Raw genomic sequence first — 57,671 nt, forward strand, 5'->3', positions numbered from 1 at the left:
GATTTTGGTTGACCACGTCATCTACAACTTGTTGTCCATTGAACGGTATACAATGTGACTTTATAGATTTTGCGTTGTCTCTGAACGCTTGTACAAACGCTGATGAAACACCAGGTAATAAAATGCCGAAGTCGATTCTTGTCACTTTGGCCTTACTGAACAATTGCATATACCGGTATTCACCACCAATCCGTTTTTGAACATGAATTAGCGCCTGCTTTATTTCATCCCGTGTTAGCTTATTTGGATTAAACGATAATCGTAGAGAATACTTACCGGACTCTTTTTCGTTCCCTTCTAAATATAAGAACAGGGACTTATAACTATCACCGTTGAACCGAAGTTCGAATCCGTGTGAATAAAATGGTTTGCCGTAAATAAGCCCAGAACCTCCACCATTGAGTTCGTAGGTCGAGGTAGGAAAAACTGTGAAGTCTGCTGGCTTTGCCGCTGTCCCTACTTTATAAATGCGAGGCCTATTTTTTGCACCAATAGGTTTGAGTAGTGAATCGATATCCTTTATTGAACACCTCACTGTCAGTGTGATTTGGTCGCAATCTAATCTCAAATATCGCTGCGGTTCATTACAATATATTCTCAGTAACTTGGCCTGGTATCGGCATAATGCTTTGTCTTGAAGCTTTGCTGTAACGTTATTAATTTGCTTAAAACCTGGTTCGGTATTAGCCAAATCAAGCAGTGCCAACAGCTGCGAATTGTGTTTGTCGTTAATAAGTTCATAGCGAGACTTATCAAAAGTGCTACGAATCCATGACTGTGTATTTTTGCGATCTGCCATAAAAACACTCTTTTAATACGTAGAAGTGTCTGCCTATACCGTATATTAATAGTGTGTATTAATAGATAGTTACAGTGGTATTACAGACATTAACAACTAAAAATGAAGGTGTTGAGTGTGCATTTTGTTGAACTAAAAATGCACCTCAAACAATTACTAAGGTTTATATCATTGGGCACCAGCTTCAGTGATATAAGGATTCACTTCCCACAAAGGTTTCTGTCTGCAATTTGTAGCCTTTCTAACCACTAATGCAGACTCTAAAACCATAATGGCTCGGTTCACTTCATCGGTGTTTGTGTTTAGCCCGCTCCAATTCTTTTGCGCTATGTCACGAGCCGAGAACTTGGACGGGAGTCGATCTATTCGTTTTAAAATCAGTATCGCATTAGCAGTATCAACATTTGTTCTAACATCGAAAACGTGGCGAGCATGAGATTCCAAGAATTTTGCAATTCTGACGGCTTTTTTAGCTGAGGTTTCGGAAACGCTTTTTATAGGGCCGACAACTTGTTTCGCATCGTCAAAACTTTCAACCACTTCAAAAAGCAGTGCAAGTTTAGGCACTAGCGTTCTATATTTTAATAGGTAGTTTTGATACACATTATGTACGTCTTTGTTACTCTTGAAGGAAGTAATCTCGCGGTACCACTGTTTATAAACACCCAATGCTCGGTCTGACAAGCAAACGCTGCGTTCTTTCAAGCCAAGATTTGGCTGGAAGCCGAAATCACATCGATTAATTGAACTAAAGAGACTCTGTACTTTCGAAATTAATGATACTTCCACTTCTCCGGAAGCAGATGAAACGTTGTCAGTAGTTTTCGGATGAAGAAGAATGTTAAAGCGCTGCCACAGTCCATCATTTTCCTCACTTCCCTTTAAGGTATTTCGAATATGCGGATAAATAACAGATGGTTGGGTGGTTGCAAAAATCGACAAGAGCATGTTACTGGCATACGTAGTGCCCGTGTTTAGCCTATCAATATCATGCTGACCAAACCCCGAATTACACTCCAGTAGGAATGAACGATATTCAAACCCCTTGGAGCCTCGAAGCTGATAAATAAATAGTTTTAGCTCCTCAAGGTCCATCAAAATCCCATTATGGTTTTCGCCTAGTATGTGTTGCAAGGCGGCATACGTTGCCTTGTTGGTTGTATAACGTACTAACGTCGGCTTTTGAGGCTGTCTTGAGTTTTCAGTTACTTCAGATGCTAGTAATTCCTCCATCTTTCTTTTTTCTATAGGGTCTAAGGTTTTATCGATAGCGGTAATGCGCTGTCTGATATGCTTTGAAACAGTCTTCTCACGCTCTTTTCTTATTTTTTTCAGCGCTTCATACCGTTCTATAGCATCTTCGTAGTCTGACAGGGCCTTATCATTCAGTGGGCAAAAAAACTCCCTCATTCGCAAATGCACAGGTGACTTTCCTGCTCCCGAGTCTCCTATTGATATAGCCCAAAAATTTGGCGCTATAACTAAATCACTATTTTTCTCAGGTTTTACGTGAATTTTATGACCTATGACAGAACCAATCATTGTCAAAAGCGGAGCAAAAGCAAATTCAGGAGGGCAACAATAGGCTTTGCTAAAGCTTCTTACAGTTTCTTGCATTAATGCAGGGAGAGAATCAATTGGTAAAGATTCTCTGGTCCCCTCATCCGCGTTTAATTTAGATGGTGACACCCATACTTTTAGCTCATTCTTAAGAACGAACTCTACTGGCGTAAGCGGCTGATATTTAAACCAAAGCATTTGCGCAAAAGCGTTTTGCTTCCAGTTCTTTGAGCCTGGAAGTCGAATGGGAAAATAGGATATGACTTTTGCGCTAGTGCAACCTTCTTTTTCTGCTTTTATGGCATCAGCTAACTTCACATGCTGTTCTTCGTCTTCTAGACAGACGAACCATATTACAATGTACTTTTTTTCTCCTATTTTTGTAATGACTGAGGCATGAGAGACACTTTTAAGAAATTTTTCTTCTTCCACATTAACAATCTCAAACGTACCTTGAATGCCCTTTAATTCCCTATTTTTGGGCCACACGTCATTTCTGATAAGGACATTTTTACGTTCGTTATTTTTAACTCTTAGCCAGTTTTTTCCTTCAGCTACGCTCTTGAATGTTTTTCTTGATGTATTTTCCCCATTAAATACACCATATATTAAGTCTTCATACACCATTCCAGTTATTTCAATCAGCTCGTCAACATCCTTAATACGATTGAATTGTAGTTTTCTTAACGTAGAAATACATGCTTTTATTTTCATTGGCTATACTCCAAAAAATTACTTTGATGACCATTCGATGTGTTAAATCAAAACCTATTTTCCGGATGTGTAGCAGCAGTGTCCTCAGTGAAAAAGACCTATTAAACACCTCATAAATAAAGCAAAAATAACTTCTGAATATCAAGCACTTAAATAGGAAAGGCAGAGCTTTTTTTTCGTTGTCGTCAGACATGTTTAGAAGCGTGATAGTTAACATCAATACTAAGGTGAAATTTATCTCTTTAAGCTATTGTTCTTATTACCAAAAAAAACTGATAGGCTAAAAAAATTAAAATAAAAAACTTTCCAATAGTTCGGAGTTGAGTAATTGTGAAATTAGGAACGGAAGAAAGCCGAATCAGACTGGTGCCAGACAACGCTAAACGTGAGGCGTTAGAACAAGCGACAGGGCTAGGTCGTAGTGGCGATGTAAATATTGAATTAAGTAGAATGAAATCCCCGCAGCAAGCTTTCGACCTTTACTTAAAAAATTTAGTCAGAAATCCGAGACTTGATGCTGACGATATTCGGCTCGGCTTTTTACTGTTTGATTTACTTGAGCACAACTTAGGAAGCCAAAGCTTTCTTCTCATACCAATGTCTGACTTCCATATGTCACAAATTGGAGAAAATGGGGTGCTCTACTTTCACGGCACTCGCAACTGTGAGTTTGGATATGACTTTTTGGAAAAGCAAAGTCTGTTAGACATTGCTAATAAATGTCGGCTGGATATAGATACATCACATCTTATTAGTTTGCTCAATAGACTACACAGTTTCTTCTACATAACTTGTACAGAATTATGTGAAGAGAACCTTGCTGTAAATAGGATAGGGTTTGAATATAGATATCAGGAAGTTTTATTGTCTGAAGACGCAAAGATGGTACACATCCGTCTCAATGAGCGGTTCAACAAAATAGATCTCACTAAGCGCTGGGGGAAATCAACAAAATAACTATTTTTTACTGGGACAAAACAGCCATACAAATAACTAATATCGCCTGATATTATCTTCTTCGCTTTCTAAGCACTTCCATTCAAATTCAATACTTTTAACTACAACTTCGGAGCATTTTATGAATGCAGCTTGCCCCTATGCGCTGTATTTAGGTCGACTTGCGCCTAATAGTCAGCGCTCAATTGCTTCACAACTAAATAGCATTGCAGACATGATGGGTTGGACTGATGTAGAGCGAACAGATAAATATCATCAAATCGATTTTCAACAAGCTACCTATATAAAAACGAAGCTTATTACTCAGGGTTGGTCAGCTAGATCTATCAACAGAGCAATGATAGCAATTAGAAGTATCGTAAAAATAGCTGTACTGTCCGGGCTCGTTCCAGAAATGCAGTCAATTCAGCTTCGGGCTATCAGCAAAGTGAATCACGGCAAACACAATGGAAAGCCTCTCTCAACTGCGCAGGTCAATAAGCTACTGATAAAGTTACAACGCGATACATCTATTCTCGGCATTCGAAACTACGCATTAATTTCAACTCTTTTAGGCACAGGGTTACGACGAAGTGAACTAGTAGCCCTCTTGGTAGAAGACTTTATCGAAGGTACTGCTCTGATCGTCAGAAAAGGAAAAGGTAACAAGAGCCGAACTGTTCATCTGCCAGCATGGACGCAACTTGCGCTGAATCAATGGCTAGCACTTCGAAGTAAGAGCAACGGCCACTTGTTTGTTCGTGTCGCAAAAGGTGGAAATATTAAACACAACACCGCGTTGTCATCGTGCTCTATCTATTCACTCACTAAAAAGTCGCTAGCATCAATTGGCATAGAAGGAGTCTCGCCGCATGACCTTCGACGAACGTTTATCACACGATTACTTGAACAAAATGTAGATATAAACACTGTGCGCCAAATGGCAGGACATGAGGATATCAGTACAACCATCATGTACGACAAGCGAAATGAAAAAGTGATGCAAGAAGCTGCATCTCTACTTTCCTATCAATAATGGGGCGCTAGCATGTCTTATAAAGTACTCAATAAGTCGAGTGAGCTTAATTACCTTGCATGTGAATGGGGCAAGCGATTACTCAACTATCTGCCTTCAATCGATACCGATATACTCAGTAAAAGTCTTGCCAGTAATTTGCGTGGTAGCAAGGTATCTACCCAATCGTTTTTCATAGGTAGAAGCAAAAACGTCAATTACAAAGCTTGCCTCACTATTACTGATACTCAGCCTCAGGTAACGAAAACCTTTTTAGCTAATTGTCGCTATATCAGAACCGTGATGGACTTGCCTAAGCAAACCGAGTTACTGATTCAGTTCGCCTTGCTCTCACAGGTTAACAAGTGGATTAGAGCGCTTTCTTCTGAGGTGCACATGCAAACAAGCCACCTTTCGTTAAACGAAATCCTCAAAGACATTTCAGGCATCAGTGACGAACTATTTTCTCACGCAACTGCGCAGCTCAATCATTATGGTTTTCTGCCTGATACAGACTTTTTGTCCTTCGAGTATGGTGCAATGCCAAAAGCACTTGTTCGAACGCTGTTAAGTGAAACAATTACCTCAAGGGAAACACTTATAGCACCGTTGCTGCATCCTTCGCCCGATGCAAGCTTCACATTAGATGATTTTCCTCACGTGAATACTGCGCTTTTGTCGCAATATCTCACTGCTGCTAGTAAGTCTAGACAGTCTGGAGCAAGCATTTTGCTCTATGGAGCTTCAGGAACAGGTAAAACAGAGTTATCGAGGACACTTGCCAAATACTGCGATAGAACACTTTACGAAATTCGTTCTACTGCACTTGCTAGCAATTTCTCTGAAGATGAGTTCAATAGCCGCTTTCCAAACAAAGAAAGGCTTCGTTATTTAGCGTTACTTCAATCATTGCTGACGTATAAGGCAGACGCTATGTTACTGGTAGATGAATGCGAGAGTTTATTCGATTGTGCTGACAGCCAATACAGTAAAGAACATCTACAGCGATTCATTGAGCAAAACGAAATTCCCTGTATTTGGATTACAAATCATATCCAATATCTTGAGCCAAGCTTTATCAGGCGATTCAAGCTCGTATTAGATGTTCCTACGTTAAGACCAGAAGAAATCGAACAGATAACGCGGCCTTACTATCACGGCTTAAGCGTTTCTTCGTCAGCACGAAAAGTTATTAGTCAAACAGAGAACATTACGCCAGCAATTGTTGCTAACGCAACGCATGTCGCTCACGCTATTAATGCTAAACGTGGTCGCGCAGAAGCTGTAATCGGTCAAGTTGTCGAAGCGTCACTTAGAGCAACGGAGCAATGGCAAAATAAACTTGAGTACAAAAGTGAGCTACCTTTCGATACGAGCTACTTAAATATTAAGCAGTCAAAGGAGTATCTCAGCGAAATAGCGTTTGCACTTAAGCACAACCAACCGGCGAGAACATTAATCTCAGGTCCTCCAGGAACAGGCAAAACCGCTTTCGCGCACTATTTAACAGAGCTACACGGTAGGAAGCTACTGCGTGTTAAATGCTCTGATATTTTAAGTAAATGGGTGGGTGAAAGTGAGCAAAAGGTGGCTGAACTATTTCAACGCGCTCATGATGAAGAGCAAGTCATATTGCTTGATGAAGTGGATAGCTTACTAAGCTCACGTGAAGCGCTCACTGCTCATCACGAACATCAGCTGGTTAATGAGTTCTTAACGCAAATAGAGTGTTTCACACAGCCTTTATTCGCTGCTACTAACTTTTCCGACAAGCTTGATAAAGCCGTGTTACGTCGGTTCGATTTCAAACTAGACTGCCAATACCTTACGTCTACTCAAGTAGTAGAGTTGTACAAAAAACTCACTAAAGTTAGAACGCTCAAGGAAGCTGAGACACAAAAGCTATCTTCACTGCGCAACCTTACACCCGGTGATTTCGCTCTATTGGCTCGTCGAAAGAAGTTTCAACCCAAAATTCAAATTCGTGACTTTGCCATCACCCTGTTGGCAGACGAAAACCTGCGTAAGCAGAAACACACACCAATGGGCTTTATTCGCCCTTAACATTTAAAGGTAAACATTATGACTACATCTGTATTGAGTTCGCTCAAGGTTATCGCTCGTCCTGAAATCAAGCAGAAGCCACCGGTATTGAACAAGCGTATGAAGCTAATCAACCGACTTGAACAGCAAAAAAAGCTCGCCACTTGTATGCTTGAAGGCACACCATTCGTGGCATACAAAGAAAAAACCGTCAAAGATCCAGAAACAGGAGAGCGAATTAAAAAGCGTTGGCAGGCCACCGTTCGTCCTTGGTACTACGACACCGATAACCACTATTTCCTTGAGGTTAAAGTGGGCATAAGAGCAATCGAGTTACAAAAGGGGAAACCAGCCATAGATGTTGGCGATAAAGAAAAGCTTCCCGAGGTCATCGACATCTTGATAAGCGCGGTAGAAAAAGGAGAGCTTGATGAGTTCTTAATATCGCCGCCAAAGACTGTCGCAAAGGGGAAGACTCCGGCCAACGCAAAGTTAGCAAAATCGTAGTTAGCCCCCTGCTTCACTCATCAGTTATCGTCATTAGCGCTTGATTGCGCGAACAACGACAGCGAACCAAGAATCGAGTGCTGTCTATCTTACAAAAGTAAGTCGCACTTACGTAGCACTAGCGTTTCAGAAGCATAACTAATAACGCTACTGAAAGCGACGTAGAAGACATTGCAAACTGTTAGTCAGTGACTTTACTTAGTTGCTTGAAAGCGTCGTACAGACGCGCTAGGCAGCACTCACATTCATAGATTCCAATTAGAAGATTTTTTTATTATGCATATTCATTATGAAGGACTCGCTTTGCCTGTCTCAAAGCGATTTGCACAAGCACTTGTCGATTTACTTGTGCAGCATAGCGTGTCACAAACAAGCGTGACAATTAACTTCAGAGATCCTAACTATTCAGCTGAAAGTGGTGGTTTTCACCCTGTAGAGATTCGCTTGGAGAAACGCAACAACGCATGGCACTTTTGCTATGTCACCGATTTTACCCATATAGGAAACAGCCTCTATGCAGAGCTAGCAAAAGACCTCGACTTTGATTTCGATGCAGGTGTTTTTCAAAACCTGTTCGGTGTGTTTCCTATTGAGCAAGCAACCGATATGTATCAAATATGGGAAGGTAACTTCTTGCATTACTGGCTGGAATTAGATGTTTTCTCGATATCGGTATCCGAGTAGCTACAAAACATAAAAGTGTAAACACATTGGGAAAGCTGACAAACCAAAGGAGGTAATCATGTCGAGATGCTTTTCCAACTACAACATCACTAGCAGGTATGCCGCTTATGTAGTCTTTAAAGGTCGAACGCCGGGAGTTTACAAATCATGGAAAGAAACTAAAGCCTTAGTGAATGGCTACTCAGGAAGCCGTTACCAAGGTTTCGCGTCTATCGAAGAAGCAAAACGCGCCTACAGACGCTTTTTAGACGACGGCAAAATAGTGCTCAAGGCAAAACGCAAAACCAAGCAAAAGAAACCTCTAAAGCCGAATATGGATAACGTTGATCTTCCTCCTTGGGAATTAGATTAGGCTAAGTGGTCGCGAAGATAGGACGGTACAAGATAATTTGTGTCGTCCCTTTTCCTTTCTGTCTCGTCATTTCGAAGACGGTAGGCAGACTAGAAACAATATCGGTCACTTTTGCTGCACCATAAGTTCTTGGGTCAAAATCAGGTTTAGCACGCTTTAGAAAATTACCGACTGGACTTACATTCACCCAACCATCATCATTCTGATATAACTCCCAAGCTTTAAGCATTGCTGGTATTAGCTCTTCTGCACCATTACCAGTGCTACTTTGCTCCTGTTTAGGTTTACCTGATTTAGAAACCTGACCTGCCTCTAGGTTTTCGGTGAATATAAAGTCATCACAGGCGTTGCGAAATGACACCGGCGTTTTCTTCTCACCTACGCCAAACACAAATTTCTCTGACTCTCTCAAACGTGACGCTAGCTTAGTAAAGTCGCTATCACTGGATACTAAAGCAAATGCGTCTATTTTTTCAGAATAGAGTAAATCCATCGCATCAATAATCATCGACGCATCTGTTGCGTTTTTACCCGTTGTATAAGCAAATTGCTGAATCGGCTGTATGGCTAATTCATTAAGAGGCGTCTTCCAGTTCTTCAACGCATCAATAGACCAGTCTCCGTAGGCACGCTTGATGAGTACATGGCCGTGTGCTGATATCTCATCCAAAATGGCAGAAAGTTTCGACAGCTGAGCGTTATCAGCATCAATTAGTACCGCTACTTTTTTGTGAACATCCAAGTCTTTCATCTATTTTTTCCTTAAAAATACTTATTCTGTGTAACGACATTTAGGAAAGGCAGAACAACCTAGAAAAGTATTGCCTGCATGAGCTCCTCGCTTTGCTTGCCGCTCCACAAGCTCACTTCCGCACCTAGGGCAAGCGGTTTTTTTTATCTCCTCTACTTTTGGCTCCGCTTGCACATCATGGATAAGTGAAAGCAGCTCGTCTCCGTCAATGAGTACAACGGGCTTATCAGAGGCAAAATCTATAGCTTGCTGGGTGAATTTACCCGAACAAATTACAACAACCTTGGCTGCGTTGCTGGCAGTGAGCACGCCAAACATCTCGCGTACCACACTGACACCAACTTTTTGCGCTTTCCATTGTTTGCACTGAACGAATATAAGCTCTTCGCCTTTTCTCAGTTCTAGGTCAATCCCACCGTCAGCACCAAAACCACCTTCGGTTACTCGATAACCTTGTCTTCGATAGGCTTCTGCCACTAGCTCCTCAAAATTGCGCCAATGCAATTGCCGAATGGTCTCAATACTCTTTTGAGCATCTAATTGCTTGGCTTTGCGACGCGAATTAAAAAACGAAAAAGGCGCAATGAGTAATATGAAAATTGCAAAATAAGGCGCAGGAATAGCGAGAGCCTTAAATATCATGTTGATAAGCTGGTTATCAGTTTCAACACAAGGCAGCAAATGGCCCATCAATAAATAGGTAATTGCCGATGTTATAACTGAAACCCACCATGGCGCTTGGAAAAGAAGGTCAGCAAAAGATGTGTTTTTTCTAGGCATAATTGAACATCCTTGTTAAATATCAAAAATATATTAACTCAGGCAATATCTTGATTGGGTATTAATTTCAATCGTGTAGTATCGTCTAACAATAGACGGTAGGTTTTTGAGAAATAGGAGAGGTAAACATGGACGTGTTTATCGGCATTGATGTCGCTTGTGCGAAAGATAAGTATTTACCGCTGGTGATTTGCACCAGACAAAATGGACAATTATTGCCGTTTCCATTAGCTAATTACCAAATAAAACCACCTAGAGGGTTGGGAAACGCTCTAACACTGCACGAAAAAGTAAATCAAGCATTTGCAAACGATGTCGCGCGCTACATTGAAACGGTATGCGTCACCTATCAGTTGAACCCTGTTCGTATTGGCATTGACTCACCACTTAGACCAAGAGATAACCGGCTTAAACGCAGGCTCGCGGAACAGGCACTCGATAAAGCAGGCATCAGCTGTTACACCACTCCTTCTACAGCCGATTTCGAAGCCATCAAGGCGAAAGGTATTGCTCACCTACAATCAGATAAACCAATACAAAACCTTCCACATGCCCACCAAATTTTTATGCTGTTAGGTTTCGCTTTGAATAAGCGACTGAGTAAAATCGCCGAATGCATAGAGGTATATCCACACGCTACAGCTAAAAAACTAGGTGTCGCTGACACCCACAAAAGCAAAGGAAATCAGGCTGAACTACAACTGTTTGCTATTTCCCATCATACTGGTTGGCCTAAAACTAACGATGATTGGCCGCAAGTAGGCAATATGTGCCTTGGCACCATGCATGATAAAGTGGACGCATACAGTGCTGCATGGGTAGCAAGCTTGCCTGAACAGGAATGCATCTGTTTTGGCGACCGAGAGAAAGGCGATGCTATCTGGATACCTAAAGTTAAGCCGTTAAGCAGTACAAAGGCAGGGCCACCGACAAAGCCTAAACCCACAAAAAAGAAAAAGCAGCCTGTTTCCAATGAAGGTTATAAGCGTTCTTGTCCTGCCTGTTATCAACATGAATTTAAACGATGGCCGTTAGGATGGGATGCGCATGCAGCGCATCGCTGCACTGGGCTCACAGAGGTCGAGCCTGAGGCAAGAAAAAAAGAGTTCAAGTGCCGTTTCATGAGCTGTTAAAATTGTATTTTCTATACAACCGTCTCAAAATAAAAAACACTAGACTAAAGTATAGAAGTGGTAAAATATTTAAGAAGTTAATGGGTTTATGATTAGTTAATAGCTGACGAAATATTTTAATATAAATATGCAGAGATTTATTAAATGGTAATATTTCACCAAACGATATACGGTATATTAGCTCACTATCCAAAGGAAAATACTAAGCTATTTCAAAAAGAAGTATTTTAATAAGTCGGAGATATAGCTTCGTGGTATTTGAAGTATTCTAGGCATGAAATGGAGAATTTAAGGAAAGAGATTGTCATATAGTCACGATCAAATTCACACCTGCTTTGCATCCGGAACATCGTACGTATTTGCAGTAATTTCGCTTAGTAATCTGTGATCTAATAGTACTTGTATAATAGTTTTAACTGTTGCTTCGCAAGGCACTATCCGATTTGAATCGCTCTCAAAATTCAACCCCCAATTTCTGGCTGAGTTAACAGATTTCAAATTAGATATGAAATTGGGCCTGGAATAGATATTTTTCTGTTCAACTAGTGCCATCCGTCTTAGTTGCATAGAGTTGGTGCCAACATACTCTATTATTGGGCCCATATCTGAAAACAAGCTACTGAATTGGGGTGACGCTTGCAGAGTCGAAAATGCTTGTTTAAATGACTCGCTATGTCCCATCGCAGACTCAAACCCTCTTTTATTTGAAATAAAGGTAGTCTCATTAATTACATAAAAATCAAAAGATTTCTCAATAGAAAAGCTTCGGTCTTGAATACCTGACAACTCTCCATTCTTAAACACCATGTTTACAAATTTATTTGAGTAAGCCGTCTTCCATGTTGACGTAGATCGTTTAACAGCATATACGGTCTCGCCGTCGAAAGTAAATTTAACTACATATCCCTTTGCTCCGACTAGGTCTTTTTTATCCGTTACCCTATGTTCGGCGGCAACCTGATCCACGAGAGTTTGAAGGGTAGGAAAATCTGTATCGCTCTTGTTGATTGTTAAGCAGCTATTTTCATTAGTCTGGGATATATAAGAATATGTATCGAATTCAGTTATACGCGAAACATTAGCTTGAACGATATTTTTAAGCTGCTGATTTAAGTTATCGTCCATTTGTACGTAAAATGCCCTAAATCGCTTATCTGTAGTGCTATCTTTAAATACCCAAAGTTGCACTGTAGAGTTAGAAAAATCAAAATTAGTTAGACTATCAAAATCAGCACTCATCGTTGCTCCTTGCAATATAAAAGTCTTGTACACTCTGAACTTTATATGTACCTGGCTTTAGCGGTCCTTTCACAAGTATCCTCACATCGCGGTCATGGTCATCAATTTTTATCGAAGCCTCATGCAGTTTCCACCCAAACATTAATAATAATGGATTCATTATTATTTGCCCTGATTTATAGGTAATTGCAAACATCCAAATCAAGAAAACTGCGAAGCCTAGCAATTTCTCTGGTTCATCATAACTAATCCCCATAAATGACACTACATAAGGAAATACATAGTTAATTATGTCATTCGGAATGCTCTTTGACTTTGTAACGGTTGCAGTAAATGGATAATCAATTTTAATTAGAGACTTGTCCGATAAATATACCGCGAGTAGAGTTATAATTAAGAAACTAGAAGCTAAATGTGGATTTGAAAATGGATCAAAGACACAGTTTGCAATGCTATCGAATCCACAAATATCCTGTTGCCACCAAGATATGTCTATATCCTGTACAGCGAGGATTAGCGCAAGTGGGAGGTATGAACCCAGAAAAATGATAAATGCAGATAATATTCTAAATTGCATGCTAGTAGCACATCCTTATGCGCTCCGAGTTTGATCTACCAAATATTTAGTCTCGCCAAATAACATAATTAGAGTCCCTAAAAAAACGCTATGCTACAATAGTTAACATTGGCATTACTCGACCTAACAAATCATTCGGCAACCTATTTAAAATTCCTTCAACTGCTGATCTTTCGTTCAATGCTGATAGCTCAGACGCTAACTCTTTAATGAAATTGTCCATGCATTCTATTCTGTCCCATTGCTTTTTATATTGTGAATTATCGACCTTCTGCTCTACTTTTATCAACCTCTTATCCAAGCTATAACTGTAACGCATTTTAATAATTGACTTATCGTTCCCGTCGTATTCATAAAATGTCATCAGCAGGAATAGGCACGTAGCATTTTTTCGTATTTCAAATGAACCGTAATTCTCATTGAATGCAGCTTCTACTAATTCATTTGGTTGGACGCCAAAAGTTAAGTGAAGATCTGAGATTTTATTTAACAAACCTTGAATTCTTTTGTTACTCTTTATCATTGTATCATCTTCCTGAGTTCTTCAATAATTTCAGGTATAGCATCTATTGACTGAGATAGACCTTTATTATCTCGTTGGTTGACGGAACCAAATCGCTTTTGCAGTTTAGAGTTAATATATCTAACTAACACACCGTCATTGGGATCAGTTGCCTTTAAGTAAGGAAGTACACCCATAAACGATGGAGCCAATTCTGCTGATTTCTCGTCTAACCTCAAATCACTTAATAAATCTGCCACGGAATCTTGAGCATTTTTGGTTAATAACTCTCTAAGTTTCTTTCTTGCTAAATCTGGACGTTTTTCAATGAGGTTCGGATCGATTTCCCTTGCTGCTTTGCTTGTTTCATTTTTTATAAGTGTAGACTTAATTAACTCTAAGTCTTCCTCATTAATGCTTGAGCTTCCCTTAATTGACTCCAATTTTTCGTCGACCAGCCTTTGAATTTCAGCTCGTTTATTTTTGAAAATTTCATTAAAGTCAATATCGTCAAGGTATGATTCGTTTCCACTAATAAATGATTCACCTGAAAACACATCTGATAATGTTGAGTCTCGCTCTACGTATTCTCTGTCAGAAATTGCATACTCTCGCGTCCGTTGATGTCTTGCTCGATCGGTCTCTCTTTGAAAAGACTGCCACATCTCGTCTAAGCCAGTTTCTTTGTGATAAATAACCAAACCATTATTGTCTACTTCAAATGCTGTAGTTAAATCATCTGGTATTGCTCTCAATATTCTCCCAACCACTTGGGCAAAAGCGTTTAAACTTCTATATGGCCTAAATAAGGCCAAAATTGAAAGATAATGATGATCATATCCTTCCATTAGCATGTTGACTGAAATAACAACATCACAATCATTGTTGTCAATCACTGAAAAGGATAGACTTATATCCTCTTTTGACATTTGGCTATGAACGATAACGCCGATCAAACCTTCCTCTCGATACCAATCCAAAAGATCGTTTGCATGAGATATACTGCAACCCACTGCTAGTATTTTATGCGGTACATTTGGAGAAGATGTTCTTAGTTCAGCTAGCTTTTCAGCGCTATGCTTAATAACTTCTAAGGAACAATCCTTTGACAACGCAACGCTCTTCTCTATCCATTCCTTTTCCTTAAACGCCAGTATTTCATCTTTAGTAAATTTACGACCCGGTGCATCAGGCATGGAAAAATACAATTCGGTCGCATTGACAGACTCTTTTCGCAACCATTTAACATATTTATCTCTCATTACTTCAGATAAATAAGTCTCGTGAATTTTGACGCCGGGCACCTCTTGGTTATCCCCGCGAAATGGGGTTCCAGTTAAATGTAAAACTTTCGCTTTATTAAAATACTCCAAAGTCGTCTTCCAACTATTAGCCGGTGCATGATGTGCCTCGTCAACGATAATCAAATCAAAAAAGTCGGGGTCCACACGATTGATTAGAGCATTAGGATTATCACCTGTAAGTCGATGAATGTTAGAATAAATAATATTGCTAGTTTCTAAGTGTTCCATCGATATTGAAGAACTGTATTCACTTAACGATGGTAGGTCCATTGGGTCAAAAATTATGTCAAAGTTAACCCAGAAATTGTCTTCTAGAATCTCTTGTGCTTTTTGAATGCTCTGTTTGGTGACCAGACCTGGAGTAATAATTAAAACGCGTCCCTCACTCACCCCAAACGGAGCAATCGATATTAATCCAGTCTTACCTGTTCCTGTGGGTAAAACGACTAATGCTTCTTTGTTTTCTGGGGTAGAGAAAAACTCCTGAATACGAAGATAAGCTTGTAACTGTGGTGCTCTAAGCTTCTTATTTCCGACGATATTGGCTGCGGTTTCTTTGAAATACGACATAAATTCCCTTTTGACTAAAAAATGCATAATCCTAATTGGATTAAACTACTCCAAAAAAGAAAAAATTTAAACTTGTAAGGTTCTAGTGTAAAAATTTAAATGGTAGAACTACAAAAAAACCCCGACCATCTCTGATCAGGGTTTTTATAGAAGTGGTGCCTCGACCCGGGATCGAACCAGGGACACGCGGATTTTCAATCCGCTGCTCTACCAACTGAGCTATCGAGGCACATAAACTGTGCTATGTAAGCTTTAAAAAAACTTTGCAAAACTTTGCAAGCTTTACCGAAGTGCTTACTAACTTTAAAACTATTGCTCTAAAAGCTTTTCTGGTAAATCTGATTGGAAGTGCTTGCACTTTTCAATCCGCTGCTCTACCAACTGAGCTATCGAGGCAAAATCTTTTAGCGTTTGGGCGTTTGCTGCCTGTCTCGCTGTGGGTGCGTATTAAACGGATTTCCGGCTAACAAGTCAACCGTTTTTGTCGGTTTTTTTTCGGTTTTGTTACCGTTTGCACATTGTTTATGCAAAATACGCTTTTTTGGTTACTTTTCAGGCGGAACATAGCCTTCAATCGTAGGCTCTACGCCATCGAACAAGTAAGCCGACATACTTTGCTCTAAAAACTGTCTGGCGGTCGGTTCCATCATATTTAACTTATTTTCGTTAATTAGCATGGTTTGTTTCTTTTGCCAGTCGGCCCATGCTTCTTTCGAAATGTTGTCGTAAATACGTTTTCCTAGCTCACCGGGGTAAAGCTGAAAATCTAAACCGTCGGCTTCTTTTTGTAAACGCTGGCAAAATACCACTCTACTCATTGTATGTCCTTAACCTATTCGATGCGCTAAAGCACATGCACTAATTGTTGAATGATTTTCTTAGTCGGAGCAGCTAAACCTACCTCAATAGGTTCGTTAAACATAAACCACTGGGCTTTTTGTTCTGCCACCTGCTTTCTGGGTACAGAGTTTACCACGGCAAACACCGGTGTTATATCCAAATGAAAATGGCTAAAGGTATGCCTAAACGCCGTTTGGGTTTCAAATGAACTGGCTTCAATACCTCGTTTGGCAAGTTCTGCTTCTGCACTTTCTATGTCTTGGGCTTCAATGAAACCATATAAACCGCCCCACAAGCCGCTAGAAGGCCGCTGCTCTAAATAAACCTGCTGTTGGAACAACGGCACTATAAGTAGCGTACTTCGCTCTGGAATCGCTTTTTTGGGCTTTTTACCGGGAAATTCTGTTTGTGCCCCTTGGGCATAGGCTAAGCAATCATGTTGTAACGGGCATTCATCACACTTTGGCTTACTGCGGGTACATACCATAGCCCCCAAATCCATCATCACCTGAGTGTAGTTGGCACTGCGTTTTTCAGGCGTATTCTTTTCTGCCACTTCCCACAACGCATTTTCTACCGCTTTTTGGCCAGGCCAGCCGCCAATAGCATAGTAGCGAGCAAGCACGCGTTTTACGTTGCCATCTAATATAGGGTGGCGCTGATTTCGTGAAATAGACAATACCGCGCCAGCAGTAGAGCGCCCTATTCCCGGTAAGGCAATAACATCGTCTATATTGTCAGGAAACGTACCGCCATGATCTTCTACTATTTGCTTCGCCGCTTTATGTAAGTTTCTAGCGCGGGCGTAGTAACCTAAACCCGTCCAATGATGCAGTACGTCATCTTGCGCTGCATTGGCAAGCTCTACCACGCTGGGGAAAGATTGCATAAACCGCTCAAAATACGGAATGACGGTGGTGACTTGCGTTTGCTGTAGCATAATCTCAGATACCCACACTTTGTACGGGGTAATATCTTGTTGCCATGGCAGATGCTTGCGGCCATGAATGTCGTACCAAGCAAGTACTCGCTCAGCAAAAGTATTTGGGGTAACCGTATTTGTCATAAAAACTGCGCAGTGAATGACCGTTAGCTACATTTAATAGCCATTAGGTTTTATTGATAAATGGCCTGCTATGTTAGCATGTGAAGGTATAAATGTATTTTAGGAGTCTTTGTGACCACCAGCGCCCCTGTTCTATTTTTACCCGGAACCTTATGCGATGAACGTGTTTGGTTGCCCGTTTGGCAACGCATGAAAATTTCCCAACGTCGCTATGTCCCCTTACAGTGGGCGGCGACTAAAGACGACATGCTAGCGCTTACTTCCGATCGCGTTATTCAAGATGAAAAAGTCCATCTGGTTGGCTTTTCCATGGGTGGCTACGTTGCCGCGCTATGGGCATCGCAGAATATGGAGCACGTGGCGTCTATTACGCTTATTGGATACGATGCTAAAGGCTTATCGAAAGAAGAAATAGCAAGGCGCAAGCAGCTGGTCACTATGCTAAACAGTGGCGACTTTAAGCCAGAAAACCCAGCTTATTTCACGCGTTTTGTGCATCCAACTCATCAGGAAAGCCCTGATGTAATGGGCGTTGTACAATCTATGGCAGAAGATTTAGGTAAAAATACTTTGCTGGCTCACACACAGGCCACATCGCCAAGGGAAGACTTTGTAAAAGCACTGGCGAAATCGAAAGTGCCCGTCAATATTATTGCAGCTGCTGACGATGAAGTTGTATCGCTTGCTTCGCTACAAACTGTGGCAGATAACATTGCCACAGCGAACATGTACAAGGTTGAAAATGCAGGTCATATGATGCTGCTGGAACAACCCGAAAAGCTTGCTACACTGCTTAGCAATTGTATAGATGTATAAAAAAACCGCATTTTATGCGCACTTTATTAAATATAGCGTTGCATAACATGCCGCTAACTGGATAATGCGCCACCAGTAAATTGGGGCAAGAAAGGTATTGCAAATGAGGCAATTCAAAAGCCAGGCCGAGGCTGAAGCCGCTGGTGTTCACGTAAGTAAAGTTAAAAGCTTTGTAAAGCGCGAAGGCCGCTTAACAAAAGCGCAAACCCGTGCCATTGAAGAATTTTGGCCAACCATGGGTATCGACTACCAAAATGCCGAACTGAATTTATCAGTGCTATTTGGCAGAACCGCGCCTGTTGTCATTGAAATTGGCTTTGGTATGGGCAAATCCTTGGTAGAGATGGCAGCAGCTGCCCCTGAGAAAAATTTTATTGGCATTGAAGTGCATCGCCCAGGCGTTGGTGCTTGTTTAGCTGAAGCTGGCGAACAGGGTTTAACCAACTTGCGTGTGATGGATCATGATGCGGTTGAAGTGCTTAAGAATATGATCCCAGATGGTGGATTATCTCGGCTTCAATTGTTCTTCCCCGATCCTTGGCATAAAAAGCGTCATCATAAGCGCCGTATTGTTCAACCCGAATTTGCTGCCCTTGTGCTAACCAAATTACAAAAAGGTGGCTGTTTCCATATGGCTACCGACTGGGAACCTTACGCAGAACACATGGCCGAAGTAATGAATTCAACTTCAGGCTATGCAAATACTGCACAAGAAGGTACCTATGTGCCTCGCCCTGAATACCGACCTATCACTAAATTTGAAACCCGTGGCCAAAAGCTAGGTCATGGTGTTTGGGATCTTATTTACGAGCGAGCGCAGTAATGATTTTAACGCCCCAAAGCCAACTATTAGAACGCAATATCAACATTTTCGAGCAAGGCGAATGGTTGTTTATCAATCCTTCAGATGCCTACTTCCTTGATGCCCTTAAGCATAAAAATGTAACGGTAATGCACCAATACTTCGACATATTTTCTGAATGTGTTCGTGTGATATCTTCATCCAGCTTTGATAGCCGAGATATTACTAAAGAGGGCTTTGAGGTAGTGCAAAAAGTGGGGGCGCACACTCATCACTTTACGCCATTTATGTGTAATGAACATACCCACACTGACGTGCTCATTTTTCTGCCTAAAGCGAAATCTCATTTCCAAATGTTATTGCGTATGGCAGCAGGTATGGTGGGTCAAAATGGCCGTATCCATGTAGTGGGCGAAAATAAGGGCGGTATAAAAAGCGCGGCTAAACTCATGCAACCTTACGGGGTTACGCATAAAGTGGACTCTGCCCGTCACTGCAGTTTAATTACCACCATTGTTGAACAGCCTCACTTAGCATTTGAACCAGAAGCTTGGCTTGAAACCGACACTTATGAGATTGGCAATACTAGCTGGCCAGTGTGCTCTTTACCGGGCGTATTTAGCCATGGCGAACTCGACAAGGGCACTAAACTACTACTAGAAAAACATACCTCGGGTATGAGCGGCAACGTATTAGATTTTGCTTGTGGTGCTGGGGTAATTGCTAGTTACTTAATGCTGACCTACCCTCACCTAAAAATGCAGCTGTCTGATATTAGCGCGATTGCCATTTATGCCAGCGCGATGACATTAGCGGCCAATGGTCAATCAGCCACCTTGCATGCTGCGAATGGTTTGTATGGCATCGAGGGTAAAGTACAGCATATTGTCACCAACCCACCATTTCATACAGGGCTTAAAACCGACTACACCATTACTAAGCGATTTATTGAAGATGCTCGTAAAATGCTAAGTCAAAACGGCACTTTGCAAATGGTTGCCAATCGTTTTCTGCCCTACCCGGGGCTATTATCTGAACACTTTCCACGCGTGTTAACCACTGCACAAACCACACAATTTTCGTTATATCAGGCTGCATAGTAATAGCACTTTTGCTAGAGCCTGTGCTAACGTAAATAGATTCCCCCTATATTCGATATATGGGGCTGAAGATATGACAGCCCTAATTCGCGCAACAGCTATAGAGCCCACTCAGAGGCCATAGGCGCGTTCATATAATACGAGGCGTTCGTGTGAAAATTGTATTCGCTATCTCTGAAGTAGAAGAACTGGTAAAAACAGGTGGCTTAGCAGATGTAGGCAAAGCACTTCCACTTGCATTAAAAGACGCAGGAGAAGACGTAGTTATTGTTATGCCTTACTACAAGGTATTGGCAGACTCGTTAGATTTACCCTCGGCATGTGAAACACAAACGCTGTTCACCGAGTACAAAGTATATAATTTCGAAGTGCGTGTTATGGACTGGCATGGCATACCCGTATATTTTGTCGATTACCCTGAATACTTTATGCGTGAAGGCTTGTATTCCAACGCATACGAAGCCTATGAAGATAATGGCGAGCGCTTTTGTTTCTTTAGTGGCGCAGTATTGGCTACCCTTCAAGCTATCAATTATTCGCCAGACGTTATCCATTGCCACGATTGGCATACGGCCATGCTGCCTTACCTGACTGCTTACGATAACACAGGCTTTTTTGATAAAACCCGTACCGTGTTCACTATTCACAATGCCGCGTTTCAAGGGGTAAACCTACTAGAAAAAGTACCGTTTCTACGCCACCACCCCGGCATACTGGCACAGGTTCATGGCGGTTATATCAATATGCTGCAATCGGGGATCGAGTTTGCGACAAAAGTAACTACGGTAAGCCCCCATTACGCGCAAGAGCTGTTAACCGACCTAGGCAGCCATGGCTTACACGAGCGTTTGGTTAGACGCAAAACCGACCTTTCTGGCATATTAAACGGGTGCGACTATACGCAGTGGAACCCCGCTACAGATTCGTTTTTGCCAGAACATTATGACGTAGACAACTTACTGCCTAAACAAACCTGTAAGCACGCCCTACAAGAAAAGTCCGGCTTGCCGATGAATGTAAGCATTCCACTTATTGGTATGGTGTGTCGTCTTACCGAGCAGAAAGGGTTTGGCTATATTCTGCCTATTCTTGATGAACTGGTTCAGCATAATGTGCAAATCGTTATAGTAGGTACTGGCGATCCTAAAATGTGTATGGATTTAGGTGAATTTGCACAAAATCACCCTTCTCAGTTCGCTTTTATTAATGGGTTTAGCTCAGAGCACGCTCACCTAGTTGAGGCCGGCGCTGACTTTTTCTTAATGCCATCGCAGTTTGAACCTTGTGGGCTGAATCAAATGTACAGTTTGGCCTACGGCACCATTCCTATCGTGCGAGCGGTAGGTGGCTTAAAAGACACTGTGGTGGACAACCGCCATAGCGAAGACGCTACCGGCTTTGTTTTTGAACAACCACGCCCTGAAGCCCTGCTTGCCTGTATTCGTCGCGCTTTACTGTTTTATTACGAGCATCCAGTGAAGTTCAGAGAAATGCAGCAAAGAGGCATGAAGACCCGCTTTACGTGGGAACGTGCAGCGGGTGAATATATAAAACTTTACGAATCTATGTTCGTTTAAGTATTTGCCCTTTAGTGGCTTGTATGGCGTTTCTTTCTTTTTGTTAAAGAATGCGCCACTATTATTGAGCGTTCATTGAATTAGAAAATCTGATAATCAGCATGACAGATCGGGCTATAAAACTTTCTATACGAAGTTTATTTTTGTGGGTGGTAATGACCATCGCCGCAATTTCGCTGGTAAGTACTTCCGGTTTGTCCATCTACACCCAAATAAATGCTTATCGATACGAATTGGATAACCGCGCGAATCTACTATCTAAGATGACCGCCAATGCGGTTGCCAGCCCGCTAAGAAATTCTAGCCAAGCATTGGTGGAAGAGTCTTTGCAATTCTTAGATGCTGCTGACAAAGTGTTAAACGTTCATATCTATAAAACCTTACCGGATGACTCTAACACCTTAAGCGCCGTTGAACGTTTTGCTTCATACAACAAAGGCGGCCAGTTACTTATTCCTGGAAAGCAAAAACAGCTAGTCAATCTAGATCAAACTCCCTTACTTACTGAAGATAATGATTATCTAGAAAGTAGTCGGGAAATTTTTGACCAAGAGACCAATGAAGTTTTGGGATGGGTTTATCTTCGCATGTCTGCAGACGGGTTTAGCCAGCACGTTATTAAAACGGTTCTGGTTAACCTTGGGATTATGCTTTTCTTACTCGTATTCAGCTTTTTGCTAGCATTGCGTTTTCAGCGCCGTGCCACCGCGCCTATTGAAAAGCTTTCTTTTTTCTTACAACGCACTTCTAGGCAGCGGGACTATTCAGCACGCGCAGAACCGTCGAATATTAAAGAAATAGACGTGCTGTCTGATGATGTGAATATTATGCTATCTCGTATACAAGAATACATGCACAAACAGCGTCAGGCTGAAGAGCAGCACAGAAAGCTGAATGCCAGCTTAGAAGAAATGGTAAGCCAACGCACTAATGCATTGAAAGACGCGAACCAAGAATTAATTCAAACGCTTGAAAAGCTACATGAATTTCAACGTCAAATTGTACAAAATGAAAAAATGGCGTCGTTGGGTGACATGGTTGCCGGGGTTGCCCACGAAGTTAACACCCCCATCGGTTTAGGGGTTACAGCCTCTACGATGATGCTCGACCGACTTGCGGTTATTGAAAGGGATTTTGAGAACAAAACCTTAAAAGCCAGTGCCATGAAACGCTTCATGGATGAAAGTCATGAAAATTTAAACATCATTTATCGCAATTTGAACCGCGCAGCCGAGCTAATTTCCAGTTTTAAACAGGTTGCAGTGGATCAATCGAGCGAAAGTAGCCGAACTTTTTGCTTTGCACAGCTAGTTAATGAGATACTACTGTCGTTACAGCCTCGCTTAAAAAAATTACAACACAACATCAACGTAGATTGCGACCCTACCTTATGCGTTGAAACGAAGGCTGGTCCTATTAATCAAATCATTATTAACCTTATTATGAATTCGGTTATTCATGGGTTTGAGAACATAGAAAAAGGCCAGATTGATATCTGTGCTGAATTAATTACAACAAACAAGCTAAAGTTAGTGTATCGGGATAACGGCATCGGGATCCCATCAGATATTCGTAAACGTATTTTCGACCCTTTCGTAACCACAAAACGTGGACAAGGGGGGTCTGGATTAGGCATGCACTTAGTGTACAATTTAGTCACTCAAGCGCTCAATGGCTCTATCTCAATTACCAGTGAAGTTGGTAGTGGTGTAGAATTTGTTATTGTTTTTCCTGTTTCCAGTGCGAAAACGTCATAATACCTGTATAACTATTGAACTTTGCTTGAAATTTGTTGGCTAACCCCAATACCTTGAATTTAGTAATATTCGATAGTAACTTGCATATAAGTAAACGAATATTAAAATTTAATCAGTAATTGCTTAAACCGATTTTATAAAGAGTGTAAAACACCATGCAGACGCCAAATGTGTTAATTGTTGAAGATGAAGTGGTAACACGTACCACGCTAAAGAGTTTATTCGAAGCAGAAGGGTACAATGTATTTGAAGCTGAAAATGGTGATCAAATGCATGACTTCTTTGAAAATCACGCAATTAATTTGGTTATTATGGATATTAATCTGCCAGGTAAAAATGGCCTAATTTTGGCGCGTGAAGTACGCGACCGTAAAAATGTAGGTCTTATTTTCCTTACTGGCCGTGATAACGATGTTGATCGTATCTTAGGTCTGGAAATTGGCGCAGATGACTATCTAACCAAGCCTTTTAATCCTCGTGAACTGACTATTCGTGCGCGTAACTTATTATCTCGCACAACAAACTCTGCAGAAGACGATGATTTACCAAGCCGTGTAAACTTCAATGGCTGGATTTTGGATGGCGACAGCCGTTCACTTATTTCACCAACAGGTAAAGAATTCCGTTTACCACGCAGTGAATTCCGTGCACTACACTTATTCCTTAGCAACCCAGGTAAAATTCTTACCCGTGAACAGCTAATTATGGAAATGACAGGTCGTGAACTTCGCCCTAACGACCGTACAGTAGATGTAACTATCCGCCGTATTCGTAAGCACTTCGAATCAGATCCTTCTGATGAAGAATTGATTGTAACCATTCACGGTGAAGGTTACCGCTTCTGTGGCTCTGTCGACGGCTAATTAGCCCAAGTAGAGACACCAACGGTAATTACCGTTGTAAGTAATAGCCTGATTAAATACCAAAAAGCCGCTCAATAGAGCGGCTTTTTTACGTCCAAGATCGATAATGTAAGTTTTGAACGCACTTAAGCTTAGCTAGCGTGCGATGCTCTTATGAGCATGCAGTAAAAGATAAAAAATACCGATAGGCTTTTTTCTCTAACAAAAAGGCTTTGTGCGTACTTGGGCTCCACGAGTCATCGCCGCCTACCCCCATGTGAGCATGGTCGATGTACACGTAAGTACTGTCGGCAGTAGTTAAGTCGCAGGTGTGCTTAGCTTCATCAAGCTGCTTTTGCCCGTACGGGCTTACAGCAAAGTGAAAATCACCCGCTACTTTTACAGCGTTAATACTAAGCTCTCGACAATCACTACGAAGCCCATTGTCGGTAGGAAAGATGTAAGGTGTATGCATACTTGCAATACTTTCACTGTAACTACCAAACCTTGCTGCTGCTAGTCGGTCGGGATAATTTTCAAATGGCCCTAACCCCTTCCACTGAATATTAGCTTCAGACTGACTTGAATGAGGTACTGCCCACTGTAAACCGATACGCGGCATAGGTGGCAACGTATCGGCTAACTTAACCTGAACATCTAATGCTAATGTACCTGTTGCATCTACGCGGTAACACCAACTTGTAGCAGCGACTAGCGCATTGTTGTGATGGTAGTTAAACAGTGCCGTAACACGCACATCTTGTGTGCTTTCAATCACATCTACACCTGCACAGCTGCGTTGCCACTGGCCTATTCCTGCGCGGCGCCAGCGAGACTCCCATGCATTTGGATCGGGGTTATCCACTTCACTTACGCCAATATCATTATCTAACGGTGCCCTGAAGAAGTTATCTTCAAGTGGTGCACTAAGCTGCTCTTCGCCATTGGCTAACCAAGAAGTAAGTAACCCGGTGTTAGCATTAATAGCAAAACTAGTATTCGCGACTTGGATATTCACGTTAGATTCGCTGCGCTCTACCGTGACTCTATCTTGAGCTTTGTTCTCGCCTTTATTTTCAGCATTGGTAGCGCTTGCTGATGTCAATACAGATAAACCTGCGGTATTGGCAATCTCGAACTGCTCTGTATCTAATACATGCCCAGCATTCGCCCAGTCACAATCATTTTTAAGCACCACATCAATATTAAGGTGGTACGTCGCATCAGGCACAAACTCTATTTTAGGGGTTATCACAAGTGTTTGTGACGACTGGGGGCTAATACTTAACGTTTCAGTGCCGTTGGCAACGCACTCGCCGTTTTTAAGCCATTGCCATTGCAGAACTTCGTTATCGGTTGAGCGGAATACATAGTCGCTTGCGATGGTTAACTGATAACTGCCAGCTTGTTCGTTCTGTAAAGATTTAAGCGTGAATGCTAAATGCTGTTGGCAGTATTTCGCTTCAAATAAAGCAGGGTGCGGCGTGCGATCAGGAAACAGCAAACCATTAATACAGAACTGACGGTCGTTATCGGTATCATCAAAGTCGCCTCCGTAGGCCCAATAGGCCTCACCGCTGTCTGTATGCTTCACTAAGCCTTGATCGACCCAATCCCAAATGAAGCCACCTTGCAAACGTGGATAGTCTTTAAATGCCTGCCAGTAGTCCGCAAAGCTTCCTAAACTGTTCCCCATGGCATGAGCGTACTCACACAAAATAACAGGGCGGGTTTCACCCGGTAGTGATAACCATTTTTTAATCGCCCATTTAGGTACGGCATCATCAAGTACATCGGTATCTACCCGGGCATACATAGGCGCGATAATATCGGTTGCGGTAGTATTCGCACCACCGCCTTCGTATTGCACAGGTCGTGAAGGGTCAAAGGCTTTAGACCAACCGTACATAGCATCTTGGTTTGGTCCATGACCACATTCATTACCTAATGACCAAATAATAATAGACGCGTGGTTTTTGTCCCGCTCTACCATTTGCGTATAACGGGCTAAATAAGCTCCTGCCCACACCGCATCTCTCGATAAACGCCCCATCGGGAACATACCGTGGGTTTCAATATTGGCTTCATCTACTAAGTACAATCCATATTCATCACACAGTTCGTACCAACGAGGATGATTGGGATAGTGGGCGGTGCGTACCGCATTGAAGTTGTTTTGCTTTAAAAGCTTAATATCTTCAATCATGTCGGCTTCATTTACCGCATGACCTTTGCTTTCATGATGCTCGTGTCTATTTACACCACGAATAAGAATAGGCTTTCCGTTCACGCACAACTGGCCATCAAGCATATCTACCTGACGAAAACCTATGTTGTAGCCTTCGGCAACAACCACCTCACCTGCGTCGTTAAACAAAGTGACAACTAGGCGATACAAATAAGGAGTCTCGGCCGTCCATTTATTTGGTTCCGTAACCGCTAGCGATTGAAAAATCACATCATCCCACCCGCCTTTCTCATCTATACGGCGGTTGTTGGTGCCTGACACTGCTTGTTCGGTAACGGCGGTTTCACCATCAAACAACTGAATGCCCACGGTATAGCTTGCTGGTGCACTAATCGCGGTACGTACTTCTAAGCTGCCATCCCGATAACACGCATCTAGTTTTGGTGTGGCAAATACATCTTGAATATGATGCTGAGGTTTCGTTACCAATACCACATCGCGGAATATACCGCTTAACCACCACATGTCTTGATCTTCTAAATAGCTTCCATCAGACCAGCGAATAACCATTACCGCTAAGCGATTTTCACCCACCTTTAAAAAAGGCGTTAAATTGAATTCGGCCGGTAAACGGCTATCTTGCGAATACCCCACATATTCGCCGTTGCACCAAAGATGAAAGGCACTATTACCCCCTTCAAACACTATATGATTACGCAGCTGTACTGCCTCTTCGCTTACCGTAAACGTTTTGCGATAGCAGCCTGTGGGGTTATCGCTAGGTACTTCTGGCGGGTTTACCGGAAAAGGATATTTAACATTGCAGTAAATAGGCTTATCAAACCCCTGCATTTGCCAGTTTGAAGGCACGATAATAGGCTGCCAGTTTGCAACTTCAGGCAGTGCGTCAGACAATACCTCGCTCAATAAGTCTTCTGTAACGGCCTCAGGTTGGGGATATAATCTAAAATCCCACTCGCCATTCAAACTTTGTTTTTGCGCATTAGCGTTATGTTTAGCATCTTCTTGAGTTAAAAAACCGTTTAATGGACTATGTCCATTCACGCGATTTCTTTGGAATACGACAGGGTTTTGCCAATCTTTTTGCGCAACAACTTGAGCAACATTTGCCATTACTGGCTCCTTTTACGATAAGGTTTTTTAATAACAGGTGAAATATAGCGGAAACACGCGCAATCCTTTATGCTTGTTTCTCTCTTTAATTTATCCAAAACTCTCATTTTACAATTATGCAACCTACTAGCTTAGCTTCTTCTGGCTCCCAAAATATGTATGCGCAGAGAGCCTTTCGCGATATCGTGAATATTGGGCCACACTGCCTTGAACGCTTTATAGACAGTACAAATGCGCCAGAAATTAAAGCGCTAGACATTGAGTTGGCGGGTTGCTCGAATTTATCGGGTACTTATCAAGTAGGCCGAGTTACCCCTCCTAACCACACTATTTTTTATTCATTAAAAGGCAGCGGTAAAATACTCACCCCGTCTGGCGAGTACGCTCTACCAGCTTCAAGTGTGATTATTTTGCCAGCGCACCAAAGTTTTGAAGTACAAATTAATCAATTTGATGAAACCAGCGCAACGCCGGATGCAACTGAAGTAACGAAAAGCGAAGCCAGTGAAGTACAAGATAAAATTAACGCTGGGAAAGCGCCGCGAGCTCAAATTGAGCAAAGTTCAGAGCCAGCGCCGGCTGCGGATCAAGAGTTGCGTGCCGAGCAAGCGCCGCGAGCGGATCAAGAGCAGTGGGACATTATTTGGCTTAATTTATCTGACTGCCCTCGATGGCAGCATTTTTTTGATGTAGAACACCCTGTTCAACACAACATTGAATTGTCAGGGCTGCATCACGCGATGGAATTACTGTATTTAGAAACCAACAGTCAACATCGCCAAGCGGTGATTCCAATTATTCAGCAATATTTGCAGCATATTGCCACCCCGGTGAAAAGCACGCATCAAGTACGATTATCGGCCCTATTTGCTGCGGTAGAAAAGCAATTGCAGTTCAATTGGGATATAGACGCCTTGGTAGACAAAGTACACTACTCGGCCCCTCACCTACATAGGCTATGCCTTGCACAGTTTGGTCGAAGTCCCATGCAGCATGTTATTTATCTGCGCATGGTAAGGGCTAAAAATTTACTGATAAGCACGCAATGGCCCATTGCTTATATTGCCAACTATGTGGGCTACAGCAATGTGTTTACGTTTTCGAAGCGGTTTAAAAAATCACAAGGCATGCCGCCCAGCGAATTTCGCCAGCGGCAGTCTTTACATTAAGCAAGTTCGTTCAAACGCGCTAGATAAACCGAGAGGGTTTGAACGACTTAAATCCAAACAGAGAAACTAGCTTCCTGCTATTTTCATCTGATTAATAAGAATAGAACCGGTATGCACACTACCGCGCAAATCTTTGTCTTTCCCAATTGCTACAATGCCTGCGAACATATCTTGTAAGCAGCCTGCAATGGTGACTTCATGGACTGGGTATTGAATAACACCATTTTCTACCCAGAACCCAGCTGCACCGCGAGAATAATCGCCGGTCACTGTGTTCACGCCCTGACCCATAAGCTCGGTAACGTATAAGCCAGTGCCCATTTCTTTTAGCAAGTCGCTGTCGCTATGACCTGTGTCGCCCACTAACCAGTTGTGTATGCCACCTGCGTGACCATTGGTTTGAGTGTTTAGCTTACGAGCCGAATAGGTGGTGTAAAGATAAGTAGAAAGCTTTCCGCCATCAACTATTGTCATGTCTTTACAAGCAACGCCTTCGTTGTCGAAGCTAGAACTCGCTAAGCCCGACTTTATAAATGGGCGTTCTTCAATGTTTAGCCATTCAGGAAAAATTTGTTTACCTAAGCTATCTAACAAAAACGATGAACGACGATACAAACTACCACCGCTAATAGCCCCCACATAATGCCCGAATAAACTAGACGCTATGTCTTTGTGCAACAGAATAGGCACCTGAGCCGTATTAATCTTACGAGCCCCCAAACGCTCTACAGTGGCTTTTGCCGCTTCTTGCCCAATAAATACTGCAGATTGCAACAAAGGCGCCTGACGGTCTACTGTGTACGCGTAATCGCGCTGCATATCACCGTCTTGCGAACCAATCACCATACAGCTTAAGCTGTAACGGCTACTTGGATACCCAGCATTAATACCGTGGGTATTACCGTAAACACGCATACCAAGGTTAGCGTTATACGATGCACCGTCTGAATTTGTAATGCGAGGGTCGTAACCTAATGCCGCAGATTCCGCTTCAATCGTGGTGGCAATGGCTTTCTCGGTATCAAGCTCTTGCGGGTGATATAAATCTAAATCGGGGAATTCTGTGGCCATAAGTTCAGCATCGGCAAGACCAGTACAAGGATCTTCACTGGTGTACTTCGCAATATCTACGGCTTTTTCCACGGCCCGGGTAAGGGCTTCTTTGCTTAAGTCAGCCGTTGATGCGCTGCCTTTTCGCTTACCTACGTAAACACTAATTCCCAAGCCGCCATCGTTGGTAAACTCTACGTTTTCAACTTCTTGCATACGTGAAGATACCGCAATACCTTCCACTTTTGACATGCTTGCTTCTGCTTGGGTTGCCCCATTTTTTAGGGCTAATTTCAGTACATCATCAACGACATTCTGAATTTCTGATAACTGTTGCTCAATTTGCATAGTAAGTTTCGCTGTCTAAATCCGACTGTGATAGTTACAATTTAGCTAAAGTGTAACACTTATGAGTTTGAAATGAGCGATCAGAAATCTAAATCACGACAACAATCTAAGTTAGAAAGCGCCGAGCCTGAAGAAGAGCTCATTAGTAAAAGCGAACTAAAGCGCCAATCTAAAGACTTACAAAAGCTGGGGCAAACCGTAGTAAACCTTACTCCTGCTCACTACGCCACCATTCCGCTTGATGAAGAATTGAAAGATGCGTTAGATATTGCCCGTGTCATCAATAAGAAAAAAGACGGCTACAGAAGGCAACTTCAGTTCATTGGTAAGCTGCTTAGACAAAGGGATAATACCCCTATTGAAGTCGCCTTGGCTAAAATAACCCATCAACATCAAGCAAATAACGCTGCGTTTCATGAATTAGAACGTGCTCGCGAAGATGTGATCACCCGTGGTGACGACGCTATTCAGGGGCTTATTGAACAATACCCTGAGCTAGATAGACAAAAATTAAGGCAGTTCCATCGCCAAGTGAAAAAAGAGCAAGAAAAGAATGCTCCTCCTAAAGCTTACAGGGAGTTATTCCAATATTTAAAAGACGTTACTCAAAAAGAGTAGCAACATAAGGAGAGGTATATGGGGCGGCTTTTAGCGGCATGTGCTTTCGTTTGGGTATTATCAGGATGTAACGGTACCTCGGGGGCAAACGGCGACGACCCCTTTGGCAGTTCGGATAGCGACGATAGTACCACCTCTCCAGTCGTAGCACTTTCTCTTGAGATTGGCGATGCTAACTGTAATACGGTAAATCAGGCTAGTTTCGATATTGGTGATACTGCCTGCATCACCGCTACCATTACCGAAGATGGTGCCGCGTTAGCCGGGGAAATAGTCAGTTTCACAAGCGGTATAGGCACACTCTCTGTTAGCGATAAGCTCACTGACAGTAACGGTGAAGCCATTGTGTATTTAGACTCAGATAGCGCTATCGCTGGTGCTAGCACGATAACCGCGACATACGACAGCACATCGTCAGAAGCAAATATTGAGTTTTTAATTGCCGACACCGATACCGTATTTTTACCCACCCTTTTACTCACCTTAAGTGACAGTGCAGGCAATCAAGTCAGTAGAATTACCGCTGATGAAACCGGCACCCTTAGCGCGTCGCTGGTAAATATCGATGACACCCCAATTACAGATGCCATTGTTAGCTTCCAGGTATCTCGCGGCTCGGTAAGCATAGATGATGCGCTAACTACTAGTGACGGCCTTGCCAATAGTCAGTTACTCCCTACCGACGATGACCTAGGTGCTGGCACCGCCACTGTGTCATACGTTTATAATGAGCAAACCCTAACCGCTACACTCAATTATGAAATTCAGTCTTCTGCGGTAACCGATGAGGTTATTCAAATTGGTACGTTTGATAACGGCGAATTTGTCGCTGGTTTATTAGGGGTAGACGGTTACACCACGGACGAAGACGTTGTCATCGCCGCTGGCGCAACCCTGGGTGTTAACGTAGCACTGGTTAATTCTGAAGGCGAAACTTATGCCACCAGCATTCCTGTTACCTTTAGTTCGGTTTGTGTGGCGAACGATAGTGCCGATATTGATGAAACCGTATTTACCGCAAGCGGACAAGCTCGCTCTACATTTCAAGACAACAGCTGCGCGGGAAATACCGGCTTCGACGACGAAATAAGTGCAACGGTTACTATCAATAGCAGTACGTTAAGTGTGTCCCGCTCTATAGAAATTCTGCCTGAAACCGCAGGTAGCATCGCCTTTATCGATGCGTCTCCGTCATCGATTGTAATCAGTGGTACGGGCGGTCAAGATGCAAGCTCAGTATCAAGAGTAACTTTTCAAGTTAATAGTGCGCTGGGTAACCCGCTTGCTCAACAAGAAGTGGCGTTTAGCTTAAACAGTAATATTGGTGGCCTGGCGCTTTCCCCTGACACTGCACTGACTAACTCTGAAGGCCAAGTCAGCACTTTTGTGACAGCAGGTAGCGTACCTACTGCCGTTCGCGTTACTGCTGTTACTGAAATTGATGATACTAGCATTCAGTCTCAGTCTGACTTGCTTAGCGTGAACACTGGGTTGCCAGATCAAAACAGTATTAGTTTGTCGCCATCGAGTTTGAACCCTGAAGCGCACACCATTAATGGCAACGAACTGACCATTACCGCTAGCGCGGCTGATGCTTTTAACAATCCAGTGCCAGACGGCACCACGCTAAACTTCACCACCGAAGGCGGGTTAATTGAACCAAGCTGTACCACCCAAAGCGGCAGTTGCAGTGTGACTTGGACAAGTGCCGAGCCAAGAGTAGCCGATCACCGAATTACGGTCATGGTGACAGCGGTAGGCCATGAAACCTTAATAGATGCTAATGGCAATAACCTATACGACGATGCTGATGGCGGCGCAATTACCGGCAGCACGGGTAACGGACTTTCCATTTTGCTTCCTGATACCACCGGCTTTATCGATTACCCTGAAGCATGGAGAGACGATAACGAAAACGGTAGCTATGACGCCACAGAGCCCTTTTTCGATTACGACAGTTCAGGTGACTTTACCCTGGCCAATGGACTATTTGATGGCCCGCAGTGCGATGCCACAAGCTGCGGAAATAGCGCGCTGCATGTGAGGCGTGCCATGGTGATTATTATGTCATCGTCATCTGCATTACTCACGTTTAACAGCAGTACCGATGCGCTAGCGAACAATACTAATCCGCCAGGGTTAACGCCTGTGTTGAGTATACCAAGAGGAAGCAATGCGTTGCTATCGTTAGCGTATTCAGATACCGCCAATCAGCCACTAGCGGAAGATACCGAAATTAGCATTACAAGCTCTGAAGGAGGTATTTCAGGTTCACTTGAAGCCACAGTCCCTTCTAGCAACGCGGCAGGTAACAGACAACTATCCTTCGTACTGACTAATCTATTAGATGAGTCGGAAGCCAGCACCAGTGCGATTGTAAGTGCGCTAGTGACCTCTCCCAGTGGGGTTACTACCAGTCTTGATATGGTAGTCACTTTAGAATAGAAGGCTCTTTCGCAGCTAACATGCTGCACTGACCGTATATAGACAGTCATAAATATTGCAATAAAAAAAGGCGCCAACCGGCGCCTTTTTCGAATTCTCACACTAGCGTAACGCGTAATTTACGCCGTTCCGCCCACAGTAAGCTCGTCTATTTTCAATGTAGGTTGGCCTACGCCAACAGGCACGCTTTGGCCGTCTTTACCACACACGCCAACGCCGTTGTCTAATGCCACATCGTTGCCAATCATGGAAATCTTCTGCATAACTTCAGGGCCATTTCCAATCAAAGTAGCGCCTTTAACTGGTGCGGTAATTTTACCATTCTCAATGAGATATGCTTCTGCACTAGAAAATACGAATTTACCTGATGTGATATCAACCTGCCCACCCGCAAAGTTAGGCGCGTAAATACCTTTTTCGATAGAGGCGATAATCTCTTTCGGATCGTACTGCCCTTCTAGCATGTAGGTATTGGTCATGCGCGGCATAGGTAAATGCGCATAAGACTCGCGACGACCGTTTCCAGTTGGCGCAACACCCATTAGCTTAGCGTTATGCTTATCTTGCATGTAGCCTTTTAGAATGCCATCTTCAATAAGTACATTGTGCTGTGTTGGTGTACCTTCGTCATCAACCGACAACGAGCCACGACGATCAGCTAATGTGCCATCGTCTACTACTGTTACACCCTTTGCAGCTACTCGCTGACCAATCTTCCCGCTAAAGGTAGATGCACCTTTACGGTTAAAGTCGCCTTCAAGACCATGACCCACCGCTTCGTGTAACAATACACCAGGCCAGCCATTACCCAATACTACCGGCATAGCACCCGCTGGTGATGCCACCGCTTGCATGTTAACCCGGGCCATATGCAGGGCGTCGTCGGCTAATTGCTCATAGTAGGGGCGACCGTCTTTATCTGACTCGAAAAAGGAATAGGCGTATCTACCGCCAGCACCCGCGCTGCCACGCTCACGACGATCACCGTCTTCAAGCAACACAGAACAATTAAGGCGAACCAAGGGGCGGATATCGGTGGCAAATGTACCATCACTGGCAGCCACTAAAATTTCTTCGTATACACCACTAATGCTCACTACAACCTGATTGGCTGATGGCTCTTGCTGCCTAACATACGCGTCCACGGCTTTTAGCAAAGAGATTTTCTCTGCATCTTGCATGGCGAGAATAGGGTTTTTCTCACCGTAGCGCGCTTGATAGTCGCTACGCCCTAACGATGATACTTTTTGCGAACCGCCATCCGGGGCAATACTGCGCGCAGCGTTGCACGCCTTTACCAAGGCATCTTCGCTGATTTCATCTGAATAGGCGAAACCGGTTTTTTCACCGCTGATGGCGCGAACGCCAACACCACGTTCAATGTTATAGCTACCTTCTTTTATAATGCCATCTTCGAGCACCCAACTTTCGTGTTGGCTCGACTGAAAATAAAGATCAGCATAATCGGTATCGTGACGATGGATACCCGAAAGGGCTTTTTCTAGCGACGCTACATCTAGTCCAGAGTCAGACAGTAAATGGCGTTCAACAGATTTAGACAAAGTGACTCCTGAATCGGTTATGTTCGGCAACCGGCATATTTTGTTTAATGGCTTGTCGCGTTTCAATATTAACACTGGTTTGAATGACACCAATATTTTGAGGTAGCTCGCTCAAGGTTTCACCCCACGGCGAAACCACTAGGCTGTGACCAAAGGTTTCACGGCCATTTTGGTGCTCACCGGTTTGATTAGCGGCTACTACATAGCATTGTTTCTCAATGGCTCGCGCTTTCACTAACGTGTGCCAGTGCGCTTCACCTGTTCTTTGCGTAAAGGCAGCAGGCAACACTAAAATATCGATATCCCCCATGGCGGTAAACAAGCCTGGAAAGCGCACATCATAACATACCGCTAGCCCAATGTTGCCAATTGGGGTTTTTACCGTAACAACTTCACTGCCTGGGTTTGTAAACTTAGATTCTTTGTAGCTGCCCGTATTGTCATCAACCGACACATCAAAAAGGTGAATTTTACGATAGTCGGCCAATACTGTGCCGTCTGGGCCAAACAATAAACACGCTGCTGAAAACTTTGACGCATCATTGGTAGCCATAGGAAATGTGCCCGAAACAATGTAGCACTCATGGGCTTTGGCTAGCGCCGATAAACGTTGCTGAATCAGCCCTTCATCTTTGACTTCGGCGGCATTGAGTAGCTCGCCATCTTTGGTACCAAAACAGGCAAAGCATTCTGGCAATACCACCAAGCTGTCTTTTGGGACTTGTTCGTTGGCAAGCGCCTGCTCTACATGATTCAAATTGTCTTCTACACTGGGTGTAGATGTCATTTGAACTGCAACTAGATTAACCATCGATAACCTCCATTTTTACTCTGCGTAAATCATCTTCGGTAAGCGGCCGATCTAATGGCGAAGTGCTTTCTGGCGACACATTCGCCGGTAAGCTTATATCTTTACTATGTCGTTCTACTTCTTCGAACTGCGGATTAGTAATGGTACCAGAAACCTTATAGTTCACGTTCGAGATAACTTTAGCAGATGTTAACACTTGATCTAACGCCAGCGCAGCCAATGCGGTTGGAGGCGTAGCTAAAAAGTACACTAAAAAGGGCAAGTTGCCCGTTACATTAGGGGCAAAGGTTATATTGTAATTAAGGCCACCGGTATTTAAATTGGTATACCCTTTAATTTCAATCTCACCTGCACCGCCGTCTATTTCAGTATCGTCGGTAAAGGCGGTACCGTCCGCAATTTGTAGGCTTCCACCCATTTTGTCGTAGAAGAAACCCGTGGCAAATACATCTCTAAAATCTAGGCTTAACTTACGTACTAATGAGTTTAGGCTGAATAATGTGAATATGCGCGACCCTTTATCACTGACCTCAGTGAGATAACCATCAGTGAGGGCCCAATCTACGTCACCACTTAGTTTGTCTAACGAAAAGTCGAATGGAGCGGAAGGCCAACCCAAATCAAATTTAACATCGGCTTCAGAGTCTTTAATACCCGACGTTATTCCTCGTTGCTTTAACATTTGGCCTACATCAGGGGAAGAAAGCGTGCCGTTTAAACGGGTGGTGATGTCGCCGTTTTCATGCTGCCAGTATCCGGTTGCAGTTACATCGGCACTGGAAGAGCGCGTGAGTAATTGTCTTATTTGCAATCCTTGGTCTGTTTTCGCTACATCAAGGGTGACTTCGCCTAAATCGAGACCATGAACACTACACACATTGCAATAAAAGTAGATAGGTGGTACATCTAGCGGGTCAACCTCCACGACTTCAGCTTGCTGCTTAGCAATTTCGATTTCTTCTACCGGTGTCTCGTTTAATTCAGTTTCAGTCGCAGGTTTATCCAGTACTAAGTAATCAGCATTAATATCGATACCTTGGTTATTAATATCGTTATTCACCCTAATAGTTGCTCGCGCTTTTGCCGCATCCACCTGTAGCAGCCAATCTTTGTCTTGTTCTCGAGCGGTTAAAGACACGTTATTCAGTGAGTGCCCCCACCCTGTTAAGGTATCTGCAGTCACAAATATGCGTGATGGCACCCCGAAGATGTTTTGCTTTTGGGCACGGTTTTGTGTGGATAACGTATCGCTATTGATATTCTTATTTGTTATGGCGCTGGTGTTTGTATTAACGGTTAAGCTCGTACTAGCATCGTCCATTTTGCTCGGCATAATCAGCGTCTGCAAGGTAGTGAACCATTCAACAATGTCGGCCTGCTCTAAGTTCGCGGCAATACTAAACCCGGTACCTCTATCACCCACATCTGCGTCGCCTAAGGAAAGAAGTGCTCGAGAAAATTGCATTTCTTTATGGGGCAATACGCCGTCGAAATGAATGTTGTCACCGAGCCTTGCCTCTATATTCGACGCTTGTAGATTACCCTCACTGTTAATTTGTAGTGGCAGACTGGTGCCTTGAACAGTTGCAAACGGCGCTGGCAACAAGCTTTGGGTTGCCGTTAAATCGGCGTTAATTTGGGCATTATAGGAAAAGTCACTATTAGATAAGCTCAAATTAACATCGGCCTGCCAATGGGTTTCACCGTCTAGGTAATCAATAAGGTCGGTTTTCACATACTTCACTAGCGGGTGAACATGCCATAACCCTTTAAGGTTCACATTAACGTCGTAGCTATCGTTCTGACGCCCCTGGATTGACATTTCCACAGGCTGGCCCAATAAACTCGCAGTTAACCCGTTAGCGTCAATTTCTGCGTTGTCGAAGGTAAGCGTTCCGTTAGCATCATCGAACTGCATACGTGTGCTAGTAATATACACATCATTGTTGTTTAACTGAGCTTCGCCTTGAACACGTATATCTTTGCCTTTAAGCGGTATATCTAATGTTAAGCTTGCGGATAATGGTCCTGAAACTTGCACATCTTTATCGAGCACTTTGCCTAGCGAGCTGGCAATTGAAGACTGTTTCATTAACGAGGTTAACTTTTCCCCTGTTCCAGAGCCGTCTGCTTTAATCGTTAACATTGAAGATGGGTGTAGACGTGGAATTTCTGCCGACATAGCCGCCACATCTATACCTGCTAACGTTCCTTTGTCACTTTCCATGACTAAGCCGGCATTTTCAAAACGTACCGACAAATCAAGTTCATTTAACGCAGGCCATTTTGATGAAAACACAAAGTCGCTATCTTCAATATCGACATAAGCTTGAAAAATGCCGCTGTTGTCGTTAAACGGATAGTTTTTAGGATTACCGTGCCACAATACTTGCGCTTTGCTTATGCTACCTTCGCCAGCGAAGGCACGGGTAAGAAATTTATCGGTATTCACGCCCATCAACGAGGCAGGAAAGAAGTTATTTACGGCGTTTAACGCCAGAGGCTCAATATTGGCAAATATGTCTAGGTTGCCCGTGGTTAAATTGGCACGAAATGCGGGCTCTAACACTAACTGTTCACTGTCGAACACGAGCTCTTTGCCCGTCATCACCCATTGCTTTTCGTCACCTACCGCTAGGGTATGAAAGTACAGGTTGGCGTTGAAGGCATTGATATCCAGATTTTGCTTAATAATATTGTCAGCAGATAAGGTACTGTTTTCACTTTTTAAGTAAACAGCGCCAGACTCTTTATACCAATAAATGTCGGCATCTAGCGAGGTAAGACCTGGGGTTTTGCCGGCTTGCTCCCATGACAAATCAAGAATTTTTGCGGTTAATTCCGGGCGGCGATTTCTAAATTGAAGTTCCAACGTGGCAAGTTGCCCTGTGGGATTTAACGCGCGAATTTCCTCTTCGCTGGTGTCATCCATAAACAAGGGTAGAAGCATCAGAAATGGATTTATCTGAACCGGTTTTACAATGCTGACGACTGCGTCGCCTGCATTTGTTACTTTACCTACGAAATCAGCTTCTATGGTTTCGTTGCCAGAGTCTATCACCAATTGATCTACCCTAACGCTCCACCCATCTTGCGTGGGTGCTGCTTCAATACTGCCACCACGAATACCTGTGACTAGGGTTGAGTATTCTTCTCCGCCCCATTCCAATAAACTTTCTTCAAACTGGGCTTGAACACCCGTAATGCCATTACTTTGTACATCGGCCCATATTTCGAAACTGGCTCGGCTTTCAGTTAAGGGACGTTTGGTTTTGATTAAGTCGCTCACCCAAGGTGAAATATCTAAATCTTCAGCGCGGGCATAAAACACCCCTTCAAAGGCATCTTTGTTGCCAGTCACATCAATAATGAAAGAAGCAGAATTCGACGATACATCGGCCACCTTCATTTGCCCTAAGCCTTGGTGACGTTTACCGCTGTTGTTCCAGGTTAACTGGTCGATGATGAAAGATTGAGTCTCGCCATTTTTAGAGAGAAGCACTTCCCCTTCTTCAAGAGAGAAGCTTTGAAGTTGTTCTAGAAATAAGCTTTTTAATGCATCAACAACAGGAAAGTTGTTATCGCCTGCACGCTCGAACCTATCGGCATCAACATCGAGCTTAAGGCCGCGAAGTTCAAAACGTGTAGAGGAGATCATTTGTCGTCTCAAAGACTGCCAAAAATCTAATTCAACATAGACTTGACGAATATTGAGTCCGACAGGAGACGCATCACTTTGCGCCATGGAGACCGAATTCAAGACAATACTCGGCCCAGAGCGTTGCCATACTGCATGCACGCTGTTAATAGTAAGATTTACGCCATAGCGCTGGCTGATATAGTCTTCCAGCAGATGCTTGTTGTGTTCAATATGCGGCAGCGCATAGCGAGCGGCGCTGATTAACAGCGCGAATAGAACAAGCAGGATGGCAAGCAGCAACCATATTTTTTTAACTAAATAGGCTGCTACCGACGTTAAATTTGTCACACTTCGCCTTCGTATAGTTAATGCATTACATCATGACGACGTCGTACTTATCCTGGTTGTACAAGGTTTCGGTTTGTACTTTAATTTGCTTCGATACAAACACTTCCAGCTCTGCAAGCATATGCGATTCTTCGCCCATTAATGCTTCAACCACTTTTGGCGAAGCATAAACAACAAATTTATCGGCATCATATGCGCGGTTTACCCGAACGATTTCACGCATAATTTCAAAGCAGATGGTTTCAACGGTTTTCACCGTACCTCGGCCCTTACATACGGGGCATTCGCCACACAGTATGTGCTCAATACTTTCACGGGTGCGCTTGCGGGTCATTTCTATGAGCCCTAGCGACGTAAACCCGTGAATATTAATCTTGGCCCTGTCCTTACTTGTCGCCACTTCTAGACTATGTAAGACACGTCTTTTGTGGTCTGGTTCAATCATATCGATAAAGTCGATTAAGATCATACCGCCTAAATTACGTAACCGAAGCTGCCTAGCAATGGCTTGTGTCGCCTCGGTGTTAGTATTAAAGATAGTTTCTTCTAGGTTACGGTGCCCAACAAATGCGCCGGTATTTATATCAATGGTGGTCATGGCTTCGGTTTGATCGATAATCAAATAGCCGCCTGATTTCAAATCGACCCTACGTTCAAGCGCTCGCTGGGTTTCATTTTCAACATCGTGCAAGTCGAATATGGGCCTGTCGCCCGTGTAATATTCCAACTTGCCGTTCATTTCGGGCACGTATTCTTTCGTGAACTGGAACAGCTCCTGAAAAGACAACTTAGAGTCTATTCGAATTCTGTCTAACTCGGTGCCGACAAAATCACGAAGCACACGGCGCGCCAGCGGTAAATCTTCATACAACACATTAGACTTACGCTTTTTCATCCGCGATTGAATTTTGTCCCAAAGTCGGCGTAAAAAGGCAGCATCTTGCTGTAATTCGGCTTTACCTACCCCTTCAGCTGCGGTACGTAAAATAAAACCACCGTTTTCATCGCAGAATTCCTGCACTAGCGTTTTTAAACGCTCTCGCTCGGCTTCTTCTTCAATACGCTGAGATACGCCAACATGGGTAACACTTGGCATAAACACCAAATAGCGACTTGGAATAGTAATATCGGTAGTAAGGCGGGCGCCTTTGGTGCCAATAGGATCTTTCACTACTTGCACAACAATATCTTGACCATCTCGAACAAGCTCACGAATGTCTTGTTTTTGAATGTGACTGGCAGATACTTCCTCTGCTATTTCATTATGAATAACAATATCCGAGGCATGAAGAAAAGCGGCTTTTTCAAGGCCAATATCCACAAATGCGGCTTGCATTCCAGGAAGTACCCGACTCACTTTACCGCGATAGATATTGCCCACTAAGCCACGCTTAGTATGACGCTCTACGTGAATTTCCTGCAATATCCCATTTTCAATGAGAACAACACGAGACTCTGACGGTGTAACATTGATTAGTAGCTCTGCACTCACTACACGACTCCAAATTCTCTAAGTAACTGCCTTGTTTCATACAAAGGCAATCCAACCACTGCGCTAGCACTGCCATTTATTGCTTTTACAAATTGACCGCCAATACCTTGAATGGCGTAACTGCCTGCTTTATCTGCAGGTTCACCTGTGTCCCAGTATGCGTCAATTTCATCGTTCGTCAATGCGGCAAAAGTTACCTTGGTGGTAATAGTTTGTGTTACTTGCTTGGTGGTAGACGCCACACTAATGGCCGTCAGTACTTCATGCTCGTTGTTCGATAGCATTGAAAGAATACGTCTAGCGTCTTCTTTATCTTCAGGCTTACCTAAACTAACCCCGTTAAAGGCAATAAGCGTATCAGACGCTAATACACGCGTATTTTCATTAAGTGCATCTTCATCGTGTAACCGTGCAAGTGCTGTTTTCGCTTTTTGCTCAGCGAGTCGAGCTACCTGGGCTTCAGGCGTTTCATTAGCAAGGGCTGATTCATCAATATCCACTGGCTTTACTGAATGGGCAATGCCCATCTGATCTAACAGCATGGTACGACGAGGGGAAGCAGAGGCTAAAACCACTGAGTAATTCACGATAAAAGCCTCACACTTTAACTAATGGAAAACTGACGACGGGTTTTACGAAGTAGCCAAAATACCCAAGGCCATAACAGCATAGAGGTAAGCACGGGCCACAAGTAATCCAATTGGAAATAGATATCAGTAAGTAAGTGCTGTACCCAGAATGTTAGCAAGTGGTACAGCGAAGAAAGCAATCCTATAACAATAGCTTGTTGCCATACCGAGTAATTTCGAAGCCGCTGATAGTTCGCGGCTAAAATATAGATTGAAATGCTTAAGCTTAAACTGTGGATGCCCAAGGTAGTGCCGACTAGTATGTCAACCGCCACACCGGTTAAGAAGGCCACGCCCACATTCACTCTGTGGGGAAGCGCCATGCTCCAGTACGCAAGCACAATCAAAACCCAATCAGGACGGTATAAATCAACCTGAATAGGCAATGGCACAATTTGAAGAACTAGCGCAATCAAAAGCGTAGTGACGATAACCGAATGACGCTTACGAATCATCTTCAGCCTCCTCCTTGCTTACCGTGTTGCTTTCATCTTCTTTATCCGCTTCACTTTCACTATCCACATTACTGTCGATAGGTTTGCCTTCATCAGACCACAAGAGTAACAAATACTTTAACCTGTCTAATTTAGCCATAGGCGTTACGGTTACAATAGAAAATGGACGACTTTCATCCCGTCGTACTTCTTTCACTGTACCTACGGGATAGCCTTCGGGGAAAATTTTTCCTAAGCCGGAGGAAATCAATACATCTCCCGCTTTAATATCAACGCTGTGGGGAACATGCTCTAAATACAGCTCGTTTAGCGCGCCGCTGCCAGTAGCAATAAAGCGGATATCATTACGCTGAGAGCGGACAGGAATAGCATGAGTCACATCAGCCAGTAAAAGTACGCGGCTATTGGTAGTGCCCACTTCCATAACCTGCCCCACTATGCCTTTTTCATCAATAATGGGCTGAGATAAATAAACTCCATCAATGGCGCCTTTGTTGATGACCACCTGCTGGCTATAAGGATTTTTATCAACCGCCATCAGCTCGGCCACCATTTTACGTAAGTCGTTACGTACAGGTGCATCCAGCAAATGTCTTAATTGTTTATTTTCTTGAGACAAGGCATCAAACCGCTGGAGCTTCTCACTCATGAGCAACAGTTGATTCGTGAGCTTGTCGTTTTCTTCGAGAAGATCTTCATGTGAGGTCAAGCGCTGGGCGCTTTCGCTTAGCATTAGCCGAGGTAAATTGGCTAAATATTGAAGGGGGCTCATGAATGAATTTAAATAGACCCGAGTCGATTTAAACCCTTCTACTTTGTGATCCACAAAAATAAGTAACGCTGACAAAACAATTGCCAGCGCTAATCTATTATTCAGTGAGGGACCGCGAGTAAAAATAGTATCCATAATACAAAGAAGGCAACCTTAAGGCTGCCTTTCCTGTTTACTCATAGCTAAACAGGTCGCCACCGTGTAGGTCAATCATATCGAATGCCTTACCACCGCCACGCGCTACACAAGTTAGCGGATCATCTGCAATAACTACTGGAATGCCCGTTTCTTCCATTAGCAAACGATCTAAATCTTTCAGTAATGCGCCACCGCCGGTAAGTACCATGCCGCGTTCTGAAATATCAGACGCGAGTTCTGGTGGAGATTGCTCAAGGGCAACCATAACCGCAGAAACAATACCAGTAAGCGGCTCTTGCAAGGCTTCTAAGATTTCATTGGAGTTCAATGTGAAGCCACGAGGTACACCTTCAGCAAGGTTACGACCACGTACTTCAATTTCACGAACTTCTTCACCTGGGTAAGCTGCACCAATTTCATGCTTGATGCGCTCGGCCGTTGCTTCACCAATAAGTGAACCAAAGTTACGGCGTACATAGTTAATGATAGCTTCGTCGAACTTATCACCGCCGATACGTACCGATGACGAGTACACAACACCGTTTAGTGAAATGATAGCCACTTCGGTTGTACCACCACCAATATCGACCACCATTGAGCCGGTTGCTTCTGATACAGGTAAGCCTGCACCAATAGCGGCGGCCATAGGTTCATCAATCAAATACACTTCACGTGCACCTGCACCTAGCGCAGACTCTTTAATGGCTCGGCGCTCTACTTGGGTAGAGCCACATGGAACGCAAACTAAAACACGAGGGCTAGGGCGAAGGAAATTGTTGTCATGCACTTGTTTAATAAAGTGCTGAAGCATTTTCTCTGTTACATAAAAGTCGGCAATAACGCCGTCTTTCATAGGGCGGATAGCGCGAATGTTACCAGGCGTTCTACCTAGCATTCGTTTGGCTTCTGCACCTACAGCGGCAACGCTTTTAGGTCCAGCAGCACGCTCTTGGCGAATAGCCACTACAGAGGGTTCGTTGAGTACAATACCTTGGTCTTTAACGTAAATCAGCGTGTTAGCTGTTCCGAGGTCGATGGACAGATCATTAGAGAACATGCCTCGAAGCTTTTTAAACATGAAAAGTGTATTCCTGTTTCTGTGTTATCGCGTGTTAGCAAGGGTGAGATGACAGCGCTTTAACGTGAAGTCGATGTTTATCCGCACACTTTAACAATGGGGGCATATTTGGGCAAGCAGAGAACCATTTTTTAAACAATTAGGTGGCGATTAAGTGGAAACCCACTGCGCCTTCTACTCACTTCCTACCAACTTCTTGTTAAGTGGCTATTTTTAAACCAGTAAGAGTAGACAAGCATTTGAACCGGAAGTTTCACGTTAATACAATATTTATTGTTCAATCATCATTGAATCGGTCTGTGTATGCGCTGAAATTAACTCACTAGCGGTGCATTGGGCGGTAGAGGCAAAACGATAGAAATAATAGTTTACGCCTGCAATAATCGTAGTGCTTGTTTGACAACTGGCTTGGTAAGCACACCCTTCAAGGCCTCTTACTTGGCCAAACGAAGCGGGGCTATTAATGGTGCCATTACAAGATAATGGGGTGGCACCTGCAGGGTTTGCAGTGGCCTTTATATGCTCCATGCCCGCTTGTGTTGCAAGCTGAGCGCGAAAACCTAGGTTATCCGCAGCGACTTTGTTGCCCGTAGAAGAGAGTGACGAGGCCAGTGTTAACCCTAACAGAGCCAGCACTATCATAATAAACAACGCCATGACCAACATACTTCCTCGCTGATGTTTTCGCGAGGCAGTAAAGAACGAACCGCCTAACGTTGCCGTACTAGGATGTGTTTTCTCTACTCTATTTCTATCAGTTCTTGAAAGCGCTTTATGTGCTTTATGTACTAGATATTGTTGGGATAAAGGTTCACGGCTCATTTTCAATTGCCACCTCAGTCGTCAGACTTAATACTTCATCGCCTTTTTGGGCTCGTAGGCGCAACATCACCATATTATTAACCCCACCGTTCACACTACGAACCTGAAAAGGGTCATCGTTTGAGGTACCGCTAGCAGGTGAGGCAGATAAAACATTAATGAAGTCCACCCCAAGCCTCGGGCTACTTGCCAAAGCCAAAGGCTGCGATGTGGTAAACCCAGACTCAATCCGGTGAAGTACCGAACCTCTTAAGCAAAAACTCACCGCTTTTGAGGCAATATAAGCACGGTTAGCTAGTGAGGCTTCTGCAAAGGCATCACTTACCGTAATCTCGAGGGTATCGTCAGTGCTGTCTCTCGTTGCACAGTCGCCATCGCCGTCATCGGTACAACTTACTATAGGTTGGCGGTAATCATTAGCGGCGTTATAGACATCTAATACACTAGGTGGTGCAACAATCACAGATGCACTAGCGGTAAAGGGCTGAGTATTATCAAGGGCATCCGCAGGAAATAAGATATCGATAGTATTTTCAGTGGCTGGCTGAACGGAAATATCACTGTAACCTGTTACCACATCAGCGGGAACGAATTGTAGGCAGTGTTGAGACGATGATCCCCTTACTCTCACACTGGCAGGCACGGCGTTTTGTAGTTCACGAGCCATACGATTTATGGCAAAAGACGTTTGGGCAACAAGCTGCTCTCTTTCACTAACACCAACAAATACAGACATGCTACTGGTAACCACTTTTGCGATCCCTGTGGCTATCACCCCCATAACCACCAGGACGATGACAAGCTCTACTAACGTAAAGCCTCGAGCCTTGTTCATTGGTGTGCTATTTGCCATCAGTAATTCCACCGATAACCGCTAAAGACTATGGTTTTATCGTTAGGGGTAAGTACAGACACGCGAACCAATTTGGTGTTGCCCGTATAGCTACCCACGCCAGCATCATCAATACCGTCAAGGTTATCATCATAAAACACTACTACGTTGAGCTGGTAACCTTGATATAAACTTTGCCCACCTTGCGTGATGGTTTGACCCGCACTGTTTCTAATAACGCTGTAGCCGTGGTAATCATCCACATCATCAAAGGTAGAACGATTTTCTCCACTATCAGGCCCCAAGTTTGCGCTAGTCGTACAGTTAATAGTGTCGCTACATCGTTCACCGGCGTTATGCCCACTGCTATTTTCGTCAAATGCCTTACTCAGTATTTCTCGTTGTAATCCTTGGGCTAAAATATTAGCGCGGGCTTGCGTTACAGGCGCCACGCTTTGTTGCGCTTGCGCGCCAAGTAAATCGGTAACAATAAGCATGACAATACTGGTCACCACTAATCCAATCACGATCTCAAGTAGTGTAAAACCTCGCTCAGCACGCATAAATAAGCCCCTCAGCTTCAATACAGACACCTACTGTTGCTGTTCCCGCAAAGGTCACTCTGCAAATATCTGATGCACAACTGCCGGTGGCGGTTATTGGCCGACCAAGGTAATCGAAGTCAATATAGGAAGGCGAAGCAACACCTTCTGAAAAGGTGATAGATACCCCTTTAGCACCAATTTCATCACCCCGCGCCGCTAAAAATGTGGGCGCATTGGCGGCAATACTTGCGCCACAGCTGGCTGATTGATTTGCACTCCCGTAGTTAACAACAGTAGGGCCGTAAGCACCGTCACCAGACGAACTCACAATAGTGCGATAACAATAGCCTGCGCGGTTATCTTGCATGGCTTTGCCTTGAATATTTCGTAAGGTAGAGAGAAGACGTATTTGAAGGGAGTATTCAGTGTAGCCGGTATCATCTTGTATTCGCGCAGAAGCGACCACGCCTATAATACCAATAACGACGATGACAATAATAAGCTCAAGGAGCGTAAAGCCAGCGCCTCGGGCCTGACGCTGGCCAGGAACGAAATGCCTGGCCATGTGCTAGGTAATATTTAACAAGCAGTCGAAGTCAATGTGATAGTAGGAGAACCACCCGCTGCCGCATTTCTGTACTCAACATAGCAGTTAGCACCTTCAAAACCGTCGGGGTAAATGCGAGCCCAAGTACCGTTAGCACTCACATACCAATCTGTAGTACCTTGGTCTGCGGTAGTGTTTACTGCACGAATATCTAGGTTCATGTATGAATCTAGCTGCACAGTGGTGGTATTGTTATTGTCATCGAAGTATGTGCTGTACGGGTAACCATAACGAACATTGATATCAGTGCCATTTACGTTGATGGTCGTATTTGACGATGCAGTCGCGCCAGCAATAATTGCTTTTGCATGAATAGCTTCCGAAGCACTAATCAGTGCGCCTTCCACTCCTTCTAATGTGGCAATGCGAGCATCAGTTTGGAAACCTACAAACCGAGGCGCAGCGGTAACCGCTAAAATACCAAGAATTACGATAACTATGACTAGCTCAATAAGGGTAAAACCGCGTTGCTGCATAAAAAATGTCCTTTTGTTTCAATTACGTTTATTATTGCAAAAATGGCGTAATTGAATATAAAACTTTAGTTTAAAAATCACCAGCTTACGTATAAAACTCAATACATAGTTATGAGTTCGAATCATTACTAAAAACGATAACTTGGCCTATCCGTGGGTCGTATAGAAACCCATCGCCTTGCGCATCATTGGTAGGGCTACTGTTCAGATTTTTTATAGATTGGCTAAGGTAATAATAGCAAAGGTCATTACCACTTGCGCCGCCACCACTACTATTTGTAGCAAAGTATCGGTAACCGTCAAATGGTGATTCTGAAAAACTCGATGTAATGGAGGGGGCACTTTGCATTATCAGGCTAAAGATACTTTCGCAGTCTAATGCGGTAATCGCTGTGTCTTGACTGTTACCGTCACCGTTTAGCAGGCCTGTGGGATAGCCGGTATCCTGATCAACCGCGACATTAATGCCATCAAGTGTCACAAAGGTCTGATTGGTAGACGCATTCTCTTCTGGCCGACCTTCTATTTCCCATTGTGCGCGCACAAGCCCAACCCCTGTGGCGAAACCACCGGCAACACCCTCAACCGTGGCATCTTCAGCTTGTTCAGTAATATCAAGAAAGCGTGGAATGGCCACTGCCGCTAGTAGCCCAAGTAATACGACTACAATCACAAGCTCTATTAGCGTAAAACCCAGTTGTTTTCCCGCTATTTGATGTCGTTGCTTTTTCATTTGGACCACCCCAGTTTTCTCATTATTAAAATTCAGTTTGTTTGTTATTGTTCGTTTTCTGGAACCACATCACCACGAAATACAAAGTAGTCAAAGTAATCCCCCGCACTTAAGGAAAATCGGCAGCGTGCATTCACGGCCTCATCGTCGACTAACTCACCACGAAAATATTCACCACGCACATTAAAACCATTAACCATCATAGGCACGGTTAGCAATGCGTTCCAAAGGGTTTTACACCCTTGCACAGAAGGAGACACTTCTGGCCATCCCTCATGACTCATTAGCACGGGCGTACGTCCAACTTCATTACCCTGCCTATCATAGTGCGTAAGCAGAATACGAACCGGCCGCCCTTCTGACTGCCACTTCCAATGAGCCGTTACTGCAGATTCTTCCAACTTGAGCGCTAGCTGCCTAAGCATCTGTGCTTCAAAATTAACTTCGCTGGTATTCAGTCGCACGATAAAAACAGCCATTAGTGAAGCAAACAACGTGATCACAATAATGTTGATAAATAAGGATCTGTTCTTACTTTTTGCCGCTTCGCTTTTCGTCACCATGTTACTACCCTTGCTGCTATTACTTTTTCGCAGTCATTAATTGCTCTTAACATACTGTTATAACACATCTTTAAGCTAGGGAGTTATACGCCTTTTATTGCGTTCATCATATCCCACATGGGGGTAAAAATACCCAGCGCGAGCACCAGTACCATGGCTGCCACCACGACAATTAAAAAAGGCTCTATCTTTGCTGTTAAATTTTTAAGATCGTAGTCAACTTCACGCTCATAGAACTCCGACGCCTCAACCAGTAATTCATCTACGCGACCGGTTTCCTCACCTACACGAATCATCTGCATCACCAAAGGTGTAAATAGTCCGCTTGCTGCGCTGACTCGTGCTAGCCCCTCACCTTTTTCAATTCGCTCGCGCATCGCAATAATCTTTTGCCCCATGTACACATTTCCCACCGCTTCTGAGGTTAAGTTTAGTGCACTGGTTAAGGGAACGCCCGCGCGCAACATCATTGAAAAACTTCGACAATAGCGGCTTAGTAAAGAACGATTAAAAATACTGCCCACTATAGGTAATGAAAGCTTACGTCTATCCCAATTTAAACGCCCGACTTTCGTATTTAATGAACGCCTAATCATGTAGGCAATGAATATCCCGCCAGCAATTAGCAGGTACCAATAGTTCAGCAAGAAATCTGATGTGCCTATGAGCGCTCGGGTCATTAAAGGCAATTCGGCATTGAACTTAGAAAACATGTCGGCGAATTTGGGGATAACAAAGATATTGAGCACTACAAACGCGCCCGCTAAGGCGATAAGCACAAAAATGGGGTAGCGCGTGGCGGCTTTAATTTGTTTGCGAGTTTCTTGTTCGCGCTCTAAATACACCGCCAGTTGAGCGAAGGCATCTTCTAATTGACCGGTGTTTTCGCCCACATGAATAATACTTACAAATAATTGATTAAAAATTTTAGGGTGCTGGTTTAATCCGGAAGACAAGGTGCGGCCTCGTTCTAAACTTACGATAGCGTCTTCAAGGGCAAGTTTAAGGCGAATAGAATTACAGGATTCAGCTAAGCCGGACACCGCTTTTAGTAAGGGAATACCCGCTTTGGTTAGCGAGAACATTTGGCGACAAAAAATAACTAAATCGTCCAAAGTGACTTCGGGGACAAACCAGCCTTGCCAACCAGACACGACACTTTCTTTTTTATCACTCATGGGGGCAATAGCAATTGGCGTTACACTGCGAGCGCGCAACATTGCCGCTGCACTTCCTGCATCGTTCGCGTCTAACTCGCCTTCTGTCAGGGCGCCATTTCTTTCGCGCCCTTTGTAGCTAAACCGTGCCATCTATCATTGCCTTATTGCACTGTTGTGTCGTCAGTGATTTCAGAGGTGGGAGCATCTTGGGCTACCATCTCAACCAGTTTTAACACCTCTTCTACACTGGTTACGCCCATTTTTGCGTAAGTCAGAGCAGATTGAGGCAAAGAGCGATAGCCTGCGCTTTTAGTCGCGGCATCACTAAAGCCTTGAATATCACTGGATTTTAAATAATTCATCATGTTTTCAGTCATTTCGAGTAACTCAAAAACCCCAATTCGCCCTCTGTATCCTGTTTGATTACATTTCTGACAGCCACGCCCTTGTTTAAAGGCAACGTCTGCGGCATTTTCATCAATACCGTTCAACCACACCTTTTCATCATCCGTTGGCGTATAAGAGGTGGTGCAATTATCACAAATTCGGCGTACCAAGCGCTGAGCAATAATGCCTCGAAGAGAACTTGCCACCAAGTAACCTGGCGCGCCCATATCGAGTAAGCGCACTACGCTAGATATAGCGTCGTTGGTATGCAGTGTCGATAGTACTAAGTGACCGGTTAATGCACCACGAAGCCCAATTTCTACCGTTTCTTGATCACGCATTTCCCCCACCATAATAATGTCGGGGTCTTGTCGTAGTGTGGTTCTAAGTACATTTGAAAAAGTCAGGTTTATTTTAGGATTCACTTGAACCTGATTAATGCGGGGTAAGCGGTATTCCACCGGATCTTCTACGGTAATAATTTTCGACTTTGCCGTATTTAATTCGCTTAATGCACCATACAAAGTGGTCGTTTTACCCGAACCTGTAGGCCCGGTAACCAAAATCATCCCATGAGGGCGTCGTAACAAATTTCTAAAGCGGGTTAACTGTGCTGAAGGCATGCCGGTTTGTTCAAGGGTCAGTATTCCTGCGGACTGATCAAGCAAACGCATGACCACAGACTCGCCACCTTGCACTGGCATGGTAGACAAACGCACGTCTATTTTGTGCCCTTTAACTTTAATTTGAGTACGGCCATCTTGCGGTAGCCGCTTTTCGGAAATATCTAACCCCGCCATTAGCTTTAAACGCAACACTAACGCGGCCGCTATACTTTTCTCGGGTATCACAGTTTCTTGTAAAACCCCATCTACCCGTTGTCGTATTCTCAACTGATTTTCATCAGGTTCTATATGAATATCAGACGCTTTTGCTATCACCGCATCTTCAAAAATAGATTGCAGCAACCGGGCGACTGTTGTGTCTTGATCGCCCGCACCACCAAGTTCTATATTAAAGTTATCTTCAGTATCGTATTCTTCTGCTAGTTCTTGGGCAAAACTCGCAATTTCTTGGGTTTTTCGATAAAAAGTATCGTAAGCGGTGAACAGCTGTTGCTCGCTAACTACGGCAAGTTCAATTTGTCTGTTTAACGTTTCTGAAAGATGATCTACCGCGGTTAAATCGGCGGGATCTGACATGGCAACTAGCAGGCTGTCCCCCTTATCATCAATAACGAGTGCGCGATATCGCCTAGCTTGAATTTCAGGTAAAAGCAGCACAGCTTGTTGATTTACGCGGTATTGATCAATATCGATAAGCGGAACATTTAAATGCCGAGATAACAATTCAAGCATTTGGTGTTCAGTCACCAACCCCATCGAAATTAGCGTAGCACCTAACTTACGGCCTGTACTTTTTTGCTCAGACAATGCCGTCATTAGCTCATCAGCACTAATCAAATTATGCTGAACAAGAAGGTCGCCAAGGCGAACTCTAGGTTTATTCATTTTACTACTTCCCGAAGCCTAGCCATGCGCTCTTGCGCATAATGATGTACATTTGGTGATAGGGTCTGCTGCGTATCAATCTTTACTACTTGGGAGAACGCGTGAAACGCCAGTGCAGATTGATGCAAATTGTCAGCACTTATCGCAGCACCTAACCACCATTTGGGCTCGAGAGGTCGCCGCTTAGTTAGCACTAAATAATCATTAAGTGACTTGTCGAACTCGCCATATTGCTGCAGTAAATTCGCTCTAAAACTAAGTAACTCTACAGACAGTGGGTTGCGGGGTGAAGAAACAGCCCCGTTCGCGTTTTCTATTGCTAACGTTGTTAGCCCTTGTTTCACATACAACCGCGACAACATAAGGCGAACACTGTGATCATCCGGTGAATTCACAAGCATACCTTGTAATAAGGCCTGGGCTTGTTCTACCTGGCCGCTGGCAAACAGCAAGGACGCTAGCTTCTTCTTAACACTAATATCGGTTGGATGGCTTTGCGCTTTCTGCTGCATTAACCTGATGGCTGTGTTGTAGTCGTTATTATCAAGAGCCAAGCGCACCTGCTCGTCTATCGCAGGGGCGTTTTTATTGTTATCAATCTGCTTTGAGAAACGTGCCACTGGTGCAGACTCGGCTGTTTTTACGCTGTCTACCGACTTTGATACAGTCTTCGCTACAAAGATGCCAGTAGGGCTGTTGTCTGGGTTGGAAGTAGGGTTAATGCTTGCATCAGAAGCAGCACGCGAGCTTGGGCTTTTTATGTATTCACCTTCGGTGGCTTTCGCCTTTTCTGAAGAGGTATCCTGTGCTACTTGGGCAGACGTCTGCATCGGTTTTGATAAATTCTGCGGCGTATTCGTGTCGTCGTTTTGCGAGATGCTAGCTTCAACACTTCCTTGTCCCGCACTTCCTTTTTCAGCAGTTTCTTTTTCAGCACTTTCTTTTTCGGCAGATTCAGTACTTGGTTGAGCACTTGCTGTCAGGGAAGCCGGCAATATAGCGGGGCTTGGTTCGGTTAATGAAACTTCGTTTGTATCTGTTATCGGCATTGATTCAGAGGGCAACACCGCAGATGAAACCGATGGCGCGGGGTTAAGCAGCACCCACACAGCTAACGCGATGGTGACGATAACTAACAAAAGCACAACGATAGTAAGCGCACTTACTGACTTTTTTTGTGGGGGCTCGTATCGAGCTTGCGGTTGTTCAACGCCTTCGCGAGCTTCTAGATCTTTCAGCATTTTATTCACAACACTCATGCCATGCCTCCAAACTCGAGTACACTGGCAAGGGTAACCGAAACCACCACACCGGCCGCTACCAAAGAAGGCCACAGGGCAAAAGAAGCGTACCAAGGCAATGTAGTGGCTTCGGTGTCAGCAATAGCCAACTTAATATGCGATACATCCACGTTGTACTTGCCTTCGCCATACGCCAGCATCATGGCCTTATGACACAGTACGTTGACCAGCCTTGGCGTCCCCTTCGTAGCCATAAACATTAATCGGCAACACGCTAAGTCGAATACCTCTTCTCCTGTGTGCCCTGCTACCACTAAACGATGTTTTACATAATGGTAAATTTGGTCGGTATCCATGTGCGATAACGAATAACTGAATGTAATGCGCTGCTTTAACTGCCGCAGCTCCGGCATTGAAAGCTTTTGATTGAGCTCTGGTTGCCCAAATAACACCACCTGCAATAATTTACGGCTTTCTGTCTCTAAGTTAGTCATTAACCGAAGTGCTTCAATACTTTCTACCGGTAACGCTTGCGCTTCATCAATCACCAAAACAGCACTGCGATGCTGGGCATTAATATCGATAAGTCGCTCTTGAATACATTGGGTGAAACGCTGCTGATCGCAGGTTTGCCCTATATCTACTCCTAACTCACTTGCCACTGCACGGCGCAACTCGTCTGGGCTTAAAAGAGGGTTAGGAATATAGGCTGATTGAAAATGCGCGGGCAATTCATTAAGAAATTTCCGGCAAATAAGGGTTTTTCCTGTACCGACTTCACCAGTCACTTTGATAAAGCCCTCACCAGATTTAAGCGCAGTGAGTAACACCTCACTGGCTTCAATATGACTGGGTAGGCCATAAAAAAAACTGGTGTTTGGCGTTAAAGTAAAAGGTAGCTCTCTAATGCCAAAATGATACAAATACATACTTAATCCACATACAACCAATCAACCATATTTTGGCGACTGGTTTCAAGTTGCTGTTCGAACGTGTCGTGTCCTACAACAGTGGGTTTGAGTAAAATAATAAGTTCTTTTTTTGTTTCGCTAACTTGGCGATTTTTGAACAATTCACCAAACAAGGGAATGTCACCCAGTAATGGCGTTTTTGATACCACATCGGTTTGACTGGTTTGCATTAAGCCACCTATCACCACAATTTCGCCAGAGCCAGCACGAATTATAGTGTCTGACTCTCGAATGGTGCTTTGTGCCAATGGCAATACAATTTGCTCATCATCCATAGTCACAACTTTTTGCTGCTCAGCAGTTTCAATCACCGATGGGTGAACATGCAAAAGTACCGTGCCTTTGTCATCAATTTGCGGTGTTACATCTAGCGCAATGCCCGAGAAAAAGGGGGTAAGTTCAATATCCGGTGATATAGACGTTGTAGTGCTGGTTACCGTGCTGTCGCTTGACACATCAGTGACAAAATATTCATCGTCACCTACTTTTATAACCGCTTTTTGATTATTAATAGCGGTCACCCGGGGGCTCGAAAGTACTTGTACATTCCCTTGAGTAGACAGTAATGACAGCACGCCTGAGAAGTCTTTGTTCAAAAAAGCGAGGCTTGTCACGCCACCCAAAGTAGCGCTGATGTCATTGCCTAACGTGCCAGCAGTGGTTGAAAGCGAAAAGTCTGTATTGCCGGTGTTGGCCAATATTTCATTCCAATTAATACCCTGCTGATAACCGTCATTCAGTTCAACTTCTAAAATACGGGCTTCCAAAATAACTTGCTTAGTTAAGTTCGCTTCTGAGGTCTTCAAAAAGCGGCGTATATCAGACAATTCATCAGGCATAGCCCGCACAGTAACTAAGCTTGCTTGCGGAGTAACAAATACAGCACGGCCGTTTTCCTTACCTACCATAGCTTCAAGACTAACCTTCAAGTCGGCCCAAAAGTCGGTTTCAGTGCGAGTGTTTATCGTTGTGCCGTTAGTATTGCTGTTGTTTTGACTTCCGTAGCTTTCGGAACTGCTGAAGTTGCCACTGTACGAGCCCGAAGAAGAACCATTGTTGTTATTTTGATTATTATTTTGCGTTACACCGCCGGAGGTAATACTGGTTTGAGTTGCCCCGTTTCGCTGCATGTAGAGGTAATTCACGGCAAAGGTTTCAGTACGCATACCTGCAGCGCGCACTTTAAACACCGTTCCTGAGCGCGCAATGTCATAGCCATATAAGTCACTGAGTAGTGACATAACTTCATCTATTGTAACTTGCTTGAGTTGCAGCGATACCGACCCAGTTACTTGCGGATGAATAGCAACACTGTAAGGCGTACCTTCAACCAAGCCTGCGAAAAAGGCGCTGATAGGCACACTTTGCGCGTTAACGTCGAAACGTTGTGGGCCGAACAAGCTGTTAGTTGAAGACACACTTTCGGGTGCTGCCAATGCAGCTGATACCGCAGAGGGAATGGGCACTGGGGTATTTAGTTGTGAAGATTTACGCGCTTTTTCTGCATCAATTTGTTCTTGTAAGTCTTGTTCAACTTTTGACACAAGCTGCTGCTGAGGCTCTGATGTACTCTGACAACCGGCCATCGCTAAAGATATGCTTAATACTCCAAACAGACGGGGTAACTTGCCCATTTTACAGATCCTCTGATACATTTTTTTTAATTGTTGTTATTGGCGCTAGAGACAATACAGTTCGTACAGGCTTGGCATAACGGTTTTTCAAAATTACTACGGTATTCTTAGTGATGCTTTCTACTTTGCCGTCGGCGATATCATCCCCTTCCCTGACCACTTTATTATTAATAATGGCATGCTTACTTTGCGCAGAATACATGATGGCGCTTAAGGAAAACTCCCCTTGCTGCGTAGCACCAATGCCTGTCATTTTGGTATTCCCAGGACGAGTTGGGTCTTGCTGTGCAAACAACAAAAATGAGCTAAAAGTGAGCACTATTGTTAGTATTAGTTTAAACACGGATAAATGTCCTTTGCGTGCTAACGGTATAAAACTCTATTGTCACTTTTCCGTTAGGGTAATCGCTGACTTGGTAATCCATCGCTTCCCAATAAAGCTTTATATTTTCTTTTTGAGCACGTTGAAGAAAGTCTCTGATATCAAAATAGCTACCGCTGAACGTTAGGGTTAGGCCGTGTCGATAAAGCGTAAGCGCCGATAAGTCTTCACGCCCTGCAAATATATTAACAGGCGCAATAGTTGCCATAGATTCCAAGCGCACTTGTTGTGCATCATCAAACATACGACTAACCAACGCTGGCATTTCATCAGGGGTGACTAGGGTCTTAAGTTCATCTCTAAATCGCCGTTCCAATATCGCATCTTTTTCTTCTAATTCTGCAATGCTTGATATCAAGGCCTTGTCGGGATCCTCTTCTAGCGCTTCGAGATAAATTTGCAATTGCTGGCTTAACGAAGAGGTTTGCGTGGCTTCAGACGCAAGCCTTCTTTCCATCGATTGCGACTTTTTCCAAAGTGGTTCGATGAAAAACGTGAAACCAACAAGTACTATCACCACTAAGCCCGCGACGAAGAGCATGATGAGTTCTCGAGGGCTCATGGCGGCCAGTTTACTGTTCAAGCTATCTTTGCTCATTCTGGTGCCACCTCAACGTCTTCATCAGCTGGCTCACTGAGTAACTCAAACGACAACACGCCATTTGGATTGCCATCCTTGTTGATATCACGGCTTAATTTAATGACTTCAAATTCTTTTTCTTCAAAGTAGGTAGCGTTTCCTAGTCGTTTTAACCACGCTGGCAGCGCACCTGGGTCGTTTACTTTGCCATATAATGACAATCGCTCACTGCGCACTACAAATCGCGTTAACCATAGAGAACCGTCTGCAACATCGGCAAAACCATTTAAGGCTTGGTAAAATGGCGCCTGCTCTCGAGTTTCTTGCCCACTCAATTCTTCTATAAGTAATGTTTTTTGGCTGACCGAAAGGTTTAACGTTTCGTGTTCTTCAGATAAAACTTGTGATGGCTTTCGTTCAGCTAATTGAGATTTCGCCATGGCTAACTCTTCATCAAGCTGGATAGTTCGCTCTTGCGCTTGGTTTAACACTGCACTTTGTTTTTGAACCGTCACGCTCAACCTCATGGTAACTAGCACGACTATCAGCAATGTAAGTAACCACACTACGAGCATTGTGCCTACGTTCAACCAGCGAAACTCCGGTTTAAACTCTGGCCAATAGAGGTTAATCCGCTGTCTCATTTTAGCTCTCCTGTAGTACTCATAGTAGGAGGTGCTATAGGTTGTGGAACCAATGCACAAAACGCAGCACTTAAGCTCACCAAGTTCAGCCGATAAACATCAATGTCTTCGCTAACTTGAATAGGCGAAATTAACTGGTCGATTTGTGCCGGAATTAACTGGCTGAGCTGCATCTTAACCGTAGTAGAATGCGGGGAGTCTAACCGAAATAAAACCGAACGGATGGGCGGTTGGCGCAACTGACTTTCAAAGTGGTCCATAGAACGTTGAATTTGCACACCCAAATTATCAAGCAGTCCCATTTCCAATTCTTCTTGGGAAAACGAGCCAATATTTTCAAAACCTTTTAACCGCCGAGAAGAATAAAGGTTTCCATCTTTAACCACATTTAAAACCACTTCTTCACCGGCTTCTTGTGTTAACAGTACGGTGGCGCTTTC

52 protein-coding genes and 1 tRNA gene (1 of these 53 running past the window's edge) are annotated in these 57,671 nt (G+C 43.7%); 16 read left to right on the forward strand and 37 right to left on the reverse strand.

What is annotated here, in order from left to right:
• Together C7Y69_RS09415 and C7Y69_RS09420 are read right to left on the reverse strand one after the other, a co-directional pair.
• The coding region (locus C7Y69_RS09415; RefSeq protein ID WP_148112473.1) for a hypothetical protein at window positions 1-799 on the reverse strand (799 nt) is incomplete at its 3' end.
• A gap of 168 nt (window positions 800-967) precedes the next feature.
• Window positions 968-3,073, reverse strand: a complete 2,106-nt coding sequence (locus C7Y69_RS09420; protein ID WP_126872534.1) for a DUF3987 domain-containing protein — start codon at window positions 3,071-3,073, stop codon at window positions 968-970.
• Between the two features lie 330 nt (window positions 3,074-3,403).
• Here C7Y69_RS09420 and C7Y69_RS09425 point away from each other — a divergent pair, with 330 nt between their 5' ends.
• The 6 genes from C7Y69_RS09425 (at window position 3,404) to C7Y69_RS09450 (ending at window position 8,610) form a co-directional block, all read left to right on the forward strand.
• Window positions 3,404-4,030 (forward strand): hypothetical protein, encoded by a 627-nt coding sequence (locus C7Y69_RS09425; protein ID WP_126872535.1) that lies wholly within the window; start codon window positions 3,404-3,406, stop codon window positions 4,028-4,030.
• Between the two features lie 121 nt (window positions 4,031-4,151).
• Complete coding sequence (locus C7Y69_RS09430; protein ID WP_126872536.1) at window positions 4,152-5,045, forward strand: tyrosine-type recombinase/integrase; 894 nt, start codon at window positions 4,152-4,154, stop codon at window positions 5,043-5,045.
• 12 nt (window positions 5,046-5,057) lie between these two features.
• A complete protein-coding gene (locus C7Y69_RS09435; RefSeq protein ID WP_039236983.1) occupies window positions 5,058-7,088 on the forward strand; it encodes an AAA family ATPase in 2,031 nt (676 codons plus the stop codon).
• An 18-nt stretch (window positions 7,089-7,106) separates the two neighbouring features.
• Complete coding sequence (locus C7Y69_RS09440; protein ID WP_039236980.1) at window positions 7,107-7,574, forward strand: DUF6641 family protein; 468 nt, start codon at window positions 7,107-7,109, stop codon at window positions 7,572-7,574.
• A 276-nt stretch (window positions 7,575-7,850) separates the two neighbouring features.
• The gene (locus C7Y69_RS09445) at window positions 7,851-8,258 is read left to right on the forward strand and encodes a DUF2787 family protein (RefSeq protein ID WP_126872537.1); all 408 of its coding nucleotides are present in this window, start codon (window positions 7,851-7,853) and stop codon (window positions 8,256-8,258) included.
• A 58-nt stretch (window positions 8,259-8,316) separates the two neighbouring features.
• Window positions 8,317-8,610, forward strand: coding sequence for an RNase H1/viroplasmin domain-containing protein (locus C7Y69_RS09450; protein WP_126872538.1), 294 nt, complete (start codon window positions 8,317-8,319; stop codon window positions 8,608-8,610).
• A 1-nt stretch (window position 8,611) separates the two neighbouring features.
• Here C7Y69_RS09450 and C7Y69_RS09455 read toward each other — a convergent pair whose 3' ends face one another.
• Together C7Y69_RS09455 and C7Y69_RS09460 are read right to left on the reverse strand one after the other, a co-directional pair.
• Window positions 8,612-9,361 carry an NYN domain-containing protein gene (locus C7Y69_RS09455; protein ID WP_126872539.1) on the reverse strand — a complete coding sequence of 250 codons (750 nt, stop codon included), beginning with the start codon at window positions 9,359-9,361 and terminating at the stop codon, window positions 8,612-8,614.
• A gap of 21 nt (window positions 9,362-9,382) precedes the next feature.
• The gene (locus tag C7Y69_RS09460; RefSeq protein WP_126872540.1) at window positions 9,383-10,141 is read right to left on the reverse strand and encodes a restriction endonuclease; all 759 of its coding nucleotides are present in this window, start codon (window positions 10,139-10,141) and stop codon (window positions 9,383-9,385) included.
• 128 nt (window positions 10,142-10,269) lie between these two features.
• On the opposite strand from C7Y69_RS09460, the gene C7Y69_RS09465 reads away from it, so the two are divergent.
• Window positions 10,270-11,274, forward strand: a complete 1,005-nt coding sequence (locus C7Y69_RS09465) for a DUF429 domain-containing protein (RefSeq protein WP_126872541.1) — start codon at window positions 10,270-10,272, stop codon at window positions 11,272-11,274.
• Between the two features lie 324 nt (window positions 11,275-11,598).
• Here the strand turns inward: C7Y69_RS09465 and C7Y69_RS09470 are convergent, their stop codons facing one another.
• From C7Y69_RS09470 to mutY, 7 genes are all read right to left on the reverse strand, one after another.
• A complete protein-coding gene (locus C7Y69_RS09470; protein ID WP_126872542.1) occupies window positions 11,599-12,513 on the reverse strand; it encodes a DUF4868 domain-containing protein in 915 nt (304 codons plus the stop codon).
• Complete coding sequence (locus C7Y69_RS09475; protein ID WP_126872543.1) at window positions 12,503-13,090, reverse strand: hypothetical protein; 588 nt, start codon at window positions 13,088-13,090, stop codon at window positions 12,503-12,505. The genes C7Y69_RS09470 and C7Y69_RS09475 overlap by 11 nt, the downstream gene beginning before the upstream one ends.
• 88 nt (window positions 13,091-13,178) lie before the next feature.
• Complete coding sequence (locus C7Y69_RS09480) at window positions 13,179-13,613, reverse strand: hypothetical protein (protein WP_126872544.1); 435 nt, start codon at window positions 13,611-13,613, stop codon at window positions 13,179-13,181.
• Window positions 13,610-15,466, reverse strand: coding sequence for a DEAD/DEAH box helicase (locus tag C7Y69_RS09485; protein WP_126872545.1), 1,857 nt, complete (start codon window positions 15,464-15,466; stop codon window positions 13,610-13,612). Before C7Y69_RS09485 ends, C7Y69_RS09480 begins: the two co-directional genes overlap by 4 nt.
• A gap of 153 nt (window positions 15,467-15,619) precedes the next feature.
• Window positions 15,620-15,695: transfer RNA gene (locus C7Y69_RS09490), tRNA-Phe, on the reverse strand.
• 316 nt (window positions 15,696-16,011) lie between these two features.
• Entirely contained in the window at window positions 16,012-16,284 is a 273-nt protein-coding gene (locus tag C7Y69_RS09495; protein WP_013785835.1) for an oxidative damage protection protein, read from the reverse strand.
• A gap of 26 nt (window positions 16,285-16,310) precedes the next feature.
• Complete coding sequence (gene mutY / locus C7Y69_RS09500) at window positions 16,311-17,372, reverse strand: A/G-specific adenine glycosylase (protein ID WP_013785836.1); 1,062 nt, start codon at window positions 17,370-17,372, stop codon at window positions 16,311-16,313.
• A gap of 111 nt (window positions 17,373-17,483) precedes the next feature.
• Between mutY and C7Y69_RS09505 the strand changes: the two genes are divergently transcribed.
• From C7Y69_RS09505 to arcA, 6 genes are all read left to right on the forward strand, one after another.
• Window positions 17,484-18,188 (forward strand): alpha/beta fold hydrolase, encoded by a 705-nt coding sequence (locus tag C7Y69_RS09505; RefSeq protein WP_013785837.1) that lies wholly within the window; start codon window positions 17,484-17,486, stop codon window positions 18,186-18,188.
• Between the two features lie 103 nt (window positions 18,189-18,291).
• Window positions 18,292-19,011: a tRNA (guanosine(46)-N7)-methyltransferase TrmB gene (gene trmB / locus C7Y69_RS09510; protein WP_126872546.1), complete on the forward strand. Its 720-nt coding sequence runs from the start codon at window positions 18,292-18,294 to the stop codon at window positions 19,009-19,011.
• Window positions 19,011-20,090, forward strand: a complete 1,080-nt coding sequence (locus C7Y69_RS09515; RefSeq protein ID WP_126872547.1) for a methyltransferase — start codon at window positions 19,011-19,013, stop codon at window positions 20,088-20,090. Before trmB ends, C7Y69_RS09515 begins: the two co-directional genes overlap by 1 nt.
• Before the next feature lie 152 nt (window positions 20,091-20,242).
• Window positions 20,243-21,667: a glycogen synthase GlgA gene (glgA, locus tag C7Y69_RS09520; RefSeq protein ID WP_126872548.1), complete on the forward strand. Its 1,425-nt coding sequence runs from the start codon at window positions 20,243-20,245 to the stop codon at window positions 21,665-21,667.
• Between the two features lie 101 nt (window positions 21,668-21,768).
• The gene (locus C7Y69_RS09525; RefSeq protein ID WP_126872549.1) at window positions 21,769-23,424 is read left to right on the forward strand and encodes an ATP-binding protein; all 1,656 of its coding nucleotides are present in this window, start codon (window positions 21,769-21,771) and stop codon (window positions 23,422-23,424) included.
• Between the two features lie 155 nt (window positions 23,425-23,579).
• Window positions 23,580-24,287: a two-component system response regulator ArcA gene (gene arcA, locus C7Y69_RS09530; RefSeq protein ID WP_013785842.1), complete on the forward strand. Its 708-nt coding sequence runs from the start codon at window positions 23,580-23,582 to the stop codon at window positions 24,285-24,287.
• Window positions 24,288-24,438: 151 nt separating this feature from the next.
• On the opposite strand, the gene C7Y69_RS09535 is transcribed toward arcA, so the two are convergent.
• Complete coding sequence (locus tag C7Y69_RS09535) at window positions 24,439-27,588, reverse strand: beta-galactosidase (RefSeq protein WP_126872550.1); 3,150 nt, start codon at window positions 27,586-27,588, stop codon at window positions 24,439-24,441.
• A gap of 155 nt (window positions 27,589-27,743) precedes the next feature.
• Here C7Y69_RS09535 and C7Y69_RS09540 point away from each other — a divergent pair, with 155 nt between their 5' ends.
• The gene (locus C7Y69_RS09540) at window positions 27,744-28,757 is read left to right on the forward strand and encodes an AraC family transcriptional regulator (RefSeq protein WP_260563489.1); all 1,014 of its coding nucleotides are present in this window, start codon (window positions 27,744-27,746) and stop codon (window positions 28,755-28,757) included.
• 66 nt (window positions 28,758-28,823) lie between these two features.
• Here C7Y69_RS09540 and pmbA read toward each other — a convergent pair whose 3' ends face one another.
• Window positions 28,824-30,155, reverse strand: coding sequence for a metalloprotease PmbA (pmbA, locus tag C7Y69_RS09545; RefSeq protein WP_126872552.1), 1,332 nt, complete (start codon window positions 30,153-30,155; stop codon window positions 28,824-28,826).
• A gap of 72 nt (window positions 30,156-30,227) precedes the next feature.
• Here pmbA and yjgA point away from each other — a divergent pair, with 72 nt between their 5' ends.
• Both yjgA and C7Y69_RS09555 read left to right on the forward strand, forming a co-directional pair.
• Window positions 30,228-30,773 (forward strand): ribosome biogenesis factor YjgA, encoded by a 546-nt coding sequence (yjgA, locus tag C7Y69_RS09550; protein ID WP_126872553.1) that lies wholly within the window; start codon window positions 30,228-30,230, stop codon window positions 30,771-30,773.
• Between the two features lie 18 nt (window positions 30,774-30,791).
• Window positions 30,792-33,218, forward strand: a complete 2,427-nt coding sequence (locus C7Y69_RS09555) for an Ig-like domain-containing protein (RefSeq protein WP_126872554.1) — start codon at window positions 30,792-30,794, stop codon at window positions 33,216-33,218.
• 119 nt (window positions 33,219-33,337) lie between these two features.
• On the opposite strand, the gene tldD is transcribed toward C7Y69_RS09555, so the two are convergent.
• From tldD to C7Y69_RS09675, 24 genes are all read right to left on the reverse strand, one after another.
• Window positions 33,338-34,780 (reverse strand): metalloprotease TldD, encoded by a 1,443-nt coding sequence (gene tldD / locus C7Y69_RS09560; RefSeq protein WP_126872555.1) that lies wholly within the window; start codon window positions 34,778-34,780, stop codon window positions 33,338-33,340.
• Complete coding sequence (locus tag C7Y69_RS09565) at window positions 34,773-35,591, reverse strand: carbon-nitrogen hydrolase family protein (protein ID WP_013785849.1); 819 nt, start codon at window positions 35,589-35,591, stop codon at window positions 34,773-34,775. Before C7Y69_RS09565 ends, tldD begins: the two co-directional genes overlap by 8 nt.
• Entirely contained in the window at window positions 35,584-39,579 is a 3,996-nt protein-coding gene (locus C7Y69_RS09570; RefSeq protein ID WP_013785850.1) for a YhdP family protein, read from the reverse strand. Before C7Y69_RS09570 ends, C7Y69_RS09565 begins: the two co-directional genes overlap by 8 nt.
• A gap of 25 nt (window positions 39,580-39,604) precedes the next feature.
• Window positions 39,605-41,071 carry a ribonuclease G gene (rng, locus tag C7Y69_RS09575; protein WP_013785851.1) on the reverse strand — a complete coding sequence of 489 codons (1,467 nt, stop codon included), beginning with the start codon at window positions 41,069-41,071 and terminating at the stop codon, window positions 39,605-39,607.
• Entirely contained in the window at window positions 41,071-41,658 is a 588-nt protein-coding gene (locus C7Y69_RS09580; protein WP_126872556.1) for a Maf family protein, read from the reverse strand. The genes rng and C7Y69_RS09580 overlap by 1 nt, the downstream gene beginning before the upstream one ends.
• A 17-nt stretch (window positions 41,659-41,675) precedes the next feature.
• Window positions 41,676-42,152 (reverse strand): rod shape-determining protein MreD, encoded by a 477-nt coding sequence (gene mreD, locus C7Y69_RS09585; protein WP_041453083.1) that lies wholly within the window; start codon window positions 42,150-42,152, stop codon window positions 41,676-41,678.
• Window positions 42,145-43,062 carry a rod shape-determining protein MreC gene (gene mreC, locus C7Y69_RS09590; protein WP_013785854.1) on the reverse strand — a complete coding sequence of 306 codons (918 nt, stop codon included), beginning with the start codon at window positions 43,060-43,062 and terminating at the stop codon, window positions 42,145-42,147. The genes mreD and mreC overlap by 8 nt, the downstream gene beginning before the upstream one ends.
• Window positions 43,063-43,099: 37 nt before the next feature.
• Window positions 43,100-44,143 carry a rod shape-determining protein gene (locus C7Y69_RS09595; RefSeq protein WP_013785855.1) on the reverse strand — a complete coding sequence of 348 codons (1,044 nt, stop codon included), beginning with the start codon at window positions 44,141-44,143 and terminating at the stop codon, window positions 43,100-43,102.
• Window positions 44,144-44,413: 270 nt separating this feature from the next.
• Window positions 44,414-44,965: a hypothetical protein gene (locus C7Y69_RS09600; RefSeq protein ID WP_126872557.1), complete on the reverse strand. Its 552-nt coding sequence runs from the start codon at window positions 44,963-44,965 to the stop codon at window positions 44,414-44,416.
• A complete protein-coding gene (locus C7Y69_RS09605) occupies window positions 44,955-45,818 on the reverse strand; it encodes a prepilin-type N-terminal cleavage/methylation domain-containing protein (RefSeq protein WP_126872558.1) in 864 nt (287 codons plus the stop codon). Before C7Y69_RS09605 ends, C7Y69_RS09600 begins: the two co-directional genes overlap by 11 nt.
• Window positions 45,818-46,360, reverse strand: a complete 543-nt coding sequence (locus C7Y69_RS09610) for a prepilin-type N-terminal cleavage/methylation domain-containing protein (RefSeq protein ID WP_126872559.1) — start codon at window positions 46,358-46,360, stop codon at window positions 45,818-45,820. The genes C7Y69_RS09605 and C7Y69_RS09610 overlap by 1 nt, the downstream gene beginning before the upstream one ends.
• Window positions 46,350-46,907 carry a prepilin-type N-terminal cleavage/methylation domain-containing protein gene (locus C7Y69_RS09615; protein ID WP_013785859.1) on the reverse strand — a complete coding sequence of 186 codons (558 nt, stop codon included), beginning with the start codon at window positions 46,905-46,907 and terminating at the stop codon, window positions 46,350-46,352. Before C7Y69_RS09615 ends, C7Y69_RS09610 begins: the two co-directional genes overlap by 11 nt.
• 14 nt (window positions 46,908-46,921) lie before the next feature.
• Window positions 46,922-47,425, reverse strand: a complete 504-nt coding sequence (locus tag C7Y69_RS22025) for a type II secretion system protein (RefSeq protein ID WP_013785860.1) — start codon at window positions 47,423-47,425, stop codon at window positions 46,922-46,924.
• A 109-nt stretch (window positions 47,426-47,534) separates the two neighbouring features.
• Window positions 47,535-48,158, reverse strand: a complete 624-nt coding sequence (locus C7Y69_RS09625) for a prepilin-type N-terminal cleavage/methylation domain-containing protein (RefSeq protein WP_013785861.1) — start codon at window positions 48,156-48,158, stop codon at window positions 47,535-47,537.
• Window positions 48,159-48,202: 44 nt separating this feature from the next.
• Entirely contained in the window at window positions 48,203-48,721 is a 519-nt protein-coding gene (locus tag C7Y69_RS09630) for a hypothetical protein (protein WP_013785862.1), read from the reverse strand.
• A gap of 83 nt (window positions 48,722-48,804) precedes the next feature.
• On the reverse strand, window positions 48,805-50,031 hold the full coding sequence (locus C7Y69_RS09635) for a type II secretion system F family protein (RefSeq protein ID WP_126872560.1): 1,227 nt from the start codon (window positions 50,029-50,031) through the stop codon (window positions 48,805-48,807).
• An 11-nt stretch (window positions 50,032-50,042) separates the two neighbouring features.
• A complete protein-coding gene (locus C7Y69_RS09640; RefSeq protein WP_126872561.1) occupies window positions 50,043-51,779 on the reverse strand; it encodes a GspE/PulE family protein in 1,737 nt (578 codons plus the stop codon).
• On the reverse strand, window positions 51,776-53,038 hold the full coding sequence (locus tag C7Y69_RS09645; RefSeq protein ID WP_126872562.1) for a tetratricopeptide repeat protein: 1,263 nt from the start codon (window positions 53,036-53,038) through the stop codon (window positions 51,776-51,778). Before C7Y69_RS09645 ends, C7Y69_RS09640 begins: the two co-directional genes overlap by 4 nt.
• The gene (locus tag C7Y69_RS09650) at window positions 53,035-53,949 is read right to left on the reverse strand and encodes an ExeA family protein (protein WP_126872563.1); all 915 of its coding nucleotides are present in this window, start codon (window positions 53,947-53,949) and stop codon (window positions 53,035-53,037) included. The genes C7Y69_RS09645 and C7Y69_RS09650 overlap by 4 nt, the downstream gene beginning before the upstream one ends.
• A gap of 2 nt (window positions 53,950-53,951) precedes the next feature.
• A complete protein-coding gene (gene mshL / locus C7Y69_RS09655; protein ID WP_126872564.1) occupies window positions 53,952-55,625 on the reverse strand; it encodes a pilus (MSHA type) biogenesis protein MshL in 1,674 nt (557 codons plus the stop codon).
• A 1-nt stretch (window position 55,626) separates the two neighbouring features.
• Window positions 55,627-55,968, reverse strand: a complete 342-nt coding sequence (locus C7Y69_RS09660; RefSeq protein ID WP_013785868.1) for a hypothetical protein — start codon at window positions 55,966-55,968, stop codon at window positions 55,627-55,629.
• Entirely contained in the window at window positions 55,961-56,605 is a 645-nt protein-coding gene (gspM, locus tag C7Y69_RS09665; RefSeq protein WP_126872565.1) for a type II secretion system protein GspM, read from the reverse strand. The genes C7Y69_RS09660 and gspM overlap by 8 nt, the downstream gene beginning before the upstream one ends.
• Complete coding sequence (locus tag C7Y69_RS09670; RefSeq protein WP_126872566.1) at window positions 56,602-57,231, reverse strand: hypothetical protein; 630 nt, start codon at window positions 57,229-57,231, stop codon at window positions 56,602-56,604. Before C7Y69_RS09670 ends, gspM begins: the two co-directional genes overlap by 4 nt.
• Window positions 57,228-57,671 carry the 3' portion of an MSHA biogenesis protein MshI gene (locus C7Y69_RS09675; RefSeq protein ID WP_126872567.1) on the reverse strand. 522 nt of this gene lie beyond the right edge of the window, so 444 of the gene's 966 nt are visible here — the last part of the coding sequence; the start codon falls outside the window, past its right edge; the stop codon is at window positions 57,228-57,230. Before C7Y69_RS09675 ends, C7Y69_RS09670 begins: the two co-directional genes overlap by 4 nt.

The organism is Alteromonas sp. KS69, assembly GCF_003989595.1.
Classification (GTDB): Bacteria; Pseudomonadota; Gammaproteobacteria; order Enterobacterales; family Alteromonadaceae; genus Alteromonas; species Alteromonas naphthalenivorans.

Excerpts from the sequence above, each read along its gene's own strand:
- C7Y69_RS09430 (WP_126872536.1), top strand. The coding sequence starts at position 4,152 with ATGAATGCAGCTTGCCCCTATGCGCTGTATTTAGGTCGACTTGCGCCT.
- C7Y69_RS09610 (WP_126872559.1), bottom strand. The coding sequence starts at position 46,360 with ATGCGTGCTGAGCGAGGTTTTACACTACTTGAGATCGTGATTGGATTA.
- C7Y69_RS09465 (WP_126872541.1), top strand. The coding sequence starts at position 10,270 with ATGGACGTGTTTATCGGCATTGATGTCGCTTGTGCGAAAGATAAGTAT.
- C7Y69_RS09615 (WP_013785859.1), bottom strand. The coding sequence starts at position 46,907 with ATGGCCAGGCATTTCGTTCCTGGCCAGCGTCAGGCCCGAGGCGCTGGC.
- arcA (WP_013785842.1), top strand. The coding sequence starts at position 23,580 with ATGCAGACGCCAAATGTGTTAATTGTTGAAGATGAAGTGGTAACACGT.
- C7Y69_RS09525 (WP_126872549.1), top strand. The coding sequence starts at position 21,769 with ATGACAGATCGGGCTATAAAACTTTCTATACGAAGTTTATTTTTGTGG.
- C7Y69_RS09640 (WP_126872561.1), bottom strand. The coding sequence starts at position 51,779 with ATGAATAAACCTAGAGTTCGCCTTGGCGACCTTCTTGTTCAGCATAAT.
- C7Y69_RS09440 (WP_039236980.1), top strand. The coding sequence starts at position 7,107 with ATGACTACATCTGTATTGAGTTCGCTCAAGGTTATCGCTCGTCCTGAA.
- yjgA (WP_126872553.1), top strand. The coding sequence starts at position 30,228 with ATGAGCGATCAGAAATCTAAATCACGACAACAATCTAAGTTAGAAAGC.
- C7Y69_RS09670 (WP_126872566.1), bottom strand. The coding sequence starts at position 57,231 with ATGAGACAGCGGATTAACCTCTATTGGCCAGAGTTTAAACCGGAGTTT.
- gspM (WP_126872565.1), bottom strand. The coding sequence starts at position 56,605 with ATGAGCAAAGATAGCTTGAACAGTAAACTGGCCGCCATGAGCCCTCGA.
- C7Y69_RS09485 (WP_126872545.1), bottom strand. The coding sequence starts at position 15,466 with ATGTCGTATTTCAAAGAAACCGCAGCCAATATCGTCGGAAATAAGAAG.
- C7Y69_RS09455 (WP_126872539.1), bottom strand. The coding sequence starts at position 9,361 with ATGAAAGACTTGGATGTTCACAAAAAAGTAGCGGTACTAATTGATGCT.
- C7Y69_RS09605 (WP_126872558.1), bottom strand. The coding sequence starts at position 45,818 with ATGGCAAATAGCACACCAATGAACAAGGCTCGAGGCTTTACGTTAGTA.
- C7Y69_RS09435 (WP_039236983.1), top strand. The coding sequence starts at position 5,058 with ATGTCTTATAAAGTACTCAATAAGTCGAGTGAGCTTAATTACCTTGCA.
- C7Y69_RS09645 (WP_126872562.1), bottom strand. The coding sequence starts at position 53,038 with ATGAGTGTTGTGAATAAAATGCTGAAAGATCTAGAAGCTCGCGAAGGC.
- C7Y69_RS09515 (WP_126872547.1), top strand. The coding sequence starts at position 19,011 with ATGATTTTAACGCCCCAAAGCCAACTATTAGAACGCAATATCAACATT.
- C7Y69_RS09470 (WP_126872542.1), bottom strand. The coding sequence starts at position 12,513 with ATGAGTGCTGATTTTGATAGTCTAACTAATTTTGATTTTTCTAACTCT.
- C7Y69_RS09475 (WP_126872543.1), bottom strand. The coding sequence starts at position 13,090 with ATGCAATTTAGAATATTATCTGCATTTATCATTTTTCTGGGTTCATAC.
- pmbA (WP_126872552.1), bottom strand. The coding sequence starts at position 30,155 with ATGCAAATTGAGCAACAGTTATCAGAAATTCAGAATGTCGTTGATGAT.
- C7Y69_RS09625 (WP_013785861.1), bottom strand. The coding sequence starts at position 48,158 with ATGAAAAAGCAACGACATCAAATAGCGGGAAAACAACTGGGTTTTACG.
- C7Y69_RS09630 (WP_013785862.1), bottom strand. The coding sequence starts at position 48,721 with ATGGTGACGAAAAGCGAAGCGGCAAAAAGTAAGAACAGATCCTTATTT.
- mshL (WP_126872564.1), bottom strand. The coding sequence starts at position 55,625 with ATGGGCAAGTTACCCCGTCTGTTTGGAGTATTAAGCATATCTTTAGCG.
- C7Y69_RS09420 (WP_126872534.1), bottom strand. The coding sequence starts at position 3,073 with ATGAAAATAAAAGCATGTATTTCTACGTTAAGAAAACTACAATTCAAT.
- C7Y69_RS09650 (WP_126872563.1), bottom strand. The coding sequence starts at position 53,949 with ATGTATTTGTATCATTTTGGCATTAGAGAGCTACCTTTTACTTTAACG.
- C7Y69_RS09540 (WP_260563489.1), top strand. The coding sequence starts at position 27,744 with ATGTATGCGCAGAGAGCCTTTCGCGATATCGTGAATATTGGGCCACAC.
- C7Y69_RS09535 (WP_126872550.1), bottom strand. The coding sequence starts at position 27,588 with ATGGCAAATGTTGCTCAAGTTGTTGCGCAAAAAGATTGGCAAAACCCT.
- C7Y69_RS09460 (WP_126872540.1), bottom strand. The coding sequence starts at position 10,141 with ATGCCTAGAAAAAACACATCTTTTGCTGACCTTCTTTTCCAAGCGCCA.
- trmB (WP_126872546.1), top strand. The coding sequence starts at position 18,292 with ATGAGGCAATTCAAAAGCCAGGCCGAGGCTGAAGCCGCTGGTGTTCAC.
- C7Y69_RS09495 (WP_013785835.1), bottom strand. The coding sequence starts at position 16,284 with ATGAGTAGAGTGGTATTTTGCCAGCGTTTACAAAAAGAAGCCGACGGT.
- C7Y69_RS22025 (WP_013785860.1), bottom strand. The coding sequence starts at position 47,425 with ATGCAGCAACGCGGTTTTACCCTTATTGAGCTAGTCATAGTTATCGTA.
- mreC (WP_013785854.1), bottom strand. The coding sequence starts at position 43,062 with ATGGATACTATTTTTACTCGCGGTCCCTCACTGAATAATAGATTAGCG.
- C7Y69_RS09565 (WP_013785849.1), bottom strand. The coding sequence starts at position 35,591 with ATGGTTAATCTAGTTGCAGTTCAAATGACATCTACACCCAGTGTAGAA.
- C7Y69_RS09480 (WP_126872544.1), bottom strand. The coding sequence starts at position 13,613 with ATGATAAAGAGTAACAAAAGAATTCAAGGTTTGTTAAATAAAATCTCA.
- C7Y69_RS09635 (WP_126872560.1), bottom strand. The coding sequence starts at position 50,031 with ATGGCACGGTTTAGCTACAAAGGGCGCGAAAGAAATGGCGCCCTGACA.
- C7Y69_RS09450 (WP_126872538.1), top strand. The coding sequence starts at position 8,317 with ATGTCGAGATGCTTTTCCAACTACAACATCACTAGCAGGTATGCCGCT.
- C7Y69_RS09595 (WP_013785855.1), bottom strand. The coding sequence starts at position 44,143 with ATGTTTAAAAAGCTTCGAGGCATGTTCTCTAATGATCTGTCCATCGAC.
- C7Y69_RS09600 (WP_126872557.1), bottom strand. The coding sequence starts at position 44,965 with ATGAGCCGTGAACCTTTATCCCAACAATATCTAGTACATAAAGCACAT.
- C7Y69_RS09555 (WP_126872554.1), top strand. The coding sequence starts at position 30,792 with ATGGGGCGGCTTTTAGCGGCATGTGCTTTCGTTTGGGTATTATCAGGA.
- mutY (WP_013785836.1), bottom strand. The coding sequence starts at position 17,372 with ATGACAAATACGGTTACCCCAAATACTTTTGCTGAGCGAGTACTTGCT.
- C7Y69_RS09445 (WP_126872537.1), top strand. The coding sequence starts at position 7,851 with ATGCATATTCATTATGAAGGACTCGCTTTGCCTGTCTCAAAGCGATTT.